Here is a 55,285-nt window from a genome sequence, read left to right on the forward strand (position 1 = left end):
ATTGTCGATGCTGGTGAGATGTCCGGCGTTGAGTCCAATTAAACCGCAGGCTCCTCCGGTTGTAGTGCTCCCCCGCCAATTCCTTTAAGTTTCATCCTTGCGGACGTACTTCCCAGGCGGCTCGCTTGCGTCTTCACTGTGGCACAGCACAGGCTCGTAGCCTGTGTCACACCTAGCGAGCATCGTTTACAGCTAGGACTACCCGGGTATCTAATCCGGTTCGTGACCCTAGCTTTCGTCCCTCACCGTCGGGTCCGTCCTTCCAAGGTGCTTTCGCGATCGGTGGTCCGTCTAGGATTACAGGATTTCACTCCTACCCCAGACGTACCCCTTGGATCTTCCGGCCCCAAGCCAGCGGGTTTCCGCCGGACGCCTGCTCGTTGAGCGAGCAGATTTCCCGACGGACCTGTCTGGCCGGCTACGGACGCTTTAGGCCCAATAAAATTGGTCATCACTTGAGCTGCCGGTATTACCGCGGCGGCTGGCACCGGTCTTGCCCAGCTCTTATTCGTGTACCACCTTACGATACACAAAAGCGAGGACGTTATGCCCTCGCACTTGGAGTTCCCTTATCGCACTGTCGTGCAGTGTAAAGTTTTCGCGCCTGCTGCGCCCCGTAGGGCCTGGATTCTTGTCTCAGAATCCATCTCCGGGCTCTTGCTCTCACAACCCGTACCGATTATCGGCACGGTGGGCCGTTACCCCACCGTCTACCTAATCGGCCGCAATCACATCCTATAGCGCCGGAGCGTTTCTGGCTCCTTGTAATTCCAACGAAGGAGCGTTATTCAGTATTAGCCTCAGTTTCCCGAGAGTATTCTGATCTATAGGGTAGTTTGATCACGTGTTACTGAGCTTTCCGCTACGAGTCTAAGCTCGTACAACTAGCATGGCTAAATCGAACTCCAATAGCAATGACCTCTGGCAGGATCAACCAGAATGTCGCTGAACACAAGGTTCAGCGTATAGGCGGAGACACTCTCAAAGAGAGTGTATCACATATCACACGTTCGGGACACCATATCGGAAACCGACAAGGTGTCACCGAACTACCAAGGCTAACATCAGATTCCATCGTATACGGCTGACCGCAGGGGTGGAATCCTCATTTCCTTCGGATTTGAACGGAGGCGAGGAAGGGTATTAAACCCTTCGAACCTCGTTCGATCCGAGATTGTGAGACGGTTTGAACGCCTCACAGATCGCGTTTTGAGTCTTTCTTCGCGTTTGTATCCAAGCGCCCTCTACCACTTAAGGGCGTCGGATCTCGCTCGCCTCCGGCGGTTTGTGGCCGGGGGCGCGTTCACATTCAATCCAATGCCCCCTTTGTACTTAAGGGCACCGGATTCGTCGTGTTTCGTTCGTCCCAAACCGAGGGACGCCGTCGACATTACATCCGAGTGCCCCCATACACTTAAGGGCATTGGATTGGCTTTCTTTCGCCCGAAACCCAACCAACACATCGTGAAATGTGATGGGTTTCCGGCTGACACCTCGCGGGATGACCACGAGGCGTCCTTCGCATTTACTCAAAGTCGGGGGTTAGACTTAAGCCCGTCGAATGAAACTCTCATAGGCACAGATTAACTAGCATTATATCTCAAAGTAAGCCCGCAAAAGAGAGAAATAGTTCACCAATGGTCATTGATTTCGAGTAATCGAGCAAGTGGGCAACCGATGCGACTCGAAGGGAACACAACCCGGGTAGTTCGGTTAGTCGCGGTTTAGCGTGTTGAACGGCTACCGCTACTGGTCGAGAGAACTATTGCGCGAGTGGAAGATCGAACCGTCATCCCACGCGTCGTGCGTTCAGTCCGGCCGGATGTGCCTCGCGCATCCGTGTTGTTTTTGTGAGCGAGCAAAAAGGCTTCTGCATGCGCTACGCGCATGCGAAGAATACTATACTATGTTGCAGTCGAATAAAACTCTCGGTGATTGAGTACGTTCGATTCACTCGTCCAGGTGCTCGATGCCCTGTTTGGAGACGTTTGCCTCGGTGATTTCGGTCGGCATCCAGTCTGGTTTGTCGTCAGGGGCCTCCTCGTGCCATGCCCAACCCTCGTAGATGTGGACTTTGTCGGTACCCTTCTCTCGAAGTCGGAGTTCGACTTTGTCCGCCGCATCTTCGGAACTACCTGGGTCGAGTCGACGTGCTGCTTTGAGCGCAGCCTGTCGAGGGGTGTTCCCCGAAAAGACACTCGATTCATCTCCATCCGATTGGCGCAGTGCAAAGTTCCGCTTACCATCGTCACGTACCATGGTTTTCTCCTCCATGCCAACCCAGCACAGGGGCCACTATAAATATATCGCCGATATGAGCGGTTTTCGGCGATAGACATAAATAGGAGAGTTCCGCAGTATCGTGATTTCACTCCGGAAAAACAGGCCGAGCAAGGTAAGTGGCCTCGGCTCATAGGGCATTTCTAAGAGAGACAAAGCGGAACAGTACGGTAGAAAACACTTAAGTACATCCTACGGTGAAGGACTGCATAAGATACCGCGATGGTACGGAAAAAGAAGCTCAGCCCGAGTGGCGCGAAAGACGAAGACGGAGAATATCACAACGTCCACGTCAACCTACACGAAGACGAACTCGCCGTCGCTGGCATGGAGATCGGTGACGAAGTCTTTGTGCGAGTTCGGGAAGACAAGATCATTATCCAGAAGGCGGATAAAGACGAGGTCGAACACGAATTTTAGGTCGCCGCGGGCATCCCGCAGGTGATTTTCATTCGAAGAACGATGAACGGATACGACGTCGTTAAACCACTTTTATTCCAGTTGCCAGCAGAGCGTGCTCACGGCACGGTTCACACGCTCTTGAGAACGGTGCAGGGGACACCGGCCGAGCGATTGCTCGGGATGTACTACCGGGTCACCGACCCCCGTCTGACGGTCGACGCGTTCGGCCAGACGTTTCCCAACCCGGTCGGTATCGCTGCCGGGTTCGATAAGAACGCGGAAATTCCCTCCGCATTGGCGAGCCTCGGGTTCGGACACGTGGAGATTGGGGGTGTGACTGCGGACGCCCAACCGGGCAACCCGAAACCGCGAATGTTCCGACTCCGCGAGGACGAAGGCATCATCAACCGAATGGGGTTCAACAACCACGGGGCCGACAGAATCGGTGCGCGCATGGCAATGCAGTCGCTCCCGGACGTTCCCGTGGGAGCGAACATCGGGAAGTCGAAGACGACACCATTGGAGACGGCAGAGGAGGACTATCTGTACAGCTACGAGCGCGTCTCCTCGCACGCCGACTACTTCGTCGTGAACGTCTCCAGTCCGAACACGCCCGGTCTACGTGAACTTCAGAACCGCGAGAACCTCGAACGGATCTTGATGACGCTACAGGATGCAGGCGCGAGTCCGTTACTCGTGAAGCTCTCGCCGGACCTGCCGGAGCCAGCGATAGCGGACGCACTCGACCTCGTGACGGAACTCGGGTTGGATGGCGTCATCGCCACGAACACGACGACCGACCGTCCCGAAACGCTCCGCAGCGAATACCGCGACGAAGATGGCGGGCTATCGGGAATGCCGATCCAAACGCGTGCAACGGAGATGGTTCGATTCGCCGCCGAACGGGTTGACGTTCCGATCATCGGCGTGGGGGGAATCTTCACCGCCGAGGACGCGTACGAGAAGATTCGTGCAGGTGCCCACGTCGTCCAGTTGTACACCGGTCTCATCTATCAAGGGCCGTCGATTGCCCGGGATATCAACGAAGGACTGCTGGAGCTTCTCGAACGGGACGGCTACGACGGTATCGAGGACGCCATCGGAGCGGACCTTTCGTAGGGAATCACTCGTCAGGCATCACGCCGCAGTTCGAGAAACTCGTACTCCCCACCGTTGGTTTCCTGTACGAACACCTCGACGCGCTCGAATCCAACCTTCTCGTAGACGGAAATCGCGCGGTCGTTGAACGTCGCAACGGCGAGGGAGAACTCCTCGGGGTCGTACTCCTTCCGAGCGAACGCCAACCCGGCTTCGACGAACGACCGTCCGTTGCCTCGTCCAGTGAGGTGGGGACACATTCCGAGCCCTATTTCGAGCGTGCCATCCGAGAATTCGAACGAGAAGAAGCCGACGCGTTCGTCATCCGCGCCGAACACCGCGTACTTGCCGTCCCAGTTAGTCGGATTCGTGAACAGCGCCAAATCCTCGGGTTCGCTCCCCATGTCGTAGAAATCGTACGGCGGGTCGTAGTGCCACGAGACGATGGCGCGCACATCGTCCACTGTGATAGGCCGAAATTCGTAGTTCATAGAAAAACCGCCACACGAAAAGGAGTTAGTCGTTACTCTAGTGCGCCCAGTCGGAACTCGAATCCAGTGACCGGAACCTCCAAGTCGTGCTCAACGAGCACTTCCGGATGGATTTCGCCGACGATTCCGACGGTCTCTCCGTCGAGGACGACGGCGGCCGCACGGCCGGAGATGAACGACGGGTGCTCCGTCGGGGGCGTTTCGAGGGTCACGTCGAAGTTGCGAGCGATGGCTTGGAGACGCGCCTTGGCGTCCTCGTAGGAGGCGTCGTAGCGCGCAAGGACGCCGGCCACGGTTCGGTGTTCGGCGACGCCCGTGTTCTCCGAGTCGTCAACCGCCGCCGCCAGACCGATTTCGATGAGGTCTTGCGGATACGTTCGGTGGGTGTTGTTCTCCAACACCATCATGAGCGAGGGAAGCGCCCACGTTCGGAGCATGGTGTAATCCTCGCTGTAGGGGTTTTTGATGGTCGCCGGAGTGCCCCCGCCGACGACGTCGGTGCTGGGTTCCACGCGCATGCGTTCGAAGTTCTCCTCCTCACTGATCATGTGGAAGTTGAGCAGGTCCTCGAAGCCGAGACCGACGAGAACCTCGCGCGCTGCGTCTTCGAGTTGCGAGCGCTCGTGTCGGCCACCGACCGTCCCCACGTCGGGGTAGCGGGGCGAGAGGTCGTTGAAGCCGTAGGCGCGGCCGATATCGTCCACGATGTCCACGGGGTGGAGCACGTCCACGCGGTAGGGCGGGATTTCCACCTCGTAGACGACGCCCCCGTCGTCGGTCTCCTCGGCTTCGCCGGAGAGGCCGGAGTGGGCCAACAGGTCCAACACTTCGTCGGGGGTGAACTCGATACCGAGCAGGGTCTCGATGCGGTCGTGGGTGACCTCCTTGGTCGTCACCTCGAAGTCCGGCCGGACCAGCGTTCGGTCGTCGTATTCGACTTCGACTTCCTCGATGGTACCGCCGCGGGCGTCGAGCGCGTAGCAGATGATGGCACACATCTTGTCGATGGTCCACTGGTCGGTACCGGTGAGTTCGACGAACAGGTTGCGCGAGTCGGCTTCGACCTCGGTCCGGCGGCCGTTGATCACCGGCGGGAACGAGAACAGACCGATGTCGTCGTAGATGGCCGGGTAGCGGTCGTACTCCGAGACCAGATCGGCGTACTTCTCGCCGGTCGGGTGGGCGCGCAGGACTTCGTCGGCGTCATCTCGGCGTCCGCGTCGAGCGGCACGAACCGGTCGCCGTCGGAGTCGACGCCGACGTAGCGAATCGAGTTGCCGCCCTGTTCTGTTGCGGCACTTCCCTTGAGCATCGTCAGGTCGTGAATCCCGATTGCGCCCTTCGCTCGCTTGCGACCCATCGTCGCGTGGAGTTTTTCCTGCAGTTGGATGAGCGAGTCGAGCGCGTCCTCGCTGAGGTTCACGCCGCGGACGATTGCGCCCGTGACGTAGGGACGCTCCTCGGGGACGCTCTCGTCCACCTCGATGGTCCAATCCGCGTCGTTCAGCTTCGGGACGTAGACGCCGCTGTCGTCGCCGTACTGGTAGCGGAGCGACCGTGCGACACCCTCGATGGAAAGACGGTCGAGGCGGTCCGGGGCGAACTCCAGTTGCATGTCGCCGTCCTCGGTGTCGCCTTCGTACTCCAGACCGAGGCCGAACATGTCCTCCTTGAGTTCGTCGTCGCTCTTTTCGTCGTGACCGGTCAGTTGTCGCAGTTCGTCGGGGTTGACATCGACAGTTGGCATCAGTGAATCACCTCCACGTCGCGGAGCAGTTCGAGGTCACACAGCGTCCCGTGGACGTCGCGGATGTCCTCGAAGCCGTACATCAACATCAGCAGGCGTTCCAGGGCGAGGCCCCACGCCATCACGTCGCACTCGACGCCGAGGGGTTCGAGCACCTCGGGACGGAACATCCCGCTGTTCCCGATTTCGATGAGTTCGCCCGTCTCCGGGTGGTTGCCGAACAGTTCGAAACTCGGCTCCGTGTACGGATTGTAGTGCGGCTTGAACTGGATGTCCGTGATACCGAACTGGGCGTAGAACTCCTCGAACGTGCCCATCAGGTCACGAACCGAGAGGTCCTCGGCCATCACCCAGCCCTCGATTTGGAAGAACTCCAGCAGGTGGGTCGGGTCGAGCGTGTCGTTGCGATACACCTTTTCGACGCTGAAGAAACGCTGTGGCGGTTCCAACTCGCCCTGCGCGTAGCCCGAGAGGTACCGCATCGACAGCGAAGTGGTGTGCCCGCGAAGCGCGATGGCTCGCGCGAAGTCCTCGTCCCACGGCGAGTGATATCCCTCGCCGTGTTCGCCGACGCCTTCGCGGTGCGCGCTATGAACGCGGTCCACGAGGTCCTCCGGCAAATCCCCGATTTCGGTGGGGTTCGACAGCGCGAACCGGTCCCAGTGGGTGCGCGCCGGGTGGTCCTGGGGCATGAACAGACAGTCGTTGATCCAGAAGTCCGCGTCCGCGTGCGGGCCGTCCATCTCCTCGAAGCCCATACCGACGAGCACGTCCTTGACGCGGTTCGCGGTCTGTCGCAGGATGTGAACCTTGCCGCCGTCGACTCGCTCGGCGTCGGCCGCGACGTTGTACTCGGCGAACTCCACGTCGCGCCAGTCGCCGGTCGTGAGCATTTCCGGTGTTAGCTGGCCGACCGTCTCGGCCGCTTCGATACCTTCCATCATCGCGGTGACTCCCGCCTCGGTCAGCGTCACGGAGCGAACCGTCGATTCGGAGCGCTCGATCAGACCGCGGCTTTCCAACTGGTCCAGCGTGTCCTCGTCGTCCACAGATTCCCCATCCGCGAGCGCGGCGAGCGCGCTCGCTTCGTCGTCCTCGTCCGGGTTCGCGTCGGGGTCAGCCGTGATTTCGCCGCTGTCGATGCTCCCGTAGCCCTTTCGAGCGTAGTTCGAGAGGGCGATGTTCACCTGTGGACCGCCGAGTCCGGATCCCCCGATGGCTTGGCCCATCTGAACGGCGTCGTCGTCAGCCCCGGCGTCGATGGCCGCCTCGTAGAGGGCGATTTCCGGCAGTCCGTCCTCGGCGTACTCCTCGCCTTCCTCGGTCAGCGAGACGGATTCTTCGGTTCGTTCGTCGATCGATAGCAATCCCTCGTCTTCGAGTTCGAAGACCGCACCCGTCACCGTCTCCGGTTTCAGACCGGTCTTCTCGGCGAGTTCCGCTATCGTCTGTTCCTCGTTCGCGCTCGCGGCTTCCAACACCGCGACCTGTGATTCTGGTAGTTTCATGTCCACTGGGTAGTCGTTGGTCGTATCTCCCGTTCCGCCGGTTTAGCCCTTCTGAAGACAGTCGGGCCACTCGGCTCCTGCACCCGGTTTCGTCCCCACTCCGTGAGAGGAGTCCACCGACCGCTCAAGCCGCGACAAAAAAGCCGAATCCCAGCGGTGGCCGTGGTTCGACTGCACTACTGCCATGGTGGGATTCGGATGGCATGGCTGAAGGGTGGCGTCAAATCGACAAAAGGGTTCCGGAGGGCGGTGCAAAGGAACGATCGAGCAACTTAGAAAAGCGAATCCTTCGCCGAAAGCCGGAGCGTCCAATCGAACTTCGGTTTTTGGTCGGTCGGCCAACTCGCCTCGCAGGTCGCATTAATCGATTGCGTGCCTGCGTAGTTCCCATCCCATTGGACACCATACATGCCACCTGAACCGACTTTGGAATCAGGGTCGAATTTTACATGTCCTTTATTGAGCGGGAACTTCGCTGCAAGGTCGGTAACGTCAGGTGATTGTGCGGAGACAGAAACAGGACCTGATGCGAAGCTCCTGCCTGGCGAGTAGGCACCCATTTTGTATGACTTATCTTTGAAATTGATCTGAGCTTCCAAGTTGTCAAATGACGGAATATCGCTTTTTGCACTCTGTTCCGCCTTCGAAGGACCAACTCCCGCCCAGAGCCAGAATTGGTAGTGCTGGTTCCCGTTTTCACTTACCTTATCTGGAATACGATACAAGATGACCACTCCGTCAAGAAGAGCGTTCGCCTTTTTCTTGTCGCTATTGTCACCAAATGGTTTGCTTGCATCCCAGCTACCAACATATTCGAGACCGTGATCCGGTTCCGTCTGTGCTGTACCCCAAACCCCAGAGTTGCCGTATGAATTGATTTTTTTGGATACGAATGAATTCAATTCGTGTTTTGACATCGCATTAGTCTCAGAAGAGATATTATTGTTACTAGTGGTTTCAGTCGATGATTGGAGGAGGCCAGCGCAACCAGCTACCGAAGTAGTCCCAATGGCAGCGGTTGTAACACCGACTTTCCGAATAAACTGACGACGACCTGCGTTTTTATTGGATGTAGAGTTCAGGGGGACTTTCATTGTCTTGCGAGATTTCTTCATGAATCACTCAGTCGAATCTTAGTACAATTTGGATACTCATAAACATTCTTGTATGAAAAATAGTGTGGCAGATCGAAATTATACTGTCTTCGCGTACTTGCCACCGGCGAGGTGGAAGTTGTAATGGAATCCTCGACCCGTACCCGCTGGCCGTTCTTCCCTACAGCAACCGGTGAATGCTTCTTGACCACCGTTGCGGTCACCGATCCACTCAATGAAATACCATTTTATGGTGTAGTTTTACATTATATAATACGTTCTATCCTATTAAAGAAATTGTATATTTTATTTTTTTATTTGTATTAGGTATTTATTTAACTATTTTGATTAATGCCAGATTCGAGGCGAATAAGCAAAGTAATAATCAATGAAACTACAACATACGATTGATGATGGACTGGGAGCGGTTCTACGACAGGGCGAACTACGACCGCTGTGCCTACATCGGCGGCGGGCGGATGGCAGATCTCGTGGAGCGATTTTTCGAACGGGAGGGCACGCCCGAGAACTTCGCGTCGGTTGGCTGTGGACCGGCGGTCGTCCCGTTCCTCCTCGCCGAGCGCCACCCCGACATCGACGTGTACGGGTTCGACATCTCGGAGACCGTGGTTCGGGACAACGCCGAGAAAGCGACGGAAGAAGGATTGGAGAACCTTCACTTCGCCGTGGATTCGCTTCCGAACCTCGAAACGGACCAGAAATTCGACGTGGTGTACTGCGTCGCCACGCTCTATTTCGTGGACGAACCGCGCCGAGCAATCGAGAACCTGTACTCACACGTTCGATCGGGAGGTCACCTCGTTTTGAACTATCCGAACGAACAGAGCAGGAGAACGTTCGATAGGGAGTTCGAGGGACGCAAACGGGAATCGTTCGAACTCGTCTTGAGCGGCGCGAACATCATTAGCGAGGACGTCGTTCGGGACGTAACTGGCGCGGAAACGCGGAGCTACTGGGAACTGATAGACGCCGAGGACGAGGAGTTCGTCGATTCGGCGACTCCGTGTGTCGTCGTCGAGAAGTGAGGAGAGTATCCGGTCATCATTCGTAGTTCGTAGCTGGGTTCTTACCTGTAGAAAACGAATATTAGCTATGTCCGCTATCGCAACCCGAGGAGGGACGGTACGATGGCTCCGCGGCCTCTGGGAGTACTATCGAGAGTACACCCACACGGCGATACATGCGGCCGCAACCGCGGCGCTCACCGCATTCGGGTTGCTTATCTTCGTCAACAAACTGTTCGTGCTGCTGGCGATTGCCTCGTACGTTTTCCCGCCGGTTATCCTCTACAGCATCGGATTCAACGTCGAAAAATCGCCATCCTCTCCCGAGACCGGTGCTGGCCAAACGATCGCCGGAGCGAATTCGAGCGGGACTTCGAAAAGCGACGGGGGAAGCACGGGTACGATTAGGCATGACGGGGACGCGGATTCGGATGGATACGACGGCGATACCGATTCCGATAGCGACGACGGAGACACGGACTCCGACAGCGATGATGGCGACACCGACACGGACAGTGACGACGGCGACACTGATTCGGACGGCGACGACGGGGATACCGACTCGGACGGGTGATGGCATCGCTCATCGAAGAACGAATTCGTGCGAAAGGCACCACGTCGAACGGTAAGCAAGCGCGTTGAGGTCGGTCCGATTAGCCGTCGGCGTCCGCTGCAGAGGACTGCTGATGTTGGTATCCCAGGAAGAAGAGACCGAGACCGATGAGAATGAGGATGACTCCGGGAATGAGGAGGACGAAACTCGGACCACAGGGGTTACCGACGCTACTATTGGGAGTGCACATCTGGTCTCGGAACCCGAGCCAGATCAAAAACACACCGACGACGACACCGGATACACCGAATCCTTCGAACGAACGGAGCCGTGACATCACGTTCGAGATAGAGACCGGACCCGCAAAACACTTCTGAAGCGTCGAAGTCGGGAATCGGTTATCGACGCGACGATTCCAACTCGATGTCCAAACCGTCCAGCAGTTCTTCCGCCTCCTCGCGTTTTTCCTGGTGGTCTTCCAGGAACTCCTTCATGAGTTGAGCGGCCTGTTCCTTGCAGTCGCCACAGAGGCGCTCGCCGGAGACGCACTCGTCGTAGACCTCCTTCGTGAACTCGTCGTCGTCACCCGCGAGGAGGTAGGCGTACAGTTCGTACACCGGACATTCGTCGGCCTTTCCGCCCAATTCGCGCTGTTTTTCGGCGGTTTCGCGGCCGCCCGTCGTCGCGGATTTTACCTTGTCGTAGCCGTCCTCGGGGTCGTCGAGCAGGCTGATGTGGCTGGCCGGAACCGACGAGGACATCTTGCCGCCCGTCAGGCCGGTCATGAACCGGTGGTAGATCGACGAGGGCATGATGAAGCCGTAGCCGTCGTTCTCGATCTCTATCTTCCTGGCGAGTTCCTCGGCTTCACTTTTATCTAAGTCGAATGAATCGATGTGGGACTCATATACGCGTTTCTCGCCAGGAATAGCTTCGATAAGAGCTTCGAATGCCTCTTCAGTCCCCTCGCGATTCGAGAATCGACGACGGGACTGAAGTGGTTCTTTGCCGGAGTTTCGTAGTTTTTCGATCAACTCATCATATGTGTCTAATGATATTTCTTTAGGCGGGAACGTTTCGACAGCAAGAACGTCATCGAACACTCCCTCGATGGTAGGGTCGGGGAGACGGATATCTCCGGTTTCGTCGTAGAATTTCTCTTTTACGAACAATCCATCGACGCTCTCATCAGACAGTTCCGCGTTCGCCCCATGGGGGAAATCCTCCCCAAGATTCGGAGAGAGTGTACGATATTCGGACAGTAATTCGGCTGCTAGATCGCATCTGAGAGCATTGATATCAATCTCTTGAGAGTGGGCGGATTCGGCAAGATTACCATACACCCATCTTAACAGCAACTGCTCCTCCTGAGAAGCTGTCTCGAAACTTGCGTATGCCTCAGATACTTTGAAGTAGCGCATTCGAACCGCCAGGTCGCGGGCCAACCTGACGTGCGGGTCCTGGTCCGGACCGACCGGAATGACGGTCGGTTTCGGTTCGTCGAGTTGCGGGTAGAGGATGTCCGCCATCTGTGTGACGACGCTCTGGACGTGCGAGACGTTGGTTTCGCCGTCGAAGCCGTAGATGGACTGAAATTCGGAAAAGTTCGCTTTCGACCCTAGTTCGAACGCGAGGTCTTGGAGTTCGCGGTTCTCGGACTGGCGGTAGAGCGTCCCCGTCTCAGCGTCGAACCCGAGGGCGATAAGCGATAGCAGGTAATCCCGCGAATGCTCGTCGATTTCCTCCCACGAGAGGCCACGGGCGCTGTGGGCTTCGAGGTCCGCGATGAGGCCGTAGGTGTCCCCGCCCTGCTGTTGATGCCAGATGAGTTCGTCGAACACCAGTTTGTGTCCGATGTGCGGGTCGCCGGTCGGCATGAACCCCGACAGCGCGGCGAACGGTTCGCCGTTCTGCATCGCCTCGGCCACGCGGCGGTAGCCACGGTCGCCGAAGATGACGCTCCGGCGCATCAGGTAGTGTGGGTCAGGAACCGCCGGGAGGACGTCGTCGAACTCCTCGATGCCGAACTCCTCGAACAGTTTGCGGTAGTCGGACACCGTCGCCGACCCCCACGGGTCGAGGACAACGTCGTCCTCCCCCGTTGCGGTACCACCGTCGGGCAGGAGTCCGCCTGTTTCGGATGAATCGTCTCGTGTCATGGTGTAAGTCGTGTCACCGACAGCCAAGTGTCTATTCGTTCGTTCTCCGCGATGAGCGCAAAAATCATTTGCTTTCGTACCCCGTGCGCCAGTCGGACGTCGAGCGCGAGGTCACGCGGGACGAACTCGTAATCGTCCTTCAACACCCGAATCAGATACTCCGAGTGTCCGAGGTCGTCCACCGACACCACGTCGGCGTAGGTCCGGAAATCCGCACCGAACTTGAATCCCGTCTTCGGGACCACTCCCTGTTCCCGAAGGGTTCGATACACCAGCAAGCGGCGGTCGAACCGCTCGCCTTCGACCTCCTCGCCTCGCACGACGATGTCGTCGTACGTTCCCCCGATTTCGAGATTACCCTCTGCGACGAGATGGGCCGCCTCCACGAGAGACAACTGTAGAATCCCGGTCGCATCGCGTCCACCCATCTGCTGGCCGTAAAACGCCTTACCGTGGAGTTCGTCGGGAGCGTCCCACACCAGCACGCGGTCGCCGACAATCGACCCGGAAAGGTCGGTCGGAACGTCGTGATCCGTCGTCCCCTCGATCTCGATGCGATCGGTCTCGAAGTAAGTGATTTCGCTCTCCTCGTCCACAATCGCGAGGACCACGTCGCCTAGCTCCGCGACGGGAATCGGATCGCGCTCGCTCGCGACCCGAATCCGGTGTGACACCTCGTCGTCCCACGGGCCGCTCCCGCGCGGGTAGACGACGAAATCCGACGACGGGTGTGGGTTCGAAACCCATCCCTCCCGGTCCGGCGAGAGGTAGAATCCGCGCTCCCTGAGGTTTGCGTAGACGAGGAACCGGGCCGCGAATCCGTTGCCAGTCGATTCCTGTAAAAATTCCTGAAATCCGTTACCATCGACCGAGTCGAGGTCGCCGCGAAGCAGGAGGTGGGCGGCTTCGACGCGTGAAAACGCTACCTCGTTGCCACTGAGTGGGCGACCGTATCCCCGCGAATCGTAGTACCGCTGGCGGGCGTCGCCGCCGACACGGACTTCGTCGTCGCGTAGGCTTCCATCCATACGTCTTCTGTGATGTGGGCCTTCAAATGCACTACGACTCAGGGACGAACTCACCCGACCGTCCGGAGAATGTGTTCTGCTATCTCGTCAACACAGCACTCGGACGGCCGAGAGAGCAACGAAGGGAAAATCAGCCCTCCGAACGGCCGTCCTCGAACATCTCGCAATCGGTGTTCAAACACCGACGACCTGTCGAGGTTCGGAACACGGGAAGGCCACAGTCACACGAATCCACGATCATCCCGTTCGGAATTCCGAACCCGACCTCGCAGTCGGGATAGCGGTCGCATCCCGCGATGATGCTTCCCTTGTTCAGAATTCGCATGTCGGCTCCGCAGTCGGGACAGTCCCATTCCCGGTGGAATCGTCGCCGCACGGCCTCGAAAACGGTGCCGCAATCGCGGTCGATGCAGAGTTCGAATTCCGCTCCGCGTTCGACGTGCATGGTCGGTAGGCCGCAGTCACACGTTTCCGTTCCGATACTGGCCCGACGCGGAATCGGATACTCCTCGCGACAGCCGAGACAGGAAACCGTTCCCTTGGCCCGCGTGAGCGTGCCGTCGCAGTGTGGGCAGGCACCGACGGGAATCCCGGCGACTGAGCCCGGATAGCGGGAAATCCCGTGACAGGCGTGACAATCGACGCGAACGCGATGATCGTCCGTCGCCGCGACGAGGGTGAACGAATCTCCGTCGAGCGAGGCGTGGGCGGTTTCCGCGCGGGTGAGCCATTCGACCGGTTGATAGCCGTCCACGTCGTGGACGAGGAGGGTGTCGTCGGGTTTGAGGATGGCGACGACTTCGCCGCGCCGCTGGCCGTGGGTGTCGCCGTCCGTCGTAATCGTACAGTCACCGGCGAACACGCGAATCGTGTCTGTCATGTCCCGGGTTGGTTCCGTGTTCGTATTTGAACGTTCGGGCCAAGGGTTTTGAGTGAAAAGGATGAACGAAGAGAAAATGGAAGAGATAGAAGAAGTGGAAGGAGCAGAGCGACAGGCAGTGCTGTTCGACATGGACGGCGTCATCGTGAACTCGGAGGATTTCTGGGCGGAACTCGAAGAGGAGATCATCTTCCCCGAAGTGGGCGTTGAGGATATCGGCGACAACGAGATTACCGGGATGAACTTCCGCGAGATATACGACTATCTGGACGAGGAGTACGGAACCGACGTGACGAAATCGGAGTTCATCTCCCTCTACGACGGAATCGCCGAGGACCTCTACGGCGAGCACGTCTCGCTGATGGACGGCTTTCACGACCTGCTGGACGAATTACGTGCGGAGGGAATCGAGGTGGCGCTCGTGTCCTCGTCACCCCACGACTGGATAGAAATCGTCACCGACCGCTTCGGTCTCGAATTCGAGGAAGTCGTCAGCGCCGACGACATCGACGCCCCCGGCAAACCGGAACCGGCTATCTACGAGTATGCGGCCGGGTTGCTCGACTATCGGGCCGACGAGTGCGCCGCGGTCGAGGATTCGGAACACGGCGTCGAATCGGCGTTCGGGCCGGAACGTACTGTGTCGGCTATCCGAACGGCGCGAAAGAACTCGACCTCACGATGGCGAACGTGGTGGTCTCCTCGCCCGCTGAATTGCACGAGGAACTGCTCACTCGACCTGCACGGACCGAACGTCGGTAACCGGCAGGAGGGGTAGGTCGGGGAACGCGACGCGGACGGTGAACTCCATCTCGTCGGCCGTGCCCCCGAAGACGCCGACGGGAATCGTCGTCTCGCCGTCGAGATACGTCGATTTTGTCGTCATTTCGACGCCGTTGACGGTCACGTCGATAGCCGCCTGCTCGCGGTTACCACGGTTCTTGATGGTGACCTCGCGCATGTCGTTCTCGCCGCGAGCGATTCGGGTCGGGAACGACCCCCACTCGATCTCCACGTCGGGAAGCTTGCGGGCGCTCGCTTCCACCTGTTCAGCGACGCCCTCGGTGAGACCCGCATCGACCAACCCATCGACGCCAGCGGCGCGCACGTCCGCGGGCGTTTCCAGACCTTCCGTCGCCAACTTGCTGGACCGCCCGGCACCCACACCATCGATTGCGGTGAGTCCGACGGAGCTTTCCCCGACGCCGTTTTCGACGCGGGCCTCGATTCGGGTGACGAGGTTCGCGGCGACCGGCCTGTCGAGCCGTTTCAGGAACGCACGGAGCGCCGCGAGCAGTCGAACCGCGTTCTGCTGGATGACCCACGCGTCGCTCCGCAAGTCGCCCGGCGTCGAACCCGTCATGCTGGAACGGAGGATGGCGAGCACCTTCCGCCCGCCCGCTTCGAGGTCGCCGGAATCCTGTCCGACGAGGACGGAGTTGATGGCGTCGCGCTCGGACTGGCGGGCACTGACGCTGTCGAACTCGGCCGCGCCAGCGACCGTTTCGAGCACCTTCGGCACGTCGATGACGTCGGTCTCCGCGAGGCGGCGGAACCGTTCGGCCGTGTCGAGGTTGAGGTAAAATTTCGAGGCGAGCATGGCGAGCGCCGTTCCCTCGATTTCGAGGTCGTCGCCCTGCTCCACGAATCCGCGCGAGACGAGGCGCTGGAGCGTGTTTCTGACGCGCTCGCGGTGATTTTCGAAATCGTACTCGTCGGGTTTCGTCTGGGCGCGGACGTAGTAGAACGTGGTTTGAAGCCACGACATCACATCGTCCAGATCCGAGATGGTGCCCATCGCGATTTCGGCGTTGAGATGGGAATCCAAATCCTCCGCGAGGCGGGATTCGATCTCCTTGCCGTCGCGCAGGAGTTTTCGGTACTTGTCCGCGTCCTTGAAGTCACAGACGACCCACCCGTAGCCCACGTCGTCGTAGCCGGGACGGCCCGCCCGCCCGAGCATCTGGAGCACGTCGAGCGGACTCATGTCCACCTCGCCTTCGAGCGGGTCGTGGAGTTTGGTGTCGCGCAGGACGACACACCGGGCGGGGAGATTCACACCCCACGCGAGCGTGGAGGTGGAAAAGAGGAGCTGAATCTTCCCCTGTTTGAACCACTCTTCGACCCTGTCGCGGTCGTTCTTCGACAGTCCGGCGTGGTGGAACGCCACGCGTCGAGGACGGAGTTGCGCAGGGTGTCGTTCCGCAGTTCCTGTGTTTCGGTATGGAAATCGTAGTCGCCGCGCGCGCCGATGGGGATGTCCCGCTCGGCGATTTCGTCGCGGGCTTTCTTCGCGGCCTGCACGGTGTCCTGCCGCGAGGCGACGAAGACGAGCGCCTGTCCGTCCTCGCGGATGTGTGGCTCCGCGAGGTCCAGCGCACGATACAGCCTGCGATACTTGTCCGCGAAGGAGTTGTCCCCGTGGGAGTAGGTCTTCACGTCCGCGTGCAAATCGACGGGGCGGTAGTCGTCCCCGAACTCGAAGGTGGTCTCCGGCGGCGCGTCGAGCCAATCGGCCACGTCGCTCACGTTCGGCATCGTCGCGGAAAGCGCGACGATACGGGGGGCACAGAGCCTGCGGAGGCGCGAGATGGTGACTTCGAGGACGGCCCCGCGCTTCTCCGAATCGAGCAGGTGCACCTCGTCGATGACACAGCAGTCCACGTCGGTGATAAAGGAGTAGCGGGACGAGTCGTGTTTCCGGGTCGCCGAGTCGGTCTTCTCGGGCGTCATCACGAGGATGTCCGCGCGCTCGGCGCGTCGCGGGTTCAACTCGCGTTCACCCGTGACGACGTACACCGAGTAGCCGAGGTCCTCGAAGCGCTCCCAGTCGCTTTCCTTCTCGTTGGTCAGCGCCCGAAGCGGGGCGATGAACAGCGCGGTGCCGTCGTCGCGCAGCGCCTTGCAGATGGCGAGTTCCGCGAGCGCCGTCTTGCCGCTCGCTGTGGGCGCGCTGGCGACGACGTTCTCGTCGCTTTCGAGCAGCGCGGGAAGCATCTCGCGTTGCATTCGGTTGAACTCCTCGAAGGCGAACGCCTCCGCGAACTGTGGAACCGCCTCGGAGACCTGCATCGTTTCGTAGGCAGAGTGGAAAGCAAAAAGGCGTTTCTGTACCGGGCTGTCAGCAGACATTTGATGAGAAAGAGATAAGATTGCGAAGGCGCTCCCGGATACGGTCACGCAACGGCCGCCTCGTTGCGCTTCGTTTCTTTGGGTATTCACTTGAAATCGGTCTCGCGGTGACGAACGTCAACGAATTCGCGGGGACACTTCCTAAACGATAAAGCGTCGCAAAAACTACCGACAACTATGCTAGAGCTTGAAGACGTGTTGGCGGCGCGGGAGCGGGTGGCCGAGACGGCCCGGCATACACCGCTCGATTACTCTCACACTTTTACTCGGATGACGGGCGCGGAAGTTCACTTGAAGCTGGAGACGTTCCAGCGGACGGGGTCGTTCAAGATCCGCGGCGCGACCAACCGCATCATGACGCTTTCGGAGGCCGAAAAGGAAGCGGGCGTCGTCACGGCCAGCGCGGGTAACCACGCGCAGGGTGTCGCACTCGCAGCCACCCGAAGTGGCGTCGATGCGAAGATCGTCATGCCGAAACACGCTCCGATTTCGAAGGTGCGTGCGACGGAGAACTACGGCGCGGAGGCCATCCTCTACGGCGAGGACTACGACGAAGCCGCCGAGCGCGCCCACGAAATCGAGGAGACAGAGGGCCGAACCTACGTCCACGCCTTCGACGACGAGAAGGTAATGGCGGGGCAGGGGACCATCGGACTGGAGATCATGGACGACCTTCCCGAGGTCGAAACCGTCGTGGTCCCCATCGGTGGCGGAGGCCTCATCAGCGGCATCGCAACCGCCATCAAGGGACGGAACCCCGACGCTCGGGTCATCGGCGTGCAGGCCGAGGGCGCATCGAGCGTGGCCGACTCGCTCCAGAAGGGGAGCGTCCAGACGCTCGACAGCGTCGATACCATCGCGGACGGAATCGCCACCCGAAGCGTCGGCCAGCGGACGTTCGACGTGATAGACGCCCGCGTTGACGAGGTCGTCACCGTCTCGGATTCGGAAATCGCGGTGGCAGTCTCCTACCTGCTCGAACGCGGCAAGACGCTCGTGGAGGGTGCGGGTGCGGTGAGTCTCGCCGCGATCCTCGGAGGCAAATTCGACTACACGGACGACGAGGTGGTCGTCCCCGTCCTCAGCGGCGGTAACATCGACATGAACCTCCTCACGACCGTCATCGTGCGTGGACTCGTGGAAACCGGGCGCTACGTCAAACTCAAGACGGTACTCAAGGACCGGCCCGGTTCGCTGCGAAAACTCCTCGACGTCATCGCGGATGCACAGGCGAACATCTACGCCATCCAGCACGACCGCACCTCCCGCGATATCGGCATGAACGCGACGGAGGTCGAACTGGACCTCGAAACACGCGGCCCGGAGCACGTCGACAACCTCCTCGACTCCCTGCGAGAGAACGGGTTCGACGTGGAAGTGCTGGTCTGAGCGGATCGGTGATCGATTTTTCGCCCCCTATTGACGTAGGTTTAAGTTCCACGGCCCGAAGTGACGTGCATGAAACGAATCATCAGCACGCAGGACGCTCCCGAGGCGGTTGGCGCGTACAGTCAGGCGACGACGAACGGTGACATTCTCTTCACCGCAGGCCAGATTCCGATGACGCCCGACGGCGAACTCCTCGCCGACGAGGACATCTCGGTGCAGACGCGCCAGAGCCTGGAGAACGTCAAAGGCATTCTCGAAGAGGAAGGGCTGAACATGCAGGACGTGCTGAAAGTGACCGTCTTCATGGACGACATCGAGGACTTCGACGAGATGAACGAATCCTACCAGGAGTACTTCCAGGACAACCCACCGGCCCGTAGCGCCGTCGAAGTGGCGAACCTGCCGAAAGGCGTCGGCGTCGAAATCGAGGCCATCGCCAGCACCGAGTAAGGATAGCTGTGAATCCTCGCGTCAAGGCGAGTCTCCTGTGGGGCGTCGTCGGCGCGCTCGCGTTTCTCGTCCTCCTACAGGGGTACCAGTTGGTCACCGGTTATCGCTACTCGGTTCCGGTGATCGTAGGGACGACGCTCGTCGTGGCGATCGGTGCGCCGATACTCACCTATATCGCCCACGGGGCACTCGATTAGAAAAGAAGGGTTTAAACACCGGACCCGGTAACCAACAGGTAAGCCGGGATGGCCGAATGGCAAAGCGCACGCCTGGAAAGCGTGTTCCCTTATGGGATTCTGGGTTCAAATCCCAGTCCCGGCGTTTTCGAGTGAGCTACCTGACGAGCACCGCGTAGCGTGGCGCTCCAAAACAGCGAACGAGAAAACGCATCGGACTGGATTTGAGCAGGAGTCTCACATTCACACCATCGAGAACTCCGTTCGAAAATGTCGATTACCGGAACAGCAGGACCCGACATTCATCACACCGGGCGTCGAACAGCGAACGAATGCGTACGCGCTCGCTCGTCCCGCTTTGCTTGGTCCTCCTCATCGTACTGTTCTCCGGGGCATACGTCGCTGGCTACCACGTCCCCGGCGAACGGACGCTCGATACGGCCCGCGGAGTACAGGTGGTGGACGTTCCACACGACCAGCCGAAACGGCTGACCGACCCGAACCGGACGCAGTTTCGCCGCTGGGTGGAGTTTTACGTCCATCGCGGTATCAACGAACGGCGAGCGGAACACGGACTCGCCCCGCTCGAATTCGACGGTGCGCTCCGCGACATCGCGAGAAATCACAGTGCCGATATGGGGAAAGAAGGATACTTCGCGCACGTGTCACCGTCAGGTGCCGACCCAAATGACCGGTATCGGCGGGCAGAGTACTACTGCATTCGGGGTGCGGGGGAAAACATCGCGTACACCTACTTCGACCGACGGGTTCGAACCGACAACGGGACCGTGGTGCGATATCGGACGGCGAAAGAACTCGCTCGGGGAATCGTTTCACAGTGGATGCACTCGCCGGAACACCGAAAGAACCTACTCTCCGAGAATTGGGAGCGAGAAGGCCTGGGAGTCTATTATACTCGGGATGGAAGAATATATGCAACAGAAGACTTCTGCTAAATCGGTGCAAAAAATTAAATAGTTAGGGTCACCTCTCAAAAACGAACATTCGCCCGGTCGATAGACGACACAATGAACGAAGAAGTAGACGAGATGAAAGAAACGCCACTGTCGAGAGATATCATCTTTCAGATACTGAGCAATCAACGGCGACGATACGCACTTCACTACTTGCGACGTGAGGAAGAATCGGCCGAAATCGGGGAGCTCGCGACGCAAATAGCGGCGTGGGAGAACGACGTCACCGTCGATGAAGTAACTTCACAACAACGCAAACGGGTGTACAACACGCTCCAACAGGCACATCTGCCGAAGCTCAACGAGACGGGCTTTATCGATTACGACCCGGCACACGGTGACATCACGTTGACCGAGCGGGCCGAGCTATTGAACACGTATCTCGAAATCGTTCCCGACAACGACCTCCCGTGGTCGGAGTACTACTTCGTTTTGGGCTGTGTCAGCCTCGCACTGTTGACCGGGGCACAGCTCGGTGCCGGACCGTTCGGTCTCGTGCCGGTACTGTGGTGGGCACTCGGACTCTCCGTACTGGTGACGGTTTCCGGCGGGGTTCACATGTACTACCATCGAAACCATCGTCTCGGCCACAGGGAAGTTCCACGAGAAGACTGATCGAGTGGACACCGGTGGAGGGCGGTGGAAGGACGTTTCGAGAAACGACGAGCGTCGAGACGTGAAAGGGGAGGTGGAGATGAACCGTGCATCGGAGTATATAAATAGGGGTTTGAGGATCCGATTTTCATCGAGAGTCTCGTGTTAACTAGTATCGTGATTTTCGTTGCACCGACCGCCTTACGGCGATTTTCTGTTTCAAAATTCGATGGATGGATGTCCGCGAACGAGGCAGTAGATAAAGATTTATATAGAAGCACAAACATAGTCGCCATTGTACTATGAGTCAGCGCATGCAAGGTCAGCCGATGATCGTAATGTCCGAGGACTCCCAGCGAGTCAAGGACAAGGACGCGCAGGAACACAACATCACTGCGGCGCGAGCGGTCGCGGACGCCGTCCGCTCCACACTCGGTCCGAAAGGGATGGACAAGATGCTCGTCGATTCGATGGGCGACGTGACCATCACGAACGACGGTGTCACCATCCTCAAGGAGATGGACATCGACAACCCGACGGCCGAGATGATCATCGAAGTCGCCGAAACCCAAGAGGACGAAGCGGGTGACGGGACGACGACGGCCGTCGCGGTGACGGGTGAACTCCTCAAGAACGCACAGGACCTTCTCGAACAGGACATCCACCCGACGGCGGTTATCAAAGGCTTCCACCTCGCAAGCGAGAAAGCACGCGAGGAGATCGACAACATCGCGGACGAGGTCGACACTGACGACGAGGACCTCCTTCGAAAAGTCGCCGAGACCAGCATGACCGGCAAAGGTGCCGAACTCAACAAGGAAGTCCTCAGCCAGATCATCGTCGACGCAGTGCAGGCCGTCACCGTCGAAGGGACGGTCGACCTCGAATACGTCAACATCGAGACCCAGACCGGCCGCTCGGCCGGCGAGTCCGAACTGCTCGAAGGCGCTGTCATCGACAAGGATCCCGTCCACGACAACATGCCAAGCTCCGTCGAGGACGCGAAAGTGCTCCTCCTCAACGAGGCCGTCGAAGTCGAGGAGACCGACGTCGACACCGAAATCTCGATCAACGACCCCGATCAGCTCAAGAACTTCCTCGACCGCGAGGAAGCACAGCTGAAGGAGAAGGTCGACCAGATCGTGGACACAGGTGCGAACGTCGTCTTCTGCCAGAAGGGCATCGACGACCTCGCACAGCACTACCTCGCGAAGCAGGGCATTCTCGCCGTCCGACGCGCGAAAAAGAGCGACATCAAGTTCCTCCGAGAGGTCCTCAACACGAACATCGTCTCGGACCTCGACAGCGCGTCCTCGGACGACGTCGCAGAAGGTAGCGTCACCCGCGACGACAGCGACGAGCTGTTCTACGTCACGGGCGGCGAGGACTCCCACGGTGTCACGCTCCTCCTCCGCGGTTCCACCGACCACATCGTTGACGAGCTCGAACGCGGCATCACGGACGCGCTGGACGTCGTCGCACAGACCGTCAGTGACGGCCGAATCGTCTCCGGTGGCGGTGCCATCGAAGTCGAACTCGCCTCCCGACTCCGCGACTACTCCGACAGCGTCGAGGGCCGCGAGCAGTTGGCCGTCGAAGCGTTCGCCGACTCGCTCGAACTCGTCCCGCGCGTTCTCGCCGAGAACGCCGGACTGGACTCCATCGACACGCTCGTCGACCTCCGCGCGGAACACGAGGACGGCGAGAAACGCGCCGGCCTGAACGTCTTCAGCGGCAACGTCGAAGACACGTTCGAGGCGGGCATCGTCGAGCCGGCTCACGCCAAGGAGCAGGCACTCTCCAGTGCAACCGAGGCCGCGAACCTCGTGCTCAAAATAGACGACATCATCTCCGCCGGCGACCTCTCCACCGACAAGGGTGGCGACGAAGGCGGCGCACCCGGCGGCATGGGTGGCATGGGCGGCATGGGTGGTATGGGCGGCGCGATGTAAGATAGGTCAAACCTATCTCCAGTGTCGAGCGAGCTTCGTCTCGCGGACAAAGCTTGAACTAAAGCCGATTTTCAGAGACTGTGGAGTGAAGTCTGAAACGAACCTCGCGGTTAATCGGGCTTTGACTACAGTTCCATTGTGACAAGGAGAAGACAGAGTTGTGGGGAATGTCCTCGATTGAACCTCGGAGAGGAGCTCTTTTCGGAATCTTACTACTGAACAGCCATCAATGGAATAAGGTACGAGAATACTGGTATTCAGTTGAGAAGAAGTTATTTTCGGGAGATATAAACAGACAATGTTTGACAAACAAATAATCATCGAACATATTCAGTAGAGGATTATAAGTTAGAATATATCTTCCGTTGGTAACTATTGTAAAAATATGAAAAGTATAAATATATACGGATGTCAGAATAAATTGCAATGCGAGAAATTGAAAGGTTTGTAGGTAGTAGAAGAAATTTCATCAAGAGGGCTGCAATAGGAGCAACCGCTGCTTCTGCTCTTCCAATTGTTCAAGCAAAGGAAAAACGTAGTAGCAGCGAGATCTACAAACAGGCACTGAAAGTTCAAGAGGAGACAGGAGATCGAGCAAAATTCCGAAAATACCTCCGAAATCATGGGATGTCTGTTGCAACGAACGACATGACGATCTCGGTTCCCGTTGATTCGGGAACAGAAAGTGGTCTTTCGACTCAGAAGCTTGATAAAAACGACCTCGAAATCGGGATCTCTCTTTCGACCGGCTGTTACCACGACGAATTCTACTCAAAAGTGACGTGGAATTGGGGTAACAATGACTGGGACGATTATGGTGATGATCCGAAAGACAATATTGCGATGTCTTGGAAGGAAAACTCCTGGTACGTCCCAGCGGACCAGGCTTGGGGCAGTTCGTACATTGCAAATGCGAACGATTACGACTATAGCGCAAACGGAATTTCGATGCGATATTCCGATGGAAAGGACATGGGATTACCAGGCGACACTAGTGGTGAACGCTGGATTGCTGCGACCCTCAAAAAACCAAGCGACGAATACAATGCAGGAGCACGACAAGTATGGGGCGTCTATAACCACTGCTATGCTGGCGGTGCTATCAAATCCGTATCCATCGGGTTCGGAATCGTCAGCGCTACGTTTGACACGAGTGCCAAGCAATGGTACAAAGGAACAGATGAGAATGGGAATAAGCTCATATTGAGTGAAGCCGATGCCACGGTGAACTGCAGCGGACTATAACAGATAGACCGATGACTGACAAAAAAAATCGAGTTGGAAGACGATCTACTCTAAAGCTGGCCGGTGCAGCGATTGCTGGCCTCAATCTCCCGATAGCGGACGCACAACCACCCCGAGGGAAAGAGTTGTTCCAGCGTGCACTCCGAGTGCAAGAAGAAACCGGTGATAAAGGCGAATATAGGAAATACCTCCGTGATCACGGATGTAGTGTCTCGACGACAGACATGAAATTCACGTTCGATCCAAATTCGCAACAGGGAGGTTTCACGACACAGAAGCTGGACAAAAACGACCTCGTAATCAGCATTTCCCTCTCAACAGATTGTTATTACCAAGATTTCTTTGGTAAACTCACTTGGAATTGGGGCCGTAGTGACTTGGACGACATCGGTGACAATCCACGAGACGGAGTTGGTCTTATGTGGAAACAGGATTCGTGGCGTGTTCCAACTGATGGAGGAACATACGGAAGTAGTTACATAGGGAATGCAGACAGCCCAGTGATGAGTCCGACGGGTCTTGCATTCACTTATCATGATGGAAACGACGTCGACTTCTTCGGTGGAGGTGGTGCAGATCGCTGGGTCGCGGCAGACCTTAAAAAACAGAGCGATAACTTTACTGCATCTGGCCGTCAGCTCTGGGCAGAGTATTGCCATGCATGGGGAGGAGGCCGATTCGAGTCGATAGATGTCATTGATGGGGATCTTGAACTAACGACTGATGGATATGGCTACACCTGGTACAAAGGAACCGATGAAAATGGCAACAAGCTTATAACGAGCGAAGCGGATTCGACGGTTAACTGTACCGGATTGTAGAAATCAAAAATATGTCGATATTTTATTAACCTTGATATAAGAATAGATAAATATAAATGTTTGTTTTCTCAACATACCAACATGGATCGTCGGAAATTCCTTCGTATTCCAGCTTTTGCCGCGATTGCAACCCTCGCGGGGTGTTCGAATCCGCTCTCCAAAAATGACCCGAAGGCGAACGACATAACGATAGTCAATAAAAGAGACAACGTTGTGATGTTCGACTTCGTAGTGGCACACCCGAGTAGCGACGGCGGAGGAGTGGTGAGTTCGACCCGCCACAAAGTCAACCCCGGGAAAACGACCATCGAAAACGTCGCCGACTTCGGAACGTACGACCTGTCGATTGCCGTCGATGGAATGCCCAACCGGAGTCGAATCTGGCACGCGACGGACTGCCATCATCTCACGATAACGATACGGAAAGACAGCGTGAAATTCGCCGAGAAGACGTGCTGATTCGGGGCAAAATACGGTTTCGTCGTCACGGGACGGTAAGCCGTAATCGAGGAGATGGAAAATCGGCCACCGTCCGATTTTTACCCCGAGTAAACCGCGGAGTCGTCTACTGAACTCGAACCGATTTTTGAATCCACGTCGAATCGAGACGTGTTTGCCGGATGTTACTGCAATCAAACTAACGAATGTGAATCTCCTTCGAGTACTTTCGAGATCAAGAATTCACACGAATTCCCCCGAAACATTCCTCAAATCAGCAGAGGAGACGACGATCGGGAGCAAAAATCGGTAAAAGGTGGAACTAAGTGGGAACCACGTATCCCTCCAAATATGGAGACACTCCTGCTGAATCAGGATGCCGTAGACGAGAACACACAGATGCCCGAACTCATTCGGGCCATCGAGGACGCCTTCGCGGCCTACGCGCTCGGCGATGCGCAGATGCCCGCGAAATCCTACATCGACCTGCCGCAGTACAACGGCGACTTCCGGTCGATGCCCGCCTATTTGGATGCCGACGGCTGGGACGCGGCCGGAATCAAGTGGGTCAACGTCCACCCCGACAACCCGGACGGCTTCGACCTGCCGACCGTCATGGGGACGATGATTTACAGCGACCCCGAGACGGCGTACCCGCTCGCCATCATGGACGGGACGGAACTCACGATGAAGCGCACGGGCGCGGCCGCCGCCGTGGCGACGGACTACCTCGCCGTCGAGGACGCGACGAGCATGGGTCTGGTCGGCGCTGGCGTTCAGTCGTACACCCAGTTGGAAGCTATCTCGAAGATCCGCCCCATCGAGGAAGTCGTCATCAGCGACCTGGACGAGGAAGCGGTCGCGGACTTCATCGACTACTTCGACGACGAGTTCGACGTTCGCGCCGGATCGATTTCGGAAGCCGCGTCCTGTGACATCCTCTCGACCGTGACGCCGGTCGAATCCCCCATCGTCTCGGCCGACGCCGTCGGCGAGCACACCCACATCAACGCGATGGGCGCCGACGCGGAAGGCAAACACGAAATCGCGGACGAAGTGCTGTTGAACGCGAAACTCGTCATCGACGACCACGCCCAGACCACCCACTCGGGCGAGATCAACGTCCCGTACAACGAGGGAACCCTCGCGGACGACGACATCCACGGCGACATCGGCGACATCGTGATCGGCGACTTGGAGGGCCGCACCGAGGACGACGGCGTCACCGTCTTCGACAGCACCGGATTGGCGATTCAGGACGTTGCCGCCGCACACGTCGTCTACGAGCACGCGAACGAGAACGACAACGGCTACCCGTTCGACCTTCTCGGCGTCTGATTCAGGGATCCGAACCGGATTGAAGCGGGCCGTTTTTTGGTGATTTCAGCCTCAGTGGCTACTCCTCGTCGCCGACCGGTGCCCGCGTCGTGAGTTCGTCGGTCAGCTTCGAGATGACCCAGACGATGATCAGGAACGGCAACAGCGGAATCAGCAGGACGAGCAGGCCGAGAAAGATAGCCGTGCCGATGGTGTTCATCTCCCTGTCCGAATGACCGTAGTAGGGCGGCGTGACGGTTCGCACGACCTTCGTGACCGGATGGTCTTCCGACTCCTCCTGACTCATAGGAGAAAGAAGGCGGGAAAAATGATAAACATTCGCACGACACGAGCGTATTGCGCGTTCGATCCGGACGACACGAACGCTTTGCACGTTCGATTCGGATTCGATCGATCGGTGACGGTGATTTTCCAGTGGAAACCACGGGGTAGTGAACACGACGAGTACATCGCGGACGGTCACCGCACGAGTGCCAGGCGGCGTTCGAGGACGAATTCGGGACTTAACGGGCAGTTCCTGTTGCAACCAGCGAACGTTTTTACGGGAGAGCGACCAACGTCGGACTATGGAACCCGCGAGCGGCGACGTGGAGTACGAACCACGGAGTGTGAAGGAGGTTTTGGCGGAGATGAAGGACACGGCGGAGCTTCTGATCGACCTCTCGTACTCCGCGGTCCTCCACGGCAGTGACGACATCGCCGAGGAGGTGCTCGCGCTCGAAGGGAAGATGGACGTGCTTCAGTTGCAGGCGCGGATGAGTCTACTCATGGCCGCCAGAAGTCCGGAGGATGCCGAGGAACTCGCACCCGTGCTCGGCGTCGTCGGAGCCGCGGAGAAGATTGCCGACGCGGCGGGCGATATCGCCAAGGTGGTGTTGGAGGATATCGGTCTCCCGCAGGCGATGCGGGCGACGCTTCCGGAAGCGATAGAGACGCTGGTGCACGTCTCGGTGGCGAGTTCGTCGTCGCTCGCGGGACAGACGCTCGGCGGGTTGAACCTCGAAACCGAGACGGGGGTTCGCGTCATCGCCATTCATCGCGGCGGCGACTGGATTCTGAACCCGCATCGGGACACCGACCTCCGGGTGGACGACCGACTGCTCCTACGCGGGTCGGAAGACGGCGTCGCGGAGGTGTACAAGCAAGCGACCGGAAAGGAGTATCAACCGCCGGAGCCGCCGGAAGGCGGAGATACGGACCTCGAACGCGCCGTCGATTCCATCGTGTTGATGAAGAACATGAGCGAGCTAGCGGTGGATTTGGCCTACGGGAGCGTCCTGTTCGACAGCACGGACGTGGCGGAGGAAGTCGTGGAACTCGAAGCCGAAGTGGACGCACTCCAGTCTCGGTTCGAGGCGTGGACGTTGCAGGCGGCGGCGAACGCGGACGATCCCGTTTCCTTGCGCGGTCTCGTCCACCTCGCAAACAGCACGGAAGTCATCAGCGACGCGGCGGTGGAAATCAGCGAGGGCGTGCTCCGTGGTCTTGGAACCCATCCGGTCGTGGAGTACGCAGTACAGGAGAGCGACGAGGTCATCGTCCGCGAGACGGTCACGTACGGGAGCGAGTTCGACGGCACGACGCTGGGAGCCGAGCGGGTCGAAACCGAGACGGGAATGCGCGTCATCGCGGTACGGCGCCCGCCGGACGATTGGGTCATCTCGCCCGGTCCGGAGACCGAAATCAACGCCGGGGACGTGCTCCTGGCGAAGGGAACGCGGTTGGGTGCGGAACGTCTCGAAGAGCTATCCGGCAGCACGCAAGGTGAGTAGTTCCGACCGAATTCACGCGGTGATGATGGCGTCGGCTTCTATTTCGACCAGCAGTTCGGGAGCGATGAGTCGGCTCACCTCGACCATGCTCGTGGCTGGACGCACGTCGGCGAAGAATTCGGCGTGTGCCTCGCCGACCGGTTCCCAGTTTTCGATGTCGGTCACGTACATCCGCGTTCGAACCACGTCGTCGAGGCGTGCCCCCGCTTCGGCGAGCGCGGTTTCGACGTTTTCGAGCACCCGCTTCGTCTGGGCGTAGGCGTCCCCTTTGCCGACGATGGACCCATCCTCGGCGGTGGCCGTGGTTCCGGAGACGCAAACGTCGGTACCGATACGAACCGCACGCGAGTAGCCGACGCGGTCCTCCCACTCGGTACCACTGGAGATGCGTTTTCGTTCCATGGACGGGTCACGACCTACCGTGACAAAAACCATCGGTGGGGCACGGACGTTCGCAGGGAACTACTGTCTTGATCGGGACAGATTTGACATCAATTCTTAATCGGACAGACCTGACACCAATTAGAGACCGAGCGACAGATCATCCAACTGGCAACCGGAATACCGAACTGCTAAGGGTTTTCGGCGACGGTGTATCGATAATGACAACGCTCGGTACGGCGAGCGCGGCCCCAGGGGAAATCGACACGGGCCGCCTCCCGGTTGGTGAAACCCGTGACGGGAGCCAGTTCGGGCTTCCCGTCGCCGTCATCAACGGCGCGCATGATGGAAAGACGCTCTACATACAGGCAGTTAGCGATGGCGACGAACTCAACGGTCTCGGTGTCGTGAATCGAGTCGTCCCGCAACTCGCTCCCGAGGATATTTCGGGGACGATTCTCGTCACTGGACTCGTCAACTACCACGGTTTTCAGGTCGCGGAACACCGGAACCCGATCGACGACACGAAAATGAATCGGACGTACCCCGGCAACGAATCGGGGACGTCGAGCGAACGAATCGCCGCGGCGACCTTCGAGGCCGCCTCGCGTGCCGATCTCATTCTCGACTTGCATCAGGGTTCGACCAGTCGAATGATGAACGAGGCTCGTGTTCGCTGTGGCCCGCGCCATCGACTGCACGACGAATGTCTCGAACTCGCAAAAGTGTTCGACTGCGGCTACGTTCTCGACCAGAAGGGTCCGGACGGGCAACTCGCCCGCGCCGCCCCCGACGACGGAATTCCGACCATCGACCCCGAACTCGGCGGCTGTGTCGGTTGGGACGAGGAGAGCATCCAGTACGGCGTGGATGGTACGTTCAACGTCCTCCGATACTACGGCTTCCTCGAAGGGGACGTGGAACTGAACTCGCAGACCCGCGCAACCGGGTTCGACCGCTACGGCGCACCGAGCGGCGGTCTCGTCACCTTCAAGAAGGACCTCGGCGACGAAGTCTCACCGGGTGAAACCCTGTTCACCATCACCGACGTGTTCGGTAAACTCAAGGCAGAAATCACCGCCGACCGCTCCGGTATCTTCTGGCGCTCCCGTCGCCTGCCGCAGGTCGCCACTGGCGAATACGTCTGTTCGGTCGGCATCGATGTCAGTCGCTACTGATTGCTCCGACTGACGTTACATCCCGTTCAGAACGACCCATTCACAATTCTCCGTTCACAACTACCAACTCACAACTCCCCGTTCACAAGACTCACAACGCTCCGCTCCCCACGACACTTACAACGACCGGAGTTTCCCCACTATCACAATGCTCTCCAACCTCTCATGTTCGGCCTGTGGACGCGAATACGCCGCCGGAGCGGACGAACCGTGGCGGTGTGAGTGCGGCCATCCGCTCGACTTCGCCGAACGACCGCTTCCCGACCCGGACCGTCCCGCTCCCGATTTCTCCGACATCGACACGAGGGACGGCCTTTGGGCGTTCGAGGAGTTCCTCCCCGTCCGCCGCGTCGCGAGCCTCGGCGAGGGGTTCACGCCGCTCGTGGACGCCGACGACTGGAACGCCCAGTTCAAACTCGACTGCGTGTTTCCATCGGGGAGTTTTAAGGACAGAGGTGCGACGACGACCCTGTCGCGTGCCGCCGAACTCGGCGTCGAGACCGTGATCGAGGACTCCTCGGGCAACGCGGGCGCGGCTGTCGCTCAGTACGCCGCTCGCGCAGGAATCGACGCAGAAATCTACGTTCCGGCGGACGCGAAGGCCTCGAAACTCAAAGCCATCGAGTGTGCGGGCGCGACCCCCGTCCGTATCGAGGGAAGTAGACAGGACGTGACCGACGCCTGTATCGAGGCCGTCGAAGCCGGTGACGGCTGGTACGCCAGCCACGCGTGGAACCCGGCCTTCTTCGCTGGCACGATGACGTTCGCGCTGGAACTCGCCGCCCAGCGCGACTGGGAGGTTCCGGACGCGGTCGTGACGCCGCTCGGCCACGGCACGCTGTTTCTGGGAACGTACCGCGGCTTCCGCGCCCTGTACGACGCGGGGTGGACGGATTCGATGCCGCGACTGCTCGGCGTACAGGCGGCCGGTGTCTCACCCATCGCGGACGAACTCGATGGAGAGAGGAAGGACGAACCCGAACGGAACGACGTGGCCGACGGGATTCAGATCACACATCCCGTCCGCCGTGACCAAATCCTCGACGCCATCCACGAGACGGACGGCGACGCCATCTCGCTCGACGCCGGTGCGACCCAGGACGCCCTCGACAGGCTTCACCGAACCGGCTTTTACATCGAACCGACGAGTGCGGTTGCCGTCGCGGGACTAACGGCCTACCGCGAGCGGGGAATTTTGGACGAGGACGCGGATGTAGTCGTTCCCCTCACCGGAAGCGGGCTGAAATCGTAGCGGGATTTCGGCGGTCGCTTTCGTGCGTCATCCACGTTATCGATACCCTTTTGCGAGTTCTGTCGAATCGACTTCACGAATGGTCAACCGACCGCCGAACAACTGCCCGTACTGCGGCACCGAACTGACGACGACGGAAATCGAAGGCCGCCAGCGGCACCTCTGTCCGGACTGTGACCGAGCCGTCTGGCACAATCCGGTACCCTGTGCGGGCGTCGCCGTCGTGGACGACGATAGCGTTCTCATCGTCAAGCGCGCGGCCGACCCCGGACGAGGCGAGTGGACGATTCCCGGCGGTCATCTCGAAGTGGGCGAACCGCCCGCGGCAGGGGCGGCCCGCGAACTTCACGAGGAGACGGGACTCTCGGTTACTCCGGACGACCTCTCACTTCTCGACGCGCGTTCTTTTGGTCCGTATCGCGGGAAGTACGTCGTCTCCATCGGCTACGTAGTTCGGCGCGAGAAGACGGACGGCGAGGTGGTGGCCGGGTCGGATGCCGATGAAGCCCGGTTCATAACCCCGGATGAATTTGAGCGGACCGGCGCACCGTTTCGAGAAAATCAACGCGAGCGCTTCGAGACGGCGGCCGGGATTTTGGACTGGTAACGATCGACTGCGAGAGGGACCGCGAAACGTGTCGGTTACGTCGTTCGGAAGGCGCGGTCTCCCGCGTCGCCCAGTCCGGGGACGATGAAACCGTCGTCGTTCAGGTGGTCGTCGATGCTGACGGTCAGGAGGTCGGCCTCGGGGAACTGGTCGTGGACGTGGAGCAATCCGTCGGGAGCGCTGACGGCCGAGAGGACGAAGAAGTTCTCCGGGTTGGGCTGCTCGCGGAGCACTTCTTCGAGAACGGCACACATCGTGCTGCCCGTGGCGAGCATCGGGTCGGCGACGATGACGGTGTCCCGTTCGGTGATTTCGGGGAGTTTGACGTAGTCGATGGTGATGGGGAACTCGCCGTCCTCGTTCATGCCCGCTTCCTCGTCGCGTCCGGCGCTGATGACGCCCTGTTTGGCGCGGGGGAACGCCTTGAGCAGGCCTTCGACGAACGGCGTCGCGGCGCGGAGGACGTTGATGATGACCACGTTGTCGAGTCCTTTGACGCGCTCGCCGGTGGTCTCGGTCAACGGCGTGTCGATGGAGACGTACTCGGTGTCCATCGCGCCGTCGATGATTTCGTAGCCACAGATACGACCGAGTTTCACGAGTCCCTTGCGGAAGCCGACCTGTTCGGTCTTCTCGTCCCGAATCTTCGAGAGGGTGTCCTTCGCCATCGCGTGCGTGATGAGGTGAGCGTCACCTCGCTTCTCGATAGTCATATTCGATTCGTGAGTGGCGAGTGGCTATAAGCTAACGATACGAGCGAACCCGCGGGAGCCAGTGACAGTCGTGGACCACCGCAACTGGTCATTCGCCGTAGGTCAGCAGACCGTCCTCGTCGCTGGGAAACGGATCGTCGAACGCGTTCCAGTCGGCGTCCATCTCGTCGTCGGTCAGCACGCAGTCGTCCAGCGCGGCGAGAATCGTATCCTCGTCCACGTCGGTTCCGATGAAGACGAGTTGCGTCCGGCGGTCGCCCCACTCTTCGTCCCAGTAACTTGCCGAGCGGTTGCTCCGGTAGAGGTCCTGATCGATCTCCGGAAGGCTGGCGATCCACGCCCCGGCGACGGTCACGCGGGCGGACGATCCTGCCTGCCCGTATTCCAGTTTCACGTCGTCCCGTCCGGCGACCCAGAACGTCCCCTTGGCGCGGACGATGCCGTCCGGAAGCGACGCGAAGAAGTCGTGCAAGCGAGCGGGATGAAGCGGTCGGGTGGCGCGATACGATACCGACGTGATCCCGAAGGCTTCCTGTGGATGGCGGTGGTCGTGGTTGTGGTCGTGGTTGTGGTCGTGGCCGCGGCCGTGTGCCCCTTCGGAGTCGTGGTGATGGTCGCCGTCGTGGCCGTCCGCGTGTTCCATGGCCTGTTTCCATCCGGCGGAGTCACTGACTGCGCCGAGGTCGAACAGGCCGCGCTGGAGCACTCGGTCGGGGGAAACCCGACCGTGTTCGGTTCGAATCAGTTCCGCGCGGGGTTGGAGCGCACGGAGGGTGGCTTCGATTTCGTCCAGTCGGTCGTCATCCACGAGGTCGCATTTGTTCAGGAGGAGGACGTCACAGAACTCGATCTGCTCGATGACGAGGTCCGAGAGGGGGCGCACCTCTCCGTCCTCCGTTTCCGTTCGCTCGACCGGCGCACCGGGTTCGAAGAAGTCCCGGAACTGTCGGGCACTGACGACGGTGACGGTCGCGTCCACGTCGTAGCGGGCGGCCACGCGCGATTCGGTCGTGAACAACCGCGCGATAGGTGCGGGTTCGCTGATGCCGGACGCTTCGACGACGAGGGTGTCGAACTCCCATTCGCGGGCGAGACGGCTGACTTCGGTTCGCAAATCGTCCTGTAGCTCACAGCAGATACAACCGTTCGAGAGTTCCGCAACGCCCTCGTCCGCGACGATTTCCGTCCCGCCCTCCAGCAGTTCGGCGTCGATGTTTATCTCGCCCATGTCGTTGACGAGCACCGCGATGTCGGTGTCGTTGCTCACACTCAAGAGGTGGTTGAGCGTCGTCGTCTTCCCCGCTCCGAGGTTGCCGCTCAAAATCGTGACCGGAATCGACCCCTGATTCATTTGTTACCGTGGGGCACGTATTCCACCGTGTTAAGCTTGGTTAGATGTGTCCAAATCGAATTCCGAACCGATCGGCCTGCTTAAATAGCGAGGGAAACTCTGTGTGTGTATGTCTCTCGCGGACCGAATCGAGACGTTCCGTCGCTCCGTCGAGGAGTGGCTTCGCGGCCTCTATCACGGGATGATTTCCCATCCCGCCTACGAACTGATAGAGAAGGAAGCCGAGGATTTGGAGGACGAATTCATGCTCGCGTGCTTCCCCGACGTGTTCGGGGTACCGAGTCCGGTATCGTACTACACCGCCGAACTGCTCCCGTACCTCACCGACGAGTTCGAGGCGTGGGAACGGCGGATGTGGGACCGTGAATCGCTCGTCGAACGAAAGGGCCAACAGTTCCACTTCTAACATGAACAAGTTCGTGTTCTTCGGCGGCAAGGGCGGCGTCGGAAAGACGACCGTTTCGAGTGCTTACAGCCTGAAATGCGCCAGATCGGGATTGAAAACGCTGGTCGTTTCGACCGACCCGGCACACAGCACGTCCGACGTGTTCGACCAGCAGTTCGGCGACGACCCTCGTTCGGTGGAGGGAATCGAGAACCTCTGGGCGATGGAAATCGACCCCGAAGAGGAGGTCGAAAACCACCTGATGGAGATAAAACGCTCCCTGGGCGACCACGTCAGCGCGGGGTTGGTGAACGCCATCGACCGCCAAGTCGAGATGGCACACCAGACGCCGGGCGCGCACGAATCGGCGCTGTTCGACCGGTTCATCGACGTGATGCAGAGTTCGGAGGAGTACGACCGCGTCGTCTTCGATACCTCGCCGACTGGCGGGACGCTCCGACTCCTCTCGCTCCCCGAGTTCCTCGAAGGTTGGATCGACCGCCTGCTTCACAAACGCCGACAGAGTATCGACCTGTTCGAGAAGGCCGCAATCGGCGACAGGGAACCGCGTCGAGTGGCTGACGGGGACCCGATCATCGCTCGATTACAGAAGCGAAAGGAGTTGTTCGAGTTCGCGGGTGACGTGTTGCGCGACGACGCGTCGTTCTTCCTCGTCCTCAATCCGGACGAGTTGTCGATCCGTGAGACCGGGAGAGCGGTCGAGGAACTCACCGAATCGGGACTGCCCGTGTCGGGACTCGTCATCAACAAGGTGACGCCGGAACCCGACGACGACGAAACCGGACGCGGGGCGACGTATCTCCGTGACCGCTGTCGAACCGAACGCGACAGGATCGACCACATCCGCGAATCGTTCGACGAACCGGTCGTCGCAGTCATCGAATCACGGGTATCAGAAGTGAAAGGAAGCCTACTGGCTGACGTTGCGGACGAGTTGGCGGTCGACGTCGAGCCGACGGTCGCGGAGTAATCAGTCACGAATCTGTTAAAAACAAGTTCGGGTTGTTCGAGAAACGACGTTTTTGGCCGTCCAACGCCGCAGACGGCAGGAGGAACACTTATTGTTCATCATCATTCTACTTGCCATGAGGCAAAATACCATGGCGATTGCAATCATATGGCTGGTACTCGGCGTACTGGTACTTTTCAGCATAGGATATCTGACGTATTCACGATATCTCGCACAGTTCGTAGAATTGGACGACAGCAACGAGACACCGGCGCATAAGTACGAGGACGGGCAGGAGTACGTTCCCGCGAAAAAGCCCGTCCTGTTGGGACATCACTATTCCAGTATTGCAGGAGGTGCGCCAATCGTCGGCCCGATTACGGCAGGGGTAATTTGGGGATGGATTCCGGCGCTGCTGTGGATTGCCATCGGTAATCCGCTGCTCGGCGCGACCCACGACTTCATCTCGTTGTCGAGCAGTCTCCGTCACGAGGGGAAGTCCATCGGGCACATCATCGGTGAGTACGTCGGCGAGCGCGGCAAGAACATGTTGCTGTGGTTCGCGTTCCTGACCATCATTCTCGTCGTCGCCGTGTTCGCGTTCGTCGTCGGGGTCGTCTTCGAGAAATACCCGAGCGCCGCAACGGCGAGCATGTTATACATCGCGTTGGCGGTCGTGTTCGGAGTTTACCTGTACCAACTGAACCTGCCGTTCGGGCCGGGAACGGTGATTTTCGTGATCGGGGTGTTCGCCAGCGTTTTCGTCGGACAGGCGTACCCCATCGAACTCACGGCGGAAACGTGGGTTCCGATCGTCCTGCTGTACGCGTTCATCGCAAGCGTCCTGCCGGTGTGGACGCTTCTGCAACCGCGTGATTACCTGTCGTCGTTCCTGTTGTACGCAGGTGTCGGCGGCGCGCTGTTGGCGGTCATCGTCGGAACGATTGGCGGTTGGCTCGACATCGGAGCCATCACGCCGACCCAACCGCTCACGGTCAACATTTCGGGATACAACGGCTTCTGGGGCGTGACCGACCAGCCGTTGTTCCCGCTGCTGTTCATCACCATCGCGTGCGGGACCATCAGCGGGTTCCACTCGCTCGTGTCGTCCGGAACGACCTCGAAACAGCTGAACAAGGAATCGGACGCGCGGGTCATCGGGTACGGCGGCATGCTCGGTGAGGGGCTTCTCGCGACGCTCGCACTCGCGTCGGTCGCGCTCGTCGGAAAGGTCGTCGAGGGTGGCGGTGTCGGACAGGCACTTCCCAACTTCGCGACCGGTGGCGGTATCATGCTCACGAGCTTCGGCATCGACCCCAGCTTCGGCGCGCCGTTCATGGCGCTCGTCATGGTGAGCTTCCTGCTCACCTCGACCGACACAGCGCTTCGCCTCGGTCGGTACATGTTCGAGGAGATCGTCGGCACGCCGGAGACGCAGGTTCAAAGCGTGGCGTCGAACCGATACTTCAACGCGGGATTGCAGTGCGTCATCGCCTACGCGCTCGTGGCGTCCGGAACGTGGTCGGACCTCTGGCCGCTGTTCGGCGGGGCGAACCAGTTGCTCGCGGCGCTGGCGCTGCTGACGGCGACGGTGTGGCTCGCCAACTGGGACAAGAGCAAACAGCTCCTCAGCACGGGCGTCCCGATGGCGGCAATGACCATCGTGACCATCCTCGGGTTGCTGTACCTCGCGCTGTATCAGAACATCTGGCAGAAGTTCATCCAAGGCAGCAGCATGTCGCTCGGGAGCGCGCTCTCGGCGGGAGTCCAGACGATCATCGCGCTCGTCCTCGTCGGACTCGCGCTCTCGTTGGTCAAGATCGGGTATCAGAACATCGCCTCCGCGGGCAGCGAGCCCAGCGGTACACCCGTCACGGACGGAGGTGAATCCGACGACTAGCCGAACGACTACGGTTTGAATCGCCCAACTAATCGAGACAACAGTCCGGATTTTTCGGGAACGAGTGGTTGCCAGAGAGCGAACGCTTTGCCGACGTCCGCGTTCTTGCTGGCGACGAGGGTTTCGTGGTCGGGGGCGACGACGGCGAGATTGATCTCGTACTGGCCGTGCAGGCCGTATTTCAGGAGCGTTCGGTCGCTGAAGTCGGCGACGAAACCGTCCACGTCGTCCGGGATTTCGGGGGCGATCACGACGAAGGTGAACGTCGTTCCGAAGTGTTCCTCGTCGGGATCGATCCACTCGTCGGCGAGTTCGTGACCGAAGTCCACGATGGATTCGAGGTCGCGCACACGAACCGACTCCGCACGGCGGACGAACAGGTGTTCCTCGGCGCTGTGGTTGGCGTAGTTGATGGAGCGGTGGAGAAACTGTTTCTGGGTCTCGATCAACAACCGTCCGTAGAGCGTGAACGACTCGCCGCGGACCGAGGAGGCCTTTTCGAGGTCGTAATTGACGAACAGCCTGTCGCTGACCCGGTCTACGTACTCGTCGTCCCACTCTGGAACCGTCGCCGAACCGTCCGAATCGTGAGATTCGATACCGCCATCCATACTCGACCGATTGCGAGGGAGCGATAAATATCCGTTGTTGGGTTGCTGGTCGGTACCATCACTCATCATGATTTTATTACAAAAGATAGTGTGTGACAGACTGTGATGGATTCGGACCCACTCGGTCGAGCGATACTGGATTACGAACGCGGCGGACTGCGCGGGGACTGTCTGTACAGGGACGGCGCGGAAACGTGGGACGGGCACGTCTACGAGAACTACTTCAGACCGCGAGAGGAGTGGAGCGATAGCTGGAAGAACCTGCTCGATTCGCTCCCGTGTCCGGTCGTCGATATCGGCTGTGGCTCGGGACAGCACGCCGAATTCCTCCAAGAGAGGGGGGAAGTCGTCGCCATCGACGTCAGTCCGACCGCCGTCGAAGCGACCCGCGAACGCGGCGTCGAAGACGCCCGCGTGATGGACATGTTCGAGCTGACGTTTCCGCCGAATCGCTTCCGCTCCGTGCTCCTCAACGGGACACAACTCGGTCTCACGGGGTCACTCGCCGGTGCACGACAATTGCTCTCCGACATCGCCCGGATTACCGAGGAGGACGGTGTCGCCGTCGTTGACAACTACGATCCGACGAACTGCGGACCGGACGATGTTTTCGGCTACCGACCCGACCCGCGACGGGGTATCGCCCATCGGACGTTCCACTTCGAATACGAACGAGACGGGGAGCGAGAAGTCGGACGGAGCCTTCACTTCGTCCTCTTCTCACCCGACAGACTCCGGGACGTGACCGTCGGAACGCCGTGGCGCGTCGCCGAGGTCCGTCCGGGAGATGGCTACTACAAAGCCGTCCTTCGGAAGGACGACGGGAAAAACGGACGGAAACGGGACCAATAGGGTAACACATAACACGGTCGCGTCCGTACGGCGAACTATGGGTGGTAAACGGACGGAAGCGTGTGGTCGGTGCGGTCTCTCGACCGTCATCGACGCGACCGAAGATGGCGAGGCGCGCGACATCTACGGGGACGAACGAATCGAGGTAGACGAGGACGAGATGCGGGCGGTGAGCCGCCACGTCGAACTGCTCGGACGCGCGAAAGATCGACTGAATACGTACGCTGAGCGAGTAACGTACGGGAATTTTCGAGGCGAATAATCTAACCGGCACAAACTGTGAAACTCGAAGAATCGCGCGTGAGAGGGCTTCTCACGCAAATTGGCGGTAAAAGATAATACCCTGTAGGACATACGAGCGAGTAATCGAATGGAAGAGAGCATCTCTGGCTTCAAACTCCGAGGTAGCTGGGGAGACATCGTCGAGCACGGGGAGCGGATCACGCAAGCCCTTCGTGAGGCGGACGTGTCGGGTGAGGCATTCCGAGAATGGGACGAGTGGCGACCCAAGTCGCACGAGCGACTCGGCGAGGACGTCGCCGAGAAGACGGCGGAACAAGCACACGTCAGCGAGGGCAAGGGCGAACAAGCGGGCGAATCCCCGGACGACGATCTCCGAACAGCGGGTGAAAAACTGACCGAATCGTACGAGAAACTGGAAAAAGACGACACCGAAGGTGCCGTCGACCGATGGCAGGACTCGGTGAACTACGTGGCGCGTGCCGCCGACTCCGCAAGCCGAAAAGCCATCCGGAAGGTCGAGGACACGGTGTATCAGAAGGTGATGACACAACTCGCGCCGTACTACTTCGACAACGAACTCGTCAGCGCGAACATCCAACAGACGAGTCGGATGGAGGACGGCGAGGAAGGATTCATCTTCGAGGTGAACGTCAACGACGACCACCTGAAGAACGAGGTATCCGATTCGCTCACGGCGTACGAGGACGAGATCGACCGTTGGCACGTCGAAACCGAAAAACAGACCGAGACGGTCGAAGCGGCAGAAGGCGTCGAAGCACCGAAACGAAGCGGCGGGCCACGGGCCGACAGAACCTGACCGAACCGGATTTTTCTCGATATCGAGGATCGTGCTCGAACCGGCAGGAATGGGCACAATGCGATTGTTGATCGATGACGTAGGACATGATATGTCACTTCCATTTCGACGGGAGTCGGACGAGACCGATCGACTCCTCGCGCTCAGTGACGGGGTTATCGCCATCGCCATCACCCTACTAGTGTTGGAGATTACGGTACCGGTCGTCCCGACTGGCGCTTCGGAATCGGCGCTTCCGACCCGCGTCCTCGAACAGTGGAACGAGTTTTTCGGGTTCGTGTTGAGTTTCTCGGTCGTCGGCCTCTACTGGGTACTCCACCGACGCGTTTTCGTCCACGTCGAGCGGCACACGAAGGAAATCGTGTGGCTCAACCTCCTCTTTCTACTCATGGTTGCGTTCGTCCCGTACGCGACCAGCATGTTCAGCACCTATCCGGGACGATTCGGTGTGATGTTTCTCGCTGGTGTGCTGACACTCACTGGGTTCAGCCTCGCCGCCCTCTGGCTGTACGCTTCCCGGAGCGAACTCATCGAAGAGGGAATCACCTCACGTACCGTCGGGATTCAGGCGGCACGGTTTCTCGCCTCGCCGCTGGTGTTCGTCGCCTCGATACTCGTCGCCGCGTTCGATTCGACGGTGGCGATCTTCCTGTGGGTGCTTCTGATTCCGATAAACGCCGCGTTGCAATCACGGCTCATCGAAAGTGTCGAAGTATCAGGGCGGGGGTCGGATGGTCGCTGAAAACACGGTGTCGGGAACCGATATCAGTCGGTACACTATTGACGCGAGACGCTATATCGGATAGATATGGCTGGAGGGTTGCTGACGGTCGTTATCGCCGGGGTCGCGAGTCTATTCATGGCGTGGGCCATCGGAGCGGGGTCGAGCGGCTCGACCCCGTTCGCCCCGGCAGTCGGTGCGAACGCCCTCTCCGTAATGCGTGCGGGGTTTCTCGTCGGCATTCTCGGGTTTCTGGGGGCGGCGCTGCAAGGAGCGAACGTCTCCCAAGCGGTTGGCAGGCAACTGATTCACGGCGTACAGCTGTCGCCGCTCGCCGCGACGACGGGACTGCTGACGGCGGCGATTCTGGTCGCAATCGGCGTGTTCACCGGCTATCCGATCGCCACCGCGTTCACCGTCACTGGCGCGATCGTCGGCGTCGGGTTGGCGCTCGGCGGCGTCCCGGCGTGGCCGAAGTACCAACAGATAGTTTCCCTCTGGATACTCACGCCGTTCGTCGGCGGGGGAATCGCCTACGCGACCGCTCGCGTGCTCCGACGTGAGGACGTCTCGGAGACGGTTTCTATTCCGCTTTTAGGAGGGGTCGTCGGCCTCATCATCGCCAACGTCGGGTTCGTCTTCCTCGGCCCGCCGGGCGAAAGCGACTCGATCGCCCAAGCGGTCAGCGTGCATCTCCAGCTTCCGACCGTGGGCGGCGTGGATGTCGGCATCGTCCTCTCGTCGCTCGTCCTCGGCGGACTGGTCGCCCTCGCGCTCCGACGCGAACTGAGTTCGGACCTGAACCGCGGACAGCGTCGGTTCCTGCTCGCACTTGGGGGCCTCGTGGCGTTCTCCGCAGGTGGGAGTCAGGTCGGACTCGCCATCGGGCCGCTGCTCCCGCTGTTGGACCCGTACTCGATTCCGCTGGTTCCGGTGCTCGTCGGCGGCGGGCTCGGCCTGCTCGCCGGGTCGTGGACGGGCGCACCCCGGATGATAAAGGCGCTCGCACAGGACTACTCGGCGCTTGGGCCGCGGCGGTCGATCGCCGCACTCATTCCGGCGTTCGCCATCGCACAGAGTGCCGTCTTCTTCGGCATTCCCGTCTCGTTCAACGAAATCATCGTCAGCACGATCATCGGCAGCGGCTTCGCCGCGAGCGGTGGCGGCGTCAGCGGAAAGAAGATGGTGTACACCATCCTCGCGTGGGTACTCTCGCTCGCGCTCGCGCTCGGCGTGGGTTACGGTGCGTTCAGCGCGGCCAACGCGGTTTTCTGATCGAAAATAGGATGGCGGTCAGGTGTCGGGTCGAATGTCGGCCCGGCCGCTCGTCGCGCTTCGCAGTCGGTCACACAGCGCGTCGCTCTCCTCGACCGGAACTCGAACGGAAAACCCGACGGATTCGTCGTACTCGGCGTCGAATTCGACGCCTTCGCTCTCCAAAATACCGCGGACGGTACCCGAATCGTCGTACTCGACCGAGATATCGAGACGGCGATGTGGGCGTTCCTCGATGACTCCGGCATCGTCCACCGCTTCTTTGACGGCGCGGGAGTAGGCTCGAACGAGGCCGCCGACGCCGAGGTTCGTCCCGCCGTAGTAGCGCGTGACGACGGCGACCACGTTCTCGATATCACGCTGGTGGAGGACGTTCAAGGCGGGTTTCCCCGCACTGCTGGTCGGTTCGCCGTCGTCACTCGACCATTCCCGAACGAACCCGCCGAGGTCGTCCGATCCGTCGCCGGAATCGTTCCCACCTTGAACGCGGTACGCTGGCACGTTGTGGGTCGCGTCGGCGTGTAGTTCCCCGATTTCCTCGATGAACGATTCGGCCGATTCGACGCTGTCCACGGGTGCCACGTAGCCGATGAACTCCGAGCCACGGACTTCGAACGCCGACTCCCCTCGACCCGCCACGGTCCGGTACGTCGTGCCAGCCATCGTTCACCGGTTCGGCGGGCGACACCGAAAAGGCGTGGATTTCGTTGCGGAGGGGACGATTTCGGCTCGCGTGCGCACGGTGCTCACTCGGCTTCGTTGACGGCGATGACGCGAAGTCGGCGATAATCCGCGGTCCACGTCCCGTCCTCGAATAGGTCATCGCGGAGACTATCCTCAACGGCGGAAACGACCGCTCGTTGCTCGCCGTCAGGAATCGGGGCCAAGAGTCCGTCGCCGAACATCCCGAGCCACGACGACAGTCCGTCCGGGCCGCCGTCGAGTTCCGTCGGGCGGTCGAACAGGGTCGCGTAGCGCACCTCGAAGCCGTGTGCTTCGAGTTTCGCGGTGTATTCGCCGACGCTCGGGAAGTACCACGGGTTCTCGATATCGTAGCCACGGTCGGCCGCGACGTCCCGTACTGCATCGAGGATGGTAGCGACGTTCCCGGTTCCACCGAATTCGGCGACGAACCGACCGTCGGGTCGGAGCGCGTCGGTGATGGAGTCGAGGACGGCGTCCTGCTCGGAGACCCAGTGGAGCGCCGCGTTCGAGAACACGGCGTCGAACGGCTTCGAGAACGAGAAATCGCGTGCATCCCCGTGGACGAACCGACACTCCGGATAGCTCTCGCGTGCCTCCGATATCATCTCCGCGGAGGAATCGAGACCGACGACGTCCGCCCCGGAACCGGCGATTCGGTCGGCCAGATGGCCGGTCCCGCATCCGAGATCGAGGACGCGCTCGCCGGTCTTCGGTTCGAGGAGATCGACGACGCCCTCTCCGTACTCGAAGACGAAGGAGTGCCCCTCGTCGTAATCGGTCGTGTCCCACTCGTTTTCCGTGCCTTCGTCCGGTTGATTCATACTGCCGGTTTCACGTCGGTCCTATTTCTATCTCCCCATCGAACAGATTTCCGTTCGCGGTGTTCCAGTGTCCGGAACGTCTCAGCTCAGTTGGATCTGGTGTACGAACTCCAAGTTCTTCAATTGGTTGAGCACGTCCCCCGGTACGTCCTCGTCCGTGACGAGGTAGAGGCGCGGGTCGTCGGTGAACTCCGGGTCCTCGCTGATCGTCTGGCGGATGGAGATATCGTTATCCGCCAGCAAGGAGGTGACAGTCGCAACGATGCCCGGTTCGTCGGCGTTCCGCACGTCGATGGTCAACACCGATAGATCGAGCACCGGTGCCAAATCCATCAGGCTTGGAATCGAGGAGATGTTCTGGAAGATACGGCGCATTTCCTCGTCCTTGAGAATCGCGTCCGTTGTCGAATCGACGACGCGACGGTCCACCCCGATTTCGCGCGCTATCTGCGTGTTCGGAATCTCGATACTGCCCGAAACCACCCGTCCCTCGTCGCTGACCGAGAACCCGCGTTCGAGGAGAAGCCGAATGACCTGTTGCTGGCTCGGACTGCCCTCGAACTTCTGCATGATTCTGTCGAACATCCTTGTCGGATAGACGTGCCCGACGATTTAGTCCTGTTGGGGTCGGAAGCGAGTGTTTATCGAATCACACTTCGACCGAAAACTATGCAACGGAACGTGGTCTGGGAGTCGGAAGACGGGGTCAGTACGGAACACCTCTCCGTCGAATTCGACGACGCCGTCGGCGCGGACGGAGTCGTCGTGGGAATCAGGGAGCAGAAACCGTTCCGGATTCGCTATCGTGTGGACTGCGACGGGACCGGAACGGTTCGGCGGGTAGAAATCGACCCGCTCGGGACGGGGTCGGGGATCGAACTGGAACACGACGGGGACGGAAACTGGACGAAGGACGGCACTCGGGCACCGGAACTCGCGGGATGCCGCGACGTGGACATTTCGGTTACGCCGTTCACGAACACGATTCCGATTCGGCGACTCGATTTGGATTCCGGAGAGTCCGAGACGATTTCCGTCGTCTATCTCGACGTGCCAGCGATGACGGCGACACAGGTCGAACAGCGATACACCGGTTTGGAGTCGCTCGGTTCGTCAGGTGGCGTGTTTCGCTACGAGAGTCTGGAAAGCGGCTTCACCGCCGACCTGCCCGTCGATTCCGACGGAGTAGTGGTGGACTATCCGGGCGTGTTCGGGCGGGTGTCCCCGTAGCTACAGACTTTCCTTCGTGCTCGCCACGTCGCTCCGCCGGTCGTCGATCTGTGTCGCGTCGTCCAGCGCTCGCGCGGTGGCCTTGAACAGGGCCTCTATCTCGTGGTGGGCGTTCTCGCCGTAGACGCCCGCGTGGAGCGTTAGCCCGGCGTTCATCGCCAGCGAGCGGAGGAAGTGTTTCGCCATGTGGCTGGTCATGTCGCCGACGCGCTCCTGTGAGAACTCCCCGTCGAATCGGAAGAGGGGACGTCCGCTCACGTCCACGACGATGTCGCCGACTGCCTCGTCCAACGGAACCTTCCGGTCGGCGAATCGCCGGATCGCTCGCCTGTCGCCGAGCGCCTCGTCGAACGCCTCGCCGAGGGTGATGGCCACGTCCTCGACGGAGTGATGATCGTCGATGTGGAGGTCGCCGTCGGCGCGAACCGTCAGGTCGAACAGGCCGTGGCGGGCGAAGCTATCGAGCATGTGGTCGAAGAAGCCGATTCCCGTCTCGACGGTGGAGTCGCCGTCGCCGTCCACGTCGAGCGTGATTTCGATGGTCGTTTCCGCCGTCTCACGGGTCACGGCGGCGGTTCGGTCGCTCATACCTATGTGATTTGGCCGTGGCTACAAGGGAATTCCGCTCGTGGTAAATCAGCGAAACCACTCTGGAAGACAGACATATGTCTGACGCAAATATATTTACCCCCGCGTTCGTATGATTATTCGTGCTAAAGCGAGATATGCTCAGCGTCCTGTTGGTCGCCGTCGGCATCCTCCTCTGTGGAACGATGCCCGGCCTGGCCCTCGGCGCACCGATGGCCGCCCTCGGTGCCTACGGGCTTGCGGAGCCGCGCCTCGGGGACGCGCCCGACGCCCTCAAAGGACTTGCTGGAGAAACCCGTTAGACTCGACGATATTCGTTAGTCGAGCGCACGCTTCGCGTCCGATAGTGAGAACTCTCCTCGATAGAGAGCGCTTCCGACGACGACAGCGCTCGCTCCCACATCCCGAAGCGTTCGAACGTCGTCCACGGACGCGACCCCACCGCTTGCGACGACTGGAATCTCGACCGACTCGGCGACCTGCCGAACGGGATCGGTCTGGACGCCCTTCATTTGTCCTTCGACGTCGACATCGGTAAACAGAATCGCACCAGCGCCGAGGTCTTCGTATCGCGTCGCCGCCTCCGCCGGGTCGAGCCCCGTCGATTCCGTCCACCCGGAGACGAGGACTTCACCGTCCTTCGCGTCGAGGCTCACCATCACGGAACCGGGGAACGATTCGCTGATCTCCGCGACGATATCCGGGTTTTCGATTGCGGCGGTGCCGAGGATGACGCGATCAACGCCGCGCGAGAGGAGGTCGATGGCGTCGGTCACCGTTCGGATACCGCCGCCGAGTTGGACCTCGACGTCGACGGCGTCCAAAATCGCATCGACCGCGGTGGCGTTCTTGCGCTCGCCCTCGAACGCGCCGTCCAGGTCGACGAGGTGGAGCGTTTCCGCACCGCCTTCGATCCACTTCTGTGCGGCGTCAACGGGGTCGCCGTAGGTCGTCTCCGTGCCTTTTTCGCCCTGAACGAGTTGTACCACTTCTCCATCCTGCATATCGACGGCAGGGATGACTTCGAACGTCGGGAACATACTCTGCATTAGGTGGGGTGGGCCCTAAACCCAACCGAGTCGGTACCGTTTAAGACGTAGGGACGAATGTAAGAGTATGGTCGAAATTCTGCTACTCGTCGGTCTTGCCGTCGCGGCGTTTGTTGGATTTAATATCGGTGGTTCTTCGACCGGTGTGGCGTTCGGCCCTGCGGTGGGGAGCAAGACCGTCTCGAAACTCGGTGCAGCCACGTTGATGACGGCGTTCGCGGTGCTCGGTGGCTGGACAGTCGGACGAAACGTTATCAAAACGATGAGCAGCGATATCGTCGATTTACGGTTCACAATCGTTGCCAGCGTCGGCGTCCTCTTCTTCGTCGGATTGGCCCTCCTCATCTCGAACCTCTTCGGCGTCCCTGCGTCCACTTCGATGACGGCCGTCGGAGCTATCGCAGGGCTCGGAGCGGCGACCGGAACCCTCAACCAGGGGGTTATGTTCCGAATCGTCTCGGCATGGCTTCTCGCACCGATTACGGCCTTCTGGATCTGTGCCGTCATCGGTCGCTATCTGTATCCGTACCTCGACGTGTGGTTCAAACTCGAACAGTCGGAGGAGCCGTTGTTCGAGTTCAACCGCGTCGGCTCGGTACCGTATCCGACGGTCTCCTCGAACGCGACGACGAAGGAGGTCATGGTGACGATCCTCGTCGTCGGCATCGGCTGTTACATGGCGTTCTCGGCGGGCGCATCGAACGTCGCCAACGCGGTCGCACCGCTCGTCGGAAGCGGCGACATCACCGGGAGTCAAGGCGTCCTGCTCGCGGGTGCTGCAATCGCACTCGGTGCGTTCACTATCGCACGGAGAACGCTCGATACGGTCGGGAACGACCTGACCGACCTGCCCCTGCTGGCGGCACTCATCGTCGAAATCGTCAGCGCGAGTCTCATCACGTTCCTCTCGGCGATCGGTATTCCCGCCAGCCTCGCAGTGAGCGCCACGATGTGTATCGTCGGGCTCGGCTGGGGACGAGCGACGCGGACGGTGCGAATCTCCGATGCGGCTACCGCCGCAGTGCGGGGCGACGACGGGGAGAAACGCAAGGAGATGACGGTCAACGTGCTTCCCGAAGAACAGAAGGAAGTGGCGAAGATAGGCGAAGAGGAGCCGGAGACGTTGAAGGCGCGGGACTTGTTCGATCCATCGACGACCGGCCGCGTCATCGTCCTCTGGATTTTGACGCCGTCCATCTCGGCCGTCGCGTCGTATCTCCTGTTCGTTATCGTTCCCCTCTCGCCGAGCTGATTGTAGGGAATTCGGGAGTTGAACGAATCGTTCCTGATTTATCACCACAAGCAGACGAAACAACAACTACTAACCATACCGCCGACCAAACCCCGAGTGATGCCTACCGTAGAATACCTCAACTACGAAGTGCTGGATGATCAGGGCTGGGATATCAACGACGACGATCTCTTCGAGAAGGCCGCTGGCGAAGGCTTCGACGAAGAAGATTACGGCTCCCTCGAAGTTAACCAGGGCGAATACATCCTCGAATCCGCCGAGGCACAGGGCTACGACTGGCCCTTCTCGTGCCGCGCCGGTGCCTGTGCGAACTGCGCGGCCATCATCAAAGAGGGCGAGATCGACATGGACATGCAGCAGATCCTCAGCGACGAGGAAGTCGAAGACAAGAACGTTCGCCTGACCTGCATCGGTAGCCCGGCGACGGACGAGGTCAAGATCGTCTACAACGCAAAGCACCTCGACTACCTGCAGAACCGCGTCATATAAACGAACGGCGTTCGGGAAGGGGTTTTTTAGGCAATATTCGAGAGCGACGCGTCTCACAGACTGCGTTCGAACTCGTACTCCATCGGTCCAGCCAGCGCGAGGGGTTCATCGCCCGTCTCCCGATAGTCGTGGCGGTAGAGCGGTCGGAACTCGCCGAAGTCGGTCTGGACGTAGAACTCGAAGCACGGGAAGCCGTCGTGATGTCCGTGAACGTACACGGCTCCGTCGTTCCATACGACGGCTTCGAGGTGGTAATCGACCGGGTCGGCGTGTGCACGGAGTGGGTTACTCGCGCTCGCGTGCATGTCGAACTCGACGTAATCGTCGTGCCACTGCGGGTCGGTGCAGAAGATTCCTCCCGCCGACGCTTTCCCGCTTCGTCGGTCTTCGGTTCCGTCAGGGTAGGTGATGCGCTCTACCGACTGTCCGGCGTCGGCGAACGAGAGGAGCGTTCCGTTTGTGAAATCGACCACCGCTTCCTGTTCGATGCGGCACCGACCGGTGTTGACGGCGTGTGGCGTGAATTCACGGTCGTCACCTTTGAATTCGAGCATCCCGTCGCCCGCGCTCGGGCGTGAAAGCCAGGTGGATGGGATGAAAGCAGCGCCCCGTATTTTTACGAGGGAGACGTCCCCTGTACTCATAGGATACTCGAACAAACCAAGACAAAATAAAATTAGTGGGAAATATTCAATTTCCTTCAGATATACCGTAACAGCTAAAACATCTCACCGAGGGCTACCGTTTGGTGCACACTTCGATTCCCGACCTCCTCCGACTGCTCGCCGTCCCTGTCTTCGGATGGGCCGCGTGGCGTGACGTGAAGACGCGGCGGGTGCCCAACAAGACGTGGTATCCGCTCGCGGCGCTCGCCGTCGTGTTGCTCGTCTGGGACGGGGTGACCGCGATGGGTTCGTCGCCGTTCCAACGAAAACTGTTCCTCTTTCACGTCGCGGTGAGTCTCGGGTTCGTCGCGCCGCTCGTCGTCGCTTTCTGGTGGTTCCGAGCCTTCGGCGGCGCGGACATGAAGGCGTTTCTCGTGGTCGCCGCCCTGTTTCCGTCCTATCCGACGTACTACCTCGGCAGTCAAACGTATCCCGTACAAGGAACCGTCCTCGGGGTGTTCTCGCTGACGATCCTGACGAATACGGTGTTGCTCGGGGCGCTGTATCCCGCCGCGCTGTTCGTCACGAACTTCGCCACCGGACGGCTTTCGTCGGTGATGTTCGTCGGGCGAGTCGTGGATTGGGGCGAAATCCCGACGGCCCACGGCCGACTGCTGGAGACCCCGGACGGAGTGACCCGTAACGGCGTGGATTTGGACGCGATTCGGATGTATCTGCGGTGGCGCGGGGCGACACTGGCCGACCTCAGGAACGGAGCGAACGACCTGCGTGACCCGGCAAGCCTGCCCGCGGAATCGAACCCGCCAACTGACGGTATGGTGACCGACGGCGGGACGGTGATCGAACGCGAACCGACGATAGAATCGGAGGGCTACGAGGACCCGTGGGGTGCCGCCCACTTCCTCGACAGCATCGACCACGGAGCCTACGGGGCGACGCCGAAAAAGCTCCGCGACGGGTTGGAGGTGCTGGTGACGAAGGACGAGATGTGGGTGTCGCCGGGGATTCCGTTCATCGTCCCGCTGTTCGTCGGACTCGTCGTCGCGTTGGGTTACGGCGACATCCTGTCGGGTGCGCTGGCCGTCCTCGGACTGGCGACCATCTGATTTTAGAGAGTTTCACGAACCAATCGCGTGAGTCGTGGCCGAATGCCGACTTCCCGGCGAGTGATGATGACGGTCGTATCCGCGCGTCGGCCGACGGCTTGCGGAACCGATCCGACGAGTTGCCGTCGGAGCATCCCTTGTCGCGTCGAGCCGAGAATCGTGATATCGTGATTCGACGCTTCTTCGACCACGGTGTCGGTGACTGATCCGGTTCGAACCTCCCGGTCCACGTCCGCGGGAGCCACGCGGGCCGCGATACCGGCGAGCAATCGCTCGGCCGTCGTGTCCTCCGCTCCGACGCGGAGGAGATTGATTTCCGCATCGTTCGCCACCGCGATGGCACGGGCGACGTCCGCCGCGAGTTCGGCATGTGGGCCTTCGGCGACGGGGACGAGAATCGAATCCACGCCGTCCGCAGGGCCGATTTTCTCCACGAGAACGTCGGACGGGGTTCTGGCGACGAGTCGGTCGATGTTGCTCCCGAGGACGATTTCGCTCGGCCGTTCGCGCGCCTGCCAACCGACGAGGAGCGCGTCGCAGTCGAATTCCACGACGGCGTTCGTGAGTGCGCGAGCGACATCGAAGGAGACGAGCAACTGCCCGCTGACCGGGACCGCACCCCGTGCAGTTTCGACCACGCGGTCGAGAATTTCCTGTTCCTCCCCGCCGAACTCGCGGATGATGACGTCGTCGTTGTAGAGCGCGAACGGCGATTGGCGCTCGGTCACGAGTACCCGCAGGACGAGCACCTCACCGTCCCGTTCACGTGCGATATCGACGGCGGTTCGAGTCAACTGCGCGGCGTTCGCGGGGTCGGCGATGGCGACGGCGATGCGATACTCACTCGTTCCCCCCATTTTCGAGACATACGGTGGCCGATGGCAAAAGCGTTAGCTCCCCCGAGAGGGGAGCGTTTCGGGTGGAGATAGTTAGCGACGTCGCTGAACTCGACGGATATCAGTTCACTTTCGAGAAATCGGTGTCGACGTTTCCATCCCGGTCCAAATCGACGACGGCGTCGAACAGGCCGAGGAAGCGCTCGATTTGCACTTCGTCGTGGACGCCTTTCGAGAGGTGGAACAGGCCGACAGCATCGTTCTCTTCGAGCAGTCCGAGGACTTTCTCGACCGTCTCGTACACCCGCTGTTCGTCGGCGTAGTAGGCCATTTCGGTGATGGAGTCGAAGCTGATACGGCGTTTGCCGTCGGTTTCGGTCAGGAACGTTTCCGTGACCGAGAGGATGCCTTCGAGGTCGTCGGGGGCCGACACGTAATGGACGTCGTTCGTGCTTCGGCGGGAGTAGCCCCGCTCGATGCTCAGGGTGTCGAGGATGTCCGCTTTGCTCTCGTCCACGTCGTAGTGGTCGAGTTTCTGTTTTACCTCGCGGGCCGTGGTCCGTGTCGAGATGACGAGGAAGCGGTCGGTGTCAGTTTTCAGAAAATCGGTGTCGATTCGGTCGGTTTCGCCGGTACTCGGGTGTAGCAGAAGGACGCCTGTTCCGCCGGGTATCGAATCGGGCGTGTTCTCGATGTCGAGTTGGTAATCCATATGGTCCGGTAACTAGTGGCACCGACTTAAAATATGCGGGAATGGACGTCAGAACACGGTGTCGGCGGTGGCCGCCCCGACGACGCTGAAGACCGACCCGACGCTGACGGCTTTCGCCGTCGTGAACAGGACATCGGTGGACGTGTGACCGTCGAAGAGGCCGTCGTGGAGGAACGTCTCCGGCGCGGCGAACACGATTGCGAGGATAGCGACCGACCCGAAGGAGACGAGCATGAGCGAGATGAAGCGGGTCGGAATCCCGGCCACGTCCGCCTCGCGGTCCGGGTCACGGTCGTGGTCCGCTTTGTAGAGTGCACCGTACCCGATTCCAAAGACGAGGCAGACGGTCGCGGCGGCGTGCATCAGCGACATCGTCGCCGCCACGTCCCACACCTCCTGTGTGACGACGAACGGACCAGCGAGGAGAAACCCACCGAGAATCTGCTGGGCCGTATCGGCGAAGGCGTATCGTTTTCTCGAACCGACCATATCGCTCGAAACGGAGTCGAGAAATAAAGCGCTGGCCGTTCGGATTGCCGTGTTTTTCGGTCGATACGCTTCCGACCCGGTGCGTTCCGAACTCGATGTGGCTCGAACTCGGCACGTTCCGAACTCGTTTTGTCGGGGACGCCCGTTCTCCCGTGCATGAGTGTCCGCGAGGAGTTCGACGATTGGGCGGCGGACGGCCGCGACAAAGGGATGGAAGACCGCCACTGGCACACGGCGAAATACGCGCTCGCTCGCATGCCGGTCGAGGAAGGAGACACGGTACTCGATTTGGGCTGTGGGAGTGGCTACGCCGGGCGCGCACTCCGCGAGACGAAAGGCGCGGGACGGGTGTACGGCCTCGACGGGTCGCCGGAGATGGCGCGGAACGCGTACGGGTACACGGACGATTCCGCCGTGTCGTACCTCGTCGGCGACTTCGACCACCTGCCGTTCGCGGACGACAGCGTGGACCACGTTTTCACCATGGAAGCGTTCTACTACGCGAATAATCCCCACGAGATGCTTCGGGAAGTTCGGCGGATTCTGCGCCCCGGTGGGACCGTCTTCTGTGCGGTGAACTACTACGAGGAGAACGTCCACTCCCACGGGTGGCAGGACTCGATTGCCGTCGAGATGACGCGCTGGAGCGCCGCGGAGTATCGAGACGCGTTCCGCGACGCGGGACTGTACGTCGCCGAGCAGGACAACATCCCGGACCGGGAAATCGACATTCCCGAGGAATCCGAGTTCCCGACCGACAGCTGGGAGACGCGCGAGGCGATGGTCGAACGCTACCGCGAGTTTGGTACCCTGTTGACGGTCGGCGTCGCGCCCTGAACCCCTTCATTTCCGGTCGAAGTTCGAGACGACTCGATTCGTCGTTCGCGCTTCTCGCCAGAAACGGAGTCGTTTCGAAGCGAACGGTCAACCGCGGTAACCTCAAATTCGGTCCGTAACGGCGGACGCCTCTAAACACATCATCGATGGTCGCGCGAAGAATCCCGCTTCCGGAGGATTTAACCAAACAGCAGGGCGTCTTTTAGGTGATATGGTGAAAGTAAGCGTAGTCGGTGCGGCAGGCACTGTTGGAGCCGCCGCAGGCTACAACATCGCACTGCGTGACGTCGCGGACGAACTGGTTTTCGTGGACATTCCGGACATGGAAGACAAGACGATTGGACAGGCCGCCGACGTGAACCACGGGGCCGCCTACGACTCGAACACGACCGTTCGACAGGGCACCTACGAGGACACCGCCGGGTCGGACGTCGTCGTCATCACGGCCGGGATTCCGCGCCAGCCGGGACAGACGCGTATCGACCTCGCGGGTGACAACGCACCCATCATGGAGGACATCGGGTCCTCCATCGCCGAGCACAACGACGACGATTTCGTCACCATCACCACCTCGAACCCGGTGGACCTGCTCAACCGTCACCTCTACGAGACGGGCGACCGAGCACGGGAGAAAGTTATCGGCTTCGGCGGCCGCCTCGACAGCGCCCGGTTCCGCTACGTGCTGAGCCAGCGCTTCGATGCGCCCGTCCAGAACGTCGAAGCGACCATCATGGGCGAGCACGGCGACGCACAGGTGCCGGTCTTCTCGAAGGTCCGCATCGACGGTGCCGACCCCGAGTTCACGGACGACGAGAAAGAGGAGATTCTCGGCGAGCTCAAAGAGAGCGCGATGAACGTCATCGAGAAGAAGGGCGCGACCCAGTGGGGTCCGGCGACGGGCGTCGGCCACATGGTCGAAGCCGTCATCCGTGACACCGGCGAAGTGCTCCCCGGTTCCGTCAAACTCGAAGGCGAGTACGGTCACGAGGGCGTCGCACTCGGCGTCCCCGTCAAACTCGGTACGAACGGTGTCGAGGAAGTCGTCGAGTGGGACCTCACCGAGTTCGAGCGCGAACAACTCGGCGAGGCCGCCGACAAACTCGCGGAGCAGTACGAGAAGATCGAGTAAGCGAGTTTCGAGCGACTCACAGTCAGTTCTTTTTTGGACGCGATGCGGACGAGAAAAGTAAGAGGCGACGGAAACGGCTCGCGAAACCTCGATACGGCGACTACCGACCCAACTCCAATCGCGTGCCGATCTTGTCAGGCAATCCGGCTTCCCGAACCGCTTCCTGCACCGTCCCGATGTCGTACTCGACGCGTCGTTCGTCCACCGTCATGTCGTCGAGGTCCAGAACCGCGTAGGCCGCGCGGGGGTCGCCGTCGCGCGGTTGGCCGACGCTGCCGGGGTTCATCACGATACCCTCGTCGTACGTTTCGTGATGTTGGACGTGCGTGTGACCCATGACGAGGACGTCCTCGTCGCCGAGCATGTCGGCGTCGAACTCCTCGGGGTAGGTGTAGTGGTCCGGGTCGTCCGGATGACCGTGGACGATTCTCACGCGGCCATCGCACGCGAGACGCGAGTCCGGAAGGCGGGCGAGCCACTCCCGTTGCAAATCGTTGAGTTCGTCACGAGCGTGCTCGACGCCCGCCTGCGCCATGCCGTTGAACGCGAACGGCGTCTCCGAGACGACCGCTCGGTCGTGATTGCCCATCACGCACGCCGTGGCTCGGTCGCGGACGATATCGACGCATTCGGCGGGCCACGGGTTGTAGCCGACCACGTCACCGGCACAGAGCAACGCCTCGACGGAGGGCATATCATCGAGAACGGCATCGAGCGCGATGCGATTCGAGTGAACGTCCGAGAGAATACCGACTTTCATGTCGGGAGATACGTTCGGCGGTGCCTTAATTCCCGTTCTCGACAGCGAGGTCGAATCCGTCGTTTCCGCCGTTGCGAGTAACGCCGACCGCACAGACGGGATGCTCGAAGTCGAGGTCGTAGGCGGTGCTCGCCGCGCTCTCGGCGTTGTCAGCCTCGAAATCGAACGACTCCGGTGCGTCCTTCTCGTAGGTTGCGACGAGCGTCGGTTCCGTCACTTCCCGCACCAGCAGGGCATCGCGTCGGACGATACCGATGTACGATTCCTCGCCGACCGTCCCCGCGATTCGCGGCGTGTCGTAGTCGTCCTTCTCGTAGTCCAGCGAGAGCAGACACTCGGCGAGAGCATCGCGCGCCGGGTAGCCGAGTTCGATCTTCTCCGCGATCGGGTCCACCTGCGAACCGTTGCCGATGACGGCCGTGTCGCCGACGATGCGAGCGCAGTTGTACGAGATATACGGGTTGTCCGTCTCCGGCGCGTCCTCGGTCGGCCCGACAGTGACGGTGTCCTCACGCGCGACCGCCTTCCGATTCGGGAACGACCGCGACGAAACTCGATACGCGCCTGTCTCCGGTCCGACGACGATGAAGCGTCCGATGTACATACACGAACATGCGTAATTGGGACGGAAATACGTGCTGGTTTGTGCAAGCATACGGTGTTATCTCAGATCTCGCTCGACAGGAACTCCTGGAAATACTCCTCCATCCGTTCTTGGGAGTAGAACTTCACGCCTTGGTCGCGGATACCCGCCAAGAGGTAGTTTTCGACCATGACGAACGAACCGAGTCGACGCGACTTCTTCTGTACCGTATCGACCCGATCACGGCGACGGGAGACGTAGTGGGAGAGGG

General features: G+C 60.0%; 58 protein-coding genes, 1 tRNA gene, 1 rRNA gene and 3 pseudogenes (1 of these 63 cut by a window edge). 35 read left to right on the forward strand and 28 right to left on the reverse strand.

Annotated elements, in window-relative coordinates:
* Both A4G99_RS03680 and A4G99_RS03685 read right to left on the reverse strand, forming a co-directional pair.
* A 16S ribosomal RNA gene (locus A4G99_RS03680) occupies positions 1-941 on the reverse strand; the annotation flags it as partial.
* Between the two features lie 1,009 nt (positions 942-1,950).
* The gene (locus A4G99_RS03685; protein ID WP_066142267.1) at positions 1,951-2,259 is read right to left on the reverse strand and encodes a non-histone chromosomal MC1 family protein; all 309 of its coding nucleotides are present in this window, start codon (positions 2,257-2,259) and stop codon (positions 1,951-1,953) included.
* 243 nt (positions 2,260-2,502) lie between these two features.
* Between A4G99_RS03685 and A4G99_RS03690 the strand changes: the two genes are divergently transcribed.
* On the forward strand, positions 2,503-2,700 hold the full coding sequence (locus A4G99_RS03690; protein ID WP_007982308.1) for a hypothetical protein: 198 nt from the start codon (positions 2,503-2,505) through the stop codon (positions 2,698-2,700).
* A gap of 42 nt (positions 2,701-2,742) precedes the next feature.
* Positions 2,743-3,801: a quinone-dependent dihydroorotate dehydrogenase gene (locus A4G99_RS03695; protein WP_066142271.1), complete on the forward strand. Its 1,059-nt coding sequence runs from the start codon at positions 2,743-2,745 to the stop codon at positions 3,799-3,801.
* Positions 3,802-3,812: 11 nt separating this feature from the next.
* Here the strand turns inward: A4G99_RS03695 and A4G99_RS03700 are convergent, their stop codons facing one another.
* From A4G99_RS03700 to A4G99_RS03715, 4 genes and pseudogenes are all read right to left on the reverse strand, one after another.
* Positions 3,813-4,271 carry a GNAT family N-acetyltransferase gene (locus A4G99_RS03700; RefSeq protein WP_066139576.1) on the reverse strand — a complete coding sequence of 153 codons (459 nt, stop codon included), beginning with the start codon at positions 4,269-4,271 and terminating at the stop codon, positions 3,813-3,815.
* 32 nt (positions 4,272-4,303) lie between these two features.
* Positions 4,304-6,018 (reverse strand): annotated as a pseudogene (pheT, locus tag A4G99_RS03705) (phenylalanine--tRNA ligase subunit beta).
* The gene (locus A4G99_RS03710) at positions 6,018-7,526 is read right to left on the reverse strand and encodes a phenylalanine--tRNA ligase subunit alpha (protein WP_066139579.1); all 1,509 of its coding nucleotides are present in this window, start codon (positions 7,524-7,526) and stop codon (positions 6,018-6,020) included. Before A4G99_RS03710 ends, pheT begins: the two are co-directional and overlap by 1 nt.
* A 272-nt stretch (positions 7,527-7,798) precedes the next feature.
* Positions 7,799-8,641, reverse strand: coding sequence for a hypothetical protein (locus A4G99_RS03715; RefSeq protein ID WP_150123031.1), 843 nt, complete (start codon positions 8,639-8,641; stop codon positions 7,799-7,801).
* Between the two features lie 389 nt (positions 8,642-9,030).
* On the opposite strand from A4G99_RS03715, the gene A4G99_RS03720 reads away from it, so the two are divergent.
* On the forward strand, positions 9,031-9,666 hold the full coding sequence (locus A4G99_RS03720; protein WP_066139586.1) for a trans-aconitate 2-methyltransferase: 636 nt from the start codon (positions 9,031-9,033) through the stop codon (positions 9,664-9,666).
* Between the two features lie 67 nt (positions 9,667-9,733).
* Entirely contained in the window at positions 9,734-10,219 is a 486-nt protein-coding gene (locus A4G99_RS03725; RefSeq protein ID WP_066139590.1) for a hypothetical protein, read from the forward strand.
* 79 nt (positions 10,220-10,298) lie between these two features.
* On the opposite strand, the gene A4G99_RS03730 is transcribed toward A4G99_RS03725, so the two are convergent.
* The 4 genes from A4G99_RS03730 to A4G99_RS03745 form a co-directional block, all read right to left on the reverse strand.
* Entirely contained in the window at positions 10,299-10,535 is a 237-nt protein-coding gene (locus A4G99_RS03730; RefSeq protein WP_066139596.1) for a hypothetical protein, read from the reverse strand.
* A 61-nt stretch (positions 10,536-10,596) separates the two neighbouring features.
* Positions 10,597-12,357 (reverse strand): tryptophan--tRNA ligase, encoded by a 1,761-nt coding sequence (locus A4G99_RS03735; protein WP_066139599.1) that lies wholly within the window; start codon positions 12,355-12,357, stop codon positions 10,597-10,599.
* Entirely contained in the window at positions 12,354-13,385 is a 1,032-nt protein-coding gene (gene endA / locus A4G99_RS03740; protein ID WP_066139601.1) for a tRNA-intron lyase, read from the reverse strand. The genes A4G99_RS03735 and endA overlap by 4 nt, the downstream gene beginning before the upstream one ends.
* Before the next feature lie 130 nt (positions 13,386-13,515).
* Positions 13,516-14,265 carry an endonuclease NucS domain-containing protein gene (locus A4G99_RS03745; protein WP_066139604.1) on the reverse strand — a complete coding sequence of 250 codons (750 nt, stop codon included), beginning with the start codon at positions 14,263-14,265 and terminating at the stop codon, positions 13,516-13,518.
* Positions 14,266-14,341: 76 nt separating this feature from the next.
* On the opposite strand from A4G99_RS03745, the pseudogene A4G99_RS03750 reads away from it, so the two are divergent.
* Positions 14,342-15,027, forward strand: a pseudogene (locus A4G99_RS03750) (HAD family hydrolase).
* Here A4G99_RS03750 and A4G99_RS03755 read toward each other — a convergent pair.
* Positions 14,996-17,337: pseudogene (locus A4G99_RS03755) on the reverse strand (DEAD/DEAH box helicase). The pseudogenes A4G99_RS03750 and A4G99_RS03755 overlap by 32 nt on opposite strands.
* A gap of 237 nt (positions 17,338-17,574) precedes the next feature.
* On the opposite strand from A4G99_RS03755, the gene ilvA reads away from it, so the two are divergent.
* The 11 genes from ilvA to A4G99_RS03810 all read left to right on the forward strand — a co-directional run bounded on the left by ilvA (position 17,575) and on the right by A4G99_RS03810 (position 26,774).
* Positions 17,575-18,786: a threonine ammonia-lyase gene (gene ilvA / locus A4G99_RS03760; RefSeq protein WP_066139608.1), complete on the forward strand. Its 1,212-nt coding sequence runs from the start codon at positions 17,575-17,577 to the stop codon at positions 18,784-18,786.
* A 69-nt stretch (positions 18,787-18,855) separates the two neighbouring features.
* Complete coding sequence (locus tag A4G99_RS03765; protein ID WP_066139611.1) at positions 18,856-19,236, forward strand: Rid family detoxifying hydrolase; 381 nt, start codon at positions 18,856-18,858, stop codon at positions 19,234-19,236.
* Positions 19,237-19,244: 8 nt separating this feature from the next.
* The gene (locus tag A4G99_RS03770) at positions 19,245-19,433 is read left to right on the forward strand and encodes a hypothetical protein (protein ID WP_066139614.1); all 189 of its coding nucleotides are present in this window, start codon (positions 19,245-19,247) and stop codon (positions 19,431-19,433) included.
* A gap of 42 nt (positions 19,434-19,475) precedes the next feature.
* Positions 19,476-19,557, forward strand: a tRNA-Ser gene (locus A4G99_RS03775).
* Positions 19,558-19,744: 187 nt separating this feature from the next.
* Positions 19,745-20,368, forward strand: a complete 624-nt coding sequence (locus tag A4G99_RS03780; protein ID WP_066139616.1) for a CAP domain-containing protein — start codon at positions 19,745-19,747, stop codon at positions 20,366-20,368.
* A gap of 72 nt (positions 20,369-20,440) precedes the next feature.
* On the forward strand, positions 20,441-21,001 hold the full coding sequence (locus A4G99_RS03785) for a hypothetical protein (protein WP_066139619.1): 561 nt from the start codon (positions 20,441-20,443) through the stop codon (positions 20,999-21,001).
* A gap of 281 nt (positions 21,002-21,282) precedes the next feature.
* Positions 21,283-22,932: a thermosome subunit beta gene (thsB, locus tag A4G99_RS03790; protein ID WP_066139621.1), complete on the forward strand. Its 1,650-nt coding sequence runs from the start codon at positions 21,283-21,285 to the stop codon at positions 22,930-22,932.
* Between the two features lie 426 nt (positions 22,933-23,358).
* Positions 23,359-24,177, forward strand: a complete 819-nt coding sequence (locus A4G99_RS03795) for a twin-arginine translocation signal domain-containing protein (RefSeq protein WP_150123032.1) — start codon at positions 23,359-23,361, stop codon at positions 24,175-24,177.
* Between the two features lie 146 nt (positions 24,178-24,323).
* Complete coding sequence (locus A4G99_RS03800) at positions 24,324-24,998, forward strand: hypothetical protein (protein WP_150123033.1); 675 nt, start codon at positions 24,324-24,326, stop codon at positions 24,996-24,998.
* A gap of 216 nt (positions 24,999-25,214) precedes the next feature.
* Positions 25,215-25,457, forward strand: coding sequence for a hypothetical protein (locus A4G99_RS03805; protein WP_066139631.1), 243 nt, complete (start codon positions 25,215-25,217; stop codon positions 25,455-25,457).
* A gap of 330 nt (positions 25,458-25,787) precedes the next feature.
* A complete protein-coding gene (locus A4G99_RS03810) occupies positions 25,788-26,774 on the forward strand; it encodes an ornithine cyclodeaminase family protein (protein ID WP_066139635.1) in 987 nt (328 codons plus the stop codon).
* 58 nt (positions 26,775-26,832) lie between these two features.
* Here A4G99_RS03810 and A4G99_RS03815 read toward each other — a convergent pair whose 3' ends face one another.
* Positions 26,833-27,060, reverse strand: coding sequence for a hypothetical protein (locus A4G99_RS03815; RefSeq protein ID WP_066142274.1), 228 nt, complete (start codon positions 27,058-27,060; stop codon positions 26,833-26,835).
* A 280-nt stretch (positions 27,061-27,340) separates the two neighbouring features.
* Between A4G99_RS03815 and A4G99_RS03820 the strand changes: the two genes are divergently transcribed.
* Positions 27,341-28,546, forward strand: coding sequence for a potassium channel family protein (locus A4G99_RS03820; protein WP_066139639.1), 1,206 nt, complete (start codon positions 27,341-27,343; stop codon positions 28,544-28,546).
* A 12-nt stretch (positions 28,547-28,558) separates the two neighbouring features.
* On the opposite strand, the gene A4G99_RS03825 is transcribed toward A4G99_RS03820, so the two are convergent.
* Positions 28,559-28,948: a RidA family protein gene (locus tag A4G99_RS03825; RefSeq protein WP_066139641.1), complete on the reverse strand. Its 390-nt coding sequence runs from the start codon at positions 28,946-28,948 to the stop codon at positions 28,559-28,561.
* Positions 28,949-29,148: 200 nt separating this feature from the next.
* Between A4G99_RS03825 and A4G99_RS03830 the strand changes: the two genes are divergently transcribed.
* From A4G99_RS03830 to A4G99_RS03840, 3 genes are all read left to right on the forward strand, one after another.
* On the forward strand, positions 29,149-30,105 hold the full coding sequence (locus A4G99_RS03830) for a succinylglutamate desuccinylase/aspartoacylase family protein (RefSeq protein ID WP_066139642.1): 957 nt from the start codon (positions 29,149-29,151) through the stop codon (positions 30,103-30,105).
* 148 nt (positions 30,106-30,253) lie between these two features.
* Positions 30,254-31,357, forward strand: coding sequence for a threonine synthase (locus A4G99_RS03835; RefSeq protein ID WP_066139644.1), 1,104 nt, complete (start codon positions 30,254-30,256; stop codon positions 31,355-31,357).
* A 79-nt stretch (positions 31,358-31,436) separates the two neighbouring features.
* On the forward strand, positions 31,437-31,964 hold the full coding sequence (locus A4G99_RS03840; RefSeq protein ID WP_066139647.1) for an NUDIX domain-containing protein: 528 nt from the start codon (positions 31,437-31,439) through the stop codon (positions 31,962-31,964).
* A gap of 35 nt (positions 31,965-31,999) precedes the next feature.
* Here A4G99_RS03840 and upp read toward each other — a convergent pair whose 3' ends face one another.
* Positions 32,000-32,677: a uracil phosphoribosyltransferase gene (gene upp, locus A4G99_RS03845; protein ID WP_066139650.1), complete on the reverse strand. Its 678-nt coding sequence runs from the start codon at positions 32,675-32,677 to the stop codon at positions 32,000-32,002.
* Positions 32,678-32,765: 88 nt separating this feature from the next.
* A complete protein-coding gene (locus A4G99_RS03850) occupies positions 32,766-34,028 on the reverse strand; it encodes a GTP-binding protein (protein WP_066139652.1) in 1,263 nt (420 codons plus the stop codon).
* A 109-nt stretch (positions 34,029-34,137) separates the two neighbouring features.
* Between A4G99_RS03850 and A4G99_RS03855 the strand changes: the two genes are divergently transcribed.
* The 3 genes from A4G99_RS03855 to A4G99_RS03865 all read left to right on the forward strand — a co-directional run bounded on the left by A4G99_RS03855 (position 34,138) and on the right by A4G99_RS03865 (position 37,283).
* The gene (locus tag A4G99_RS03855; RefSeq protein WP_066139654.1) at positions 34,138-34,434 is read left to right on the forward strand and encodes a hypothetical protein; all 297 of its coding nucleotides are present in this window, start codon (positions 34,138-34,140) and stop codon (positions 34,432-34,434) included.
* Between the two features lies 1 nt (position 34,435).
* Complete coding sequence (locus A4G99_RS03860; RefSeq protein WP_066139656.1) at positions 34,436-35,404, forward strand: TRC40/GET3/ArsA family transport-energizing ATPase; 969 nt, start codon at positions 34,436-34,438, stop codon at positions 35,402-35,404.
* Between the two features lie 130 nt (positions 35,405-35,534).
* The gene (locus A4G99_RS03865; RefSeq protein WP_066139658.1) at positions 35,535-37,283 is read left to right on the forward strand and encodes a carbon starvation protein A; all 1,749 of its coding nucleotides are present in this window, start codon (positions 35,535-35,537) and stop codon (positions 37,281-37,283) included.
* 8 nt (positions 37,284-37,291) lie between these two features.
* Here the strand turns inward: A4G99_RS03865 and A4G99_RS03870 are convergent, their stop codons facing one another.
* On the reverse strand, positions 37,292-37,894 hold the full coding sequence (locus A4G99_RS03870; protein WP_066139662.1) for a hypothetical protein: 603 nt from the start codon (positions 37,892-37,894) through the stop codon (positions 37,292-37,294).
* 105 nt (positions 37,895-37,999) lie between these two features.
* Here A4G99_RS03870 and A4G99_RS03875 point away from each other — a divergent pair, with 105 nt between their 5' ends.
* The 5 genes from A4G99_RS03875 to A4G99_RS03895 all read left to right on the forward strand — a co-directional run bounded on the left by A4G99_RS03875 (position 38,000) and on the right by A4G99_RS03895 (position 41,802).
* Positions 38,000-38,746 (forward strand): class I SAM-dependent methyltransferase, encoded by a 747-nt coding sequence (locus A4G99_RS03875; RefSeq protein ID WP_066139668.1) that lies wholly within the window; start codon positions 38,000-38,002, stop codon positions 38,744-38,746.
* Between the two features lie 37 nt (positions 38,747-38,783).
* Positions 38,784-39,008, forward strand: a complete 225-nt coding sequence (locus tag A4G99_RS03880) for a hypothetical protein (RefSeq protein WP_066139671.1) — start codon at positions 38,784-38,786, stop codon at positions 39,006-39,008.
* Positions 39,009-39,116: 108 nt separating this feature from the next.
* The gene (locus A4G99_RS03885) at positions 39,117-39,806 is read left to right on the forward strand and encodes a DUF5828 family protein (RefSeq protein ID WP_066139674.1); all 690 of its coding nucleotides are present in this window, start codon (positions 39,117-39,119) and stop codon (positions 39,804-39,806) included.
* 91 nt (positions 39,807-39,897) lie between these two features.
* Complete coding sequence (locus tag A4G99_RS03890) at positions 39,898-40,548, forward strand: TMEM175 family protein (RefSeq protein ID WP_066139676.1); 651 nt, start codon at positions 39,898-39,900, stop codon at positions 40,546-40,548.
* Between the two features lie 66 nt (positions 40,549-40,614).
* Positions 40,615-41,802 carry an inorganic phosphate transporter gene (locus A4G99_RS03895; protein WP_066139677.1) on the forward strand — a complete coding sequence of 396 codons (1,188 nt, stop codon included), beginning with the start codon at positions 40,615-40,617 and terminating at the stop codon, positions 41,800-41,802.
* 18 nt (positions 41,803-41,820) lie between these two features.
* Here A4G99_RS03895 and A4G99_RS03900 read toward each other — a convergent pair whose 3' ends face one another.
* The 3 genes from A4G99_RS03900 to A4G99_RS03910 form a co-directional block, all read right to left on the reverse strand.
* Positions 41,821-42,465 carry a YigZ family protein gene (locus A4G99_RS03900; protein ID WP_066139679.1) on the reverse strand — a complete coding sequence of 215 codons (645 nt, stop codon included), beginning with the start codon at positions 42,463-42,465 and terminating at the stop codon, positions 41,821-41,823.
* Positions 42,466-42,548: 83 nt separating this feature from the next.
* Positions 42,549-43,328, reverse strand: coding sequence for a trans-aconitate 2-methyltransferase (locus A4G99_RS03905; protein WP_066139683.1), 780 nt, complete (start codon positions 43,326-43,328; stop codon positions 42,549-42,551).
* Between the two features lie 81 nt (positions 43,329-43,409).
* On the reverse strand, positions 43,410-43,913 hold the full coding sequence (locus A4G99_RS03910; protein WP_066139686.1) for an ACT domain-containing protein: 504 nt from the start codon (positions 43,911-43,913) through the stop codon (positions 43,410-43,412).
* An 84-nt stretch (positions 43,914-43,997) separates the two neighbouring features.
* Between A4G99_RS03910 and A4G99_RS03915 the strand changes: the two genes are divergently transcribed.
* Complete coding sequence (locus A4G99_RS03915) at positions 43,998-44,558, forward strand: putative glycolipid-binding domain-containing protein (protein ID WP_066139689.1); 561 nt, start codon at positions 43,998-44,000, stop codon at positions 44,556-44,558.
* On the opposite strand, the gene hisB is transcribed toward A4G99_RS03915, so the two are convergent.
* Positions 44,559-45,146, reverse strand: a complete 588-nt coding sequence (gene hisB / locus A4G99_RS03920) for an imidazoleglycerol-phosphate dehydratase HisB (RefSeq protein ID WP_066139692.1) — start codon at positions 45,144-45,146, stop codon at positions 44,559-44,561.
* A gap of 122 nt (positions 45,147-45,268) precedes the next feature.
* Between hisB and A4G99_RS25055 the strand changes: the two genes are divergently transcribed.
* The gene (locus tag A4G99_RS25055) at positions 45,269-45,448 is read left to right on the forward strand and encodes a hypothetical protein (protein WP_150123034.1); all 180 of its coding nucleotides are present in this window, start codon (positions 45,269-45,271) and stop codon (positions 45,446-45,448) included.
* A 15-nt stretch (positions 45,449-45,463) separates the two neighbouring features.
* Here A4G99_RS25055 and hisA read toward each other — a convergent pair whose 3' ends face one another.
* Complete coding sequence (gene hisA / locus A4G99_RS03925) at positions 45,464-46,186, reverse strand: 1-(5-phosphoribosyl)-5-[(5-phosphoribosylamino)methylideneamino]imidazole-4-carboxamide isomerase (protein WP_066142277.1); 723 nt, start codon at positions 46,184-46,186, stop codon at positions 45,464-45,466.
* Positions 46,187-46,262: 76 nt separating this feature from the next.
* Here hisA and A4G99_RS03930 point away from each other — a divergent pair, with 76 nt between their 5' ends.
* Positions 46,263-47,447, forward strand: coding sequence for an inorganic phosphate transporter (locus A4G99_RS03930; protein WP_066139695.1), 1,185 nt, complete (start codon positions 46,263-46,265; stop codon positions 47,445-47,447).
* A gap of 99 nt (positions 47,448-47,546) precedes the next feature.
* Positions 47,547-47,936 carry a ferredoxin Fer gene (gene fer, locus A4G99_RS03935; protein WP_066139697.1) on the forward strand — a complete coding sequence of 130 codons (390 nt, stop codon included), beginning with the start codon at positions 47,547-47,549 and terminating at the stop codon, positions 47,934-47,936.
* A 53-nt stretch (positions 47,937-47,989) separates the two neighbouring features.
* Here fer and A4G99_RS03940 read toward each other — a convergent pair whose 3' ends face one another.
* Positions 47,990-48,580, reverse strand: coding sequence for a DUF3238 domain-containing protein (locus A4G99_RS03940; RefSeq protein WP_066139699.1), 591 nt, complete (start codon positions 48,578-48,580; stop codon positions 47,990-47,992).
* A gap of 104 nt (positions 48,581-48,684) precedes the next feature.
* Here A4G99_RS03940 and A4G99_RS03945 point away from each other — a divergent pair, with 104 nt between their 5' ends.
* Complete coding sequence (locus tag A4G99_RS03945) at positions 48,685-49,668, forward strand: prepilin peptidase (protein WP_150123072.1); 984 nt, start codon at positions 48,685-48,687, stop codon at positions 49,666-49,668.
* Between the two features lie 2 nt (positions 49,669-49,670).
* Here the strand turns inward: A4G99_RS03945 and A4G99_RS03950 are convergent, their stop codons facing one another.
* From A4G99_RS03950 to A4G99_RS03960, 3 genes are all read right to left on the reverse strand, one after another.
* Entirely contained in the window at positions 49,671-50,525 is an 855-nt protein-coding gene (locus A4G99_RS03950) for a universal stress protein (RefSeq protein WP_066139702.1), read from the reverse strand.
* A 100-nt stretch (positions 50,526-50,625) separates the two neighbouring features.
* A complete protein-coding gene (locus tag A4G99_RS03955; protein WP_066139705.1) occupies positions 50,626-51,216 on the reverse strand; it encodes an ATPase involved in flagella biogenesis in 591 nt (196 codons plus the stop codon).
* 48 nt (positions 51,217-51,264) lie between these two features.
* Positions 51,265-51,705, reverse strand: coding sequence for a hypothetical protein (locus A4G99_RS03960; protein ID WP_066139708.1), 441 nt, complete (start codon positions 51,703-51,705; stop codon positions 51,265-51,267).
* 156 nt (positions 51,706-51,861) lie between these two features.
* On the opposite strand from A4G99_RS03960, the gene A4G99_RS03965 reads away from it, so the two are divergent.
* Positions 51,862-52,542, forward strand: coding sequence for a class I SAM-dependent methyltransferase (locus tag A4G99_RS03965; RefSeq protein WP_066139711.1), 681 nt, complete (start codon positions 51,862-51,864; stop codon positions 52,540-52,542).
* Between the two features lie 211 nt (positions 52,543-52,753).
* A complete protein-coding gene (gene mdh / locus A4G99_RS03970) occupies positions 52,754-53,671 on the forward strand; it encodes a malate dehydrogenase (RefSeq protein WP_066139714.1) in 918 nt (305 codons plus the stop codon).
* Between the two features lie 100 nt (positions 53,672-53,771).
* On the opposite strand, the gene A4G99_RS03975 is transcribed toward mdh, so the two are convergent.
* The 3 genes from A4G99_RS03975 to A4G99_RS03985 form a co-directional block, all read right to left on the reverse strand.
* Positions 53,772-54,431 carry a metallophosphoesterase gene (locus A4G99_RS03975; RefSeq protein WP_066139717.1) on the reverse strand — a complete coding sequence of 220 codons (660 nt, stop codon included), beginning with the start codon at positions 54,429-54,431 and terminating at the stop codon, positions 53,772-53,774.
* Between the two features lie 25 nt (positions 54,432-54,456).
* Positions 54,457-55,035 carry an IMP cyclohydrolase gene (locus tag A4G99_RS03980; protein ID WP_066139720.1) on the reverse strand — a complete coding sequence of 193 codons (579 nt, stop codon included), beginning with the start codon at positions 55,033-55,035 and terminating at the stop codon, positions 54,457-54,459.
* A 62-nt stretch (positions 55,036-55,097) separates the two neighbouring features.
* Positions 55,098-55,285, reverse strand: partial view of an FAD-dependent monooxygenase gene (locus A4G99_RS03985; RefSeq protein ID WP_066142283.1) — the 3' portion only. The gene runs 979 nt beyond the window's last position; only the last 188 of its 1,167 coding nucleotides appear in the window; its start codon lies off the right edge, out of view; it ends in the stop codon at positions 55,098-55,100.

The organism is Haladaptatus sp. R4, assembly GCF_001625445.1.
Classification (GTDB): Archaea; Halobacteriota; Halobacteria; order Halobacteriales; family Haladaptataceae; genus Haladaptatus.

What these genes read in the sequence shown, in the direction of transcription:
- A4G99_RS03685 (WP_066142267.1), bottom strand. Translation starts at nt 2,259, where the DNA reads ATGGTACGTGACGATGGTAAGCGGAACTTTGCACTGCGCCAATCGGAT.
- A4G99_RS03690 (WP_007982308.1), top strand. Translation starts at nt 2,503, where the DNA reads ATGGTACGGAAAAAGAAGCTCAGCCCGAGTGGCGCGAAAGACGAAGAC.
- A4G99_RS03695 (WP_066142271.1), top strand. Translation starts at nt 2,743, where the DNA reads ATGAACGGATACGACGTCGTTAAACCACTTTTATTCCAGTTGCCAGCA.
- A4G99_RS03700 (WP_066139576.1), bottom strand. Translation starts at nt 4,271, where the DNA reads ATGAACTACGAATTTCGGCCTATCACAGTGGACGATGTGCGCGCCATC.
- A4G99_RS03710 (WP_066139579.1), bottom strand. Translation starts at nt 7,526, where the DNA reads ATGAAACTACCAGAATCACAGGTCGCGGTGTTGGAAGCCGCGAGCGCG.
- A4G99_RS03715 (WP_150123031.1), bottom strand. Translation starts at nt 8,641, where the DNA reads ATGAAGAAATCTCGCAAGACAATGAAAGTCCCCCTGAACTCTACATCC.
- A4G99_RS03720 (WP_066139586.1), top strand. Translation starts at nt 9,031, where the DNA reads ATGATGGACTGGGAGCGGTTCTACGACAGGGCGAACTACGACCGCTGT.
- A4G99_RS03725 (WP_066139590.1), top strand. Translation starts at nt 9,734, where the DNA reads ATGTCCGCTATCGCAACCCGAGGAGGGACGGTACGATGGCTCCGCGGC.
- A4G99_RS03730 (WP_066139596.1), bottom strand. Translation starts at nt 10,535, where the DNA reads ATGTCACGGCTCCGTTCGTTCGAAGGATTCGGTGTATCCGGTGTCGTC.
- A4G99_RS03735 (WP_066139599.1), bottom strand. Translation starts at nt 12,357, where the DNA reads ATGACACGAGACGATTCATCCGAAACAGGCGGACTCCTGCCCGACGGT.
- endA (WP_066139601.1), bottom strand. Translation starts at nt 13,385, where the DNA reads ATGGATGGAAGCCTACGCGACGACGAAGTCCGTGTCGGCGGCGACGCC.
- A4G99_RS03745 (WP_066139604.1), bottom strand. Translation starts at nt 14,265, where the DNA reads ATGACAGACACGATTCGCGTGTTCGCCGGTGACTGTACGATTACGACG.
- ilvA (WP_066139608.1), top strand. Translation starts at nt 17,575, where the DNA reads ATGCTAGAGCTTGAAGACGTGTTGGCGGCGCGGGAGCGGGTGGCCGAG.
- A4G99_RS03765 (WP_066139611.1), top strand. Translation starts at nt 18,856, where the DNA reads ATGAAACGAATCATCAGCACGCAGGACGCTCCCGAGGCGGTTGGCGCG.
- A4G99_RS03780 (WP_066139616.1), top strand. Translation starts at nt 19,745, where the DNA reads ATGCGTACGCGCTCGCTCGTCCCGCTTTGCTTGGTCCTCCTCATCGTA.
- A4G99_RS03785 (WP_066139619.1), top strand. Translation starts at nt 20,441, where the DNA reads ATGAACGAAGAAGTAGACGAGATGAAAGAAACGCCACTGTCGAGAGAT.
- thsB (WP_066139621.1), top strand. Translation starts at nt 21,283, where the DNA reads ATGAGTCAGCGCATGCAAGGTCAGCCGATGATCGTAATGTCCGAGGAC.
- A4G99_RS03795 (WP_150123032.1), top strand. Translation starts at nt 23,359, where the DNA reads ATGCGAGAAATTGAAAGGTTTGTAGGTAGTAGAAGAAATTTCATCAAG.
- A4G99_RS03805 (WP_066139631.1), top strand. Translation starts at nt 25,215, where the DNA reads ATGTTCGACTTCGTAGTGGCACACCCGAGTAGCGACGGCGGAGGAGTG.
- A4G99_RS03810 (WP_066139635.1), top strand. Translation starts at nt 25,788, where the DNA reads ATGGAGACACTCCTGCTGAATCAGGATGCCGTAGACGAGAACACACAG.
- A4G99_RS03815 (WP_066142274.1), bottom strand. Translation starts at nt 27,060, where the DNA reads ATGAGTCAGGAGGAGTCGGAAGACCATCCGGTCACGAAGGTCGTGCGA.
- A4G99_RS03820 (WP_066139639.1), top strand. Translation starts at nt 27,341, where the DNA reads ATGGAACCCGCGAGCGGCGACGTGGAGTACGAACCACGGAGTGTGAAG.
- A4G99_RS03825 (WP_066139641.1), bottom strand. Translation starts at nt 28,948, where the DNA reads ATGGAACGAAAACGCATCTCCAGTGGTACCGAGTGGGAGGACCGCGTC.
- A4G99_RS03830 (WP_066139642.1), top strand. Translation starts at nt 29,149, where the DNA reads ATGACAACGCTCGGTACGGCGAGCGCGGCCCCAGGGGAAATCGACACG.
- A4G99_RS03835 (WP_066139644.1), top strand. Translation starts at nt 30,254, where the DNA reads ATGCTCTCCAACCTCTCATGTTCGGCCTGTGGACGCGAATACGCCGCC.
- A4G99_RS03840 (WP_066139647.1), top strand. Translation starts at nt 31,437, where the DNA reads ATGGTCAACCGACCGCCGAACAACTGCCCGTACTGCGGCACCGAACTG.
- upp (WP_066139650.1), bottom strand. Translation starts at nt 32,677, where the DNA reads ATGACTATCGAGAAGCGAGGTGACGCTCACCTCATCACGCACGCGATG.
- A4G99_RS03850 (WP_066139652.1), bottom strand. Translation starts at nt 34,028, where the DNA reads ATGAATCAGGGGTCGATTCCGGTCACGATTTTGAGCGGCAACCTCGGA.
- A4G99_RS03855 (WP_066139654.1), top strand. Translation starts at nt 34,138, where the DNA reads ATGTCTCTCGCGGACCGAATCGAGACGTTCCGTCGCTCCGTCGAGGAG.
- A4G99_RS03860 (WP_066139656.1), top strand. Translation starts at nt 34,436, where the DNA reads ATGAACAAGTTCGTGTTCTTCGGCGGCAAGGGCGGCGTCGGAAAGACG.
- A4G99_RS03865 (WP_066139658.1), top strand. Translation starts at nt 35,535, where the DNA reads ATGGCGATTGCAATCATATGGCTGGTACTCGGCGTACTGGTACTTTTC.
- A4G99_RS03870 (WP_066139662.1), bottom strand. Translation starts at nt 37,894, where the DNA reads ATGGATGGCGGTATCGAATCTCACGATTCGGACGGTTCGGCGACGGTT.
- A4G99_RS03875 (WP_066139668.1), top strand. Translation starts at nt 38,000, where the DNA reads ATGGATTCGGACCCACTCGGTCGAGCGATACTGGATTACGAACGCGGC.
- A4G99_RS03880 (WP_066139671.1), top strand. Translation starts at nt 38,784, where the DNA reads ATGGGTGGTAAACGGACGGAAGCGTGTGGTCGGTGCGGTCTCTCGACC.
- A4G99_RS03885 (WP_066139674.1), top strand. Translation starts at nt 39,117, where the DNA reads ATGGAAGAGAGCATCTCTGGCTTCAAACTCCGAGGTAGCTGGGGAGAC.
- A4G99_RS03890 (WP_066139676.1), top strand. Translation starts at nt 39,898, where the DNA reads ATGTCACTTCCATTTCGACGGGAGTCGGACGAGACCGATCGACTCCTC.
- A4G99_RS03895 (WP_066139677.1), top strand. Translation starts at nt 40,615, where the DNA reads ATGGCTGGAGGGTTGCTGACGGTCGTTATCGCCGGGGTCGCGAGTCTA.
- A4G99_RS03900 (WP_066139679.1), bottom strand. Translation starts at nt 42,465, where the DNA reads ATGGCTGGCACGACGTACCGGACCGTGGCGGGTCGAGGGGAGTCGGCG.
- A4G99_RS03905 (WP_066139683.1), bottom strand. Translation starts at nt 43,328, where the DNA reads ATGAATCAACCGGACGAAGGCACGGAAAACGAGTGGGACACGACCGAT.
- A4G99_RS03910 (WP_066139686.1), bottom strand. Translation starts at nt 43,913, where the DNA reads ATGTTCGACAGAATCATGCAGAAGTTCGAGGGCAGTCCGAGCCAGCAA.
- A4G99_RS03915 (WP_066139689.1), top strand. Translation starts at nt 43,998, where the DNA reads ATGCAACGGAACGTGGTCTGGGAGTCGGAAGACGGGGTCAGTACGGAA.
- hisB (WP_066139692.1), bottom strand. Translation starts at nt 45,146, where the DNA reads ATGAGCGACCGAACCGCCGCCGTGACCCGTGAGACGGCGGAAACGACC.
- hisA (WP_066142277.1), bottom strand. Translation starts at nt 46,186, where the DNA reads ATGTTCCCGACGTTCGAAGTCATCCCTGCCGTCGATATGCAGGATGGA.
- A4G99_RS03930 (WP_066139695.1), top strand. Translation starts at nt 46,263, where the DNA reads ATGGTCGAAATTCTGCTACTCGTCGGTCTTGCCGTCGCGGCGTTTGTT.
- fer (WP_066139697.1), top strand. Translation starts at nt 47,547, where the DNA reads ATGCCTACCGTAGAATACCTCAACTACGAAGTGCTGGATGATCAGGGC.
- A4G99_RS03940 (WP_066139699.1), bottom strand. Translation starts at nt 48,580, where the DNA reads ATGAGTACAGGGGACGTCTCCCTCGTAAAAATACGGGGCGCTGCTTTC.
- A4G99_RS03950 (WP_066139702.1), bottom strand. Translation starts at nt 50,525, where the DNA reads ATGGGGGGAACGAGTGAGTATCGCATCGCCGTCGCCATCGCCGACCCC.
- A4G99_RS03955 (WP_066139705.1), bottom strand. Translation starts at nt 51,216, where the DNA reads ATGGATTACCAACTCGACATCGAGAACACGCCCGATTCGATACCCGGC.
- A4G99_RS03960 (WP_066139708.1), bottom strand. Translation starts at nt 51,705, where the DNA reads ATGGTCGGTTCGAGAAAACGATACGCCTTCGCCGATACGGCCCAGCAG.
- A4G99_RS03965 (WP_066139711.1), top strand. Translation starts at nt 51,862, where the DNA reads ATGAGTGTCCGCGAGGAGTTCGACGATTGGGCGGCGGACGGCCGCGAC.
- mdh (WP_066139714.1), top strand. Translation starts at nt 52,754, where the DNA reads ATGGTGAAAGTAAGCGTAGTCGGTGCGGCAGGCACTGTTGGAGCCGCC.
- A4G99_RS03975 (WP_066139717.1), bottom strand. Translation starts at nt 54,431, where the DNA reads ATGAAAGTCGGTATTCTCTCGGACGTTCACTCGAATCGCATCGCGCTC.
- A4G99_RS03980 (WP_066139720.1), bottom strand. Translation starts at nt 55,035, where the DNA reads ATGTACATCGGACGCTTCATCGTCGTCGGACCGGAGACAGGCGCGTAT.